This is a genomic window from Acidobacteriota bacterium (assembly GCA_039683095.1).
Classification (GTDB): Bacteria; Acidobacteriota; Aminicenantia; order Aminicenantales; family Saccharicenantaceae; genus RBG-16-66-30.
On record JBDKSB010000009.1, the window covers coordinates 1 to 57,671 of the forward strand.

Below are 57,671 nucleotides of genomic sequence, written 5' to 3' on the forward strand. Positions count from 1 at the left end.
CTCCAATAATAGAACGGCCGCCCGCCCGAGCCGGCCAGGGCGCCGCTGTAAGCGACCCCCAGCTCCCCGGCGGCCAGCGACTCGGTCGTCACGGCCAGGGCCGGCCGTTCGGCCAGCACGGCGTCGATTCCCGAGGTCGTATTGCCGACCGTCACCTCGACGGCGTCGGCGGAGCCGTGGCCGCCCTTGTCATCGTAGTATTCTGACAGATAGTTGCGATAGGCGGCATCGGCGTTGAACCAGACCTTGTACGAGCCCGTCGGCAGCCGCCGGAGGGTGTACGCGCCGCTCGCGTCCGTCAGCGCCGAATAGCACGCGGCCGGGATCGCGGCGTCCTGGGCAACGACCGTGAGGCCCTCGACGGGGTCGCCCGATCCGTTCGTCACCAGGCCCGTGATCAGGCCGGTCTCGCTCGAGAAGGCGGCGTCGAGGCCCGAAACGGTGGCCCCGGCCGCGACCGTGACGACGTCCGCGGCCGTGAAGTCGGCCCGGTCGTTGTACCACTCGACCGTCATGTTCTCCGTGGACGGCCGGAACCGGACCCGGTAATCGCCGGGCGGCAGGTTCCGGATGGCGTAGGCGCCCGCCGCATCGGTCGTCGCCGACAGCGAAAAAGAGCCGTCCGGGCTGAAGGCGTAGACGTTGGCCGAGACACAGGCCTGCCCGCCGCTGTCCGTTATGGTCCCGCTGATCGCTCCGGCTTCGGCCAGGACGCCGTCGATCCCGCTGGTCGAATTCCCCGCGGTGACGGCGATCTCCTGGGCCTCATTCAGGCCGAGGACGTCCGGGTAGTATTCCGAGATATAGTTCGCCGACGCGACCGTCGCCGCGTTGAACCGGATCTTGAACGTGCCCGTCGGCAGCCGGCCCAGGGAATAGTTGCCGTCCGCGTCCGTTGACGCGGATTGGAGGGCCATCCCCGCCGGGTCGCAAGCCGTCACTTGGACGCTTTCGATCGGGTTCCCTTCCCCGTCCGTGATCCGTCCGGCGATCACGCCGGCCGTTCCCAGGGCGGCGTCGATCCCGCCGGTCGTCGCCCCGGCGGCCACGGCCACGGGCATCGCCGAAGCGAATGAAGTCGCGTCGCTGTGCCACTCCGTCGCCAGGGCGTATCCGCCCGGGGCCCGGAAGCGCACCGCATAGTTGCCCGCCCGCAGGCGGTCGATCTCGTATCGGCCGTCGGCGTCGCAGACATCACCCGCGGCTTGGACCGCGTCGCCCGCGTAAGCGAAGGCTGCGGCATAGCCGAGCGGGTCCCCCGACGCGTCCGTGATCCGGCCGCTGATGACGCCGCCCGGCGTGAGCTGGCCGTCGATATCCGCCAGCGTCTCCCCCGCCACGAGGGTCAGGACCTCGCCGCCGTGATAGGCCTCGCCGAGGAAATTGACGTCCGGCGTCCAGTCTAAATCGTCGTTGAAGTCGCTGACGTTGAACTGGACCGTATAGAGGCCGGGCGTGTAGCCTGTCCGGTAGGTGCCGTCCTCGCCGGTCACGACCAGCGGCCGGCTGACGTTCCAGTCGAACGGCGAGCCGTAGAGCTCGACATAGGCCCCGGCGATCGGGTTCCCCCCGTCGTCCGTCAACGTGCCCGTGACGAAGGCCAGGCCGAAGTCGGCGTTGGCGTCGATCGTCAGCGCATAAACGACCCCCGGCGCCTCGTAGTAAACGTTCGAGATGTAATACCAGCCTTCGGCCGCGCCGTAGATGTAGGCCGTTTCGTCATCGCAGCCGCTGGTGTTATAGCCCAAAAGACGCTTGTCGGCGTCGAGGATGGCGAAATCCATGTCCTGGCGTATCGTCGGATCGGGATAGGCGGTCCCGCTCAGGACGACCCGGATGTCCTTGCCGGCGTCGGCCGCCGAGACGTAGAACTTGAACCAGTCCTCGTCGCGGATGATGAGGCCCGAGGTCCTCCCCATCGGCAGGACGGCCGCCGTCTCGAAGCTGTCGTTGTCCTCGAAGGCGTCGTCGACGCCGCCGGCGAAGGCCGCCGCGTAATCCTCGGCCGTCGCGTCCGCCGCGATCGCGTCATAGGTCCGGTCCGCCGGAGTGAAGCTGAAGCCCGGCAGGGTCGGCGTCGCCGTCCCCGACCAGCCGGCCGGAACGGCCGCCGCGTAGGCGCCGGCCGCATCGGTCGTCGGGGCGCCGGGAAGCCCGGCCATCGTGACGCCGGCCAGCCCGGCGCCGTCGCGCGTCACGGTCCCCGCGATGCGGTATCCGGCCGCGGCCGCATAGTCTTGTCCCGCGGCGTCGGCCGTGACATTGGCGTAGGTCCGGGTCGCCGGTGTGAAGGAATTGCCGGAGCGGACCGGCGTCACCGTCCCCGACCAGCCCGAAGGAACGGGCACGATATAGGTGCCGTCGGCGTTCGTCGCCGGGTTCCCCGGCAGCCCGCTCATCGTCACTCCGGCCAGCGGCGTCTGTCCCGAAAGCACCGTTCCGGAGATCATATAGCCGGACCCGGTGTACTCGCCGATCGTGATGGACAGCTCCCTGGTCGCGGACATCTGCCCCGAGGACGAATCGGTCACGGTGACCATGAAGCTGAACGTGCCCGCCGTCGTCGGCGTGCCGGAGATCGCCCCTCCAGCGCTCATCGCCAGGCCCGGCGGCAGGGCCCCCGAATAGAGCGTCCAGCGATAGAGCGGCCAGCCGCCCTCGACGCCGAGCTGCTGGCTGTAAGCCACGCCGATCTCCCCGCCCGCAAGCGAGGTCGTCGAGATCGCCAATTCCGGCCGATTGGCCAGCTCGGCGTCGCTGAGCGGCGTCGATTCGCTTTCGTTGACCGTGATCGTATCGGCGGCGGCGAAGCTCGTCTTGTCGTTATAGTATTCGGAGACGTAGCCCAGCCAGTTCGCGTCGGCGTTGAAATAGACCTTGACCGAGCCGGGCGGCACCTGCCGGATCGTGAAGTAGCCGTCGCCGTCCGAGATCGCGCTGGAATAGGCGGATTCCTTCGACGCGTCCTGGGCGATGACACGGACCGAGTGGATGGCGTAGCCGTAGGCGTTGACCACCCGGCCGATGATCATGCCGCCTCCTCCGGGGAGGGTGACATCGATGTTCTCGGTGGTCGCGCCGGCCGCGACCGTCACGGTGCCGGCCGCGGCGTAGGACGTCGCGTCCGGATACCAATGAGGGATGCGGTCGCCCTGCTGGCTGGGACGCGCCAGGACCTTGTAGGTCCCCGGCGGCAGGTTATTGAGGATATAGGTCGTCTCCCCAACAAGGGGAACGGCCGGCGAGACGCTCCACTGGAAATTGCTGGCCGTGTCGAAGGCGATGACGGCCACGCTGCCGTTGTTGTTGAGGATCCGGCCGGAGATGGACCCGGCGGCCGGAAGCACGGCGTCTATGCCTTCGGTCACCGCGCCGGCGACGACATGGGCCGTCGTCGCATCGGCCAGGAAACGCGTGCCCGGGTAATACTGGGAGACCAGGGAGATGGTGCCCACCGAGGCCGCATTGAACAGGACCTTCCAGTCGCCGGCCGGCACGGCCGAATGGGTGTAGTAGCCGTCCCCGTCCGTCCGGACGGTCCACAGCGTCAGTCCCACCGGATCCACGATGGAGACCTGCAGGTCGCCCACGGGATTCATGTCGGCATCGAGGACGCGGCCCGTGATCGCGCCCCAGGTCTTCACGTCGAGCGACGCGTCGATGCCCGATGTCGTCCCGGCGGCGGCGGCCCCGACCGGGTCGGCCGAAGCGAAAAGCGCTTTGTCGTCGAACCACTCGTTGATCAGGTCGCCGGACCCCGTCCGGGCGCGGACCGCGTAGTTGGCGGCCCGCAGCCGATCGACGCGGTAAACGCCGCTGGAATCGGTGAGAACGGCGGCGACCCGCGACCAGTTGCCGAGATAGACCTGCGCGCTCGCGCCGCCGAGCGGCGCCCCGCTTCCGTCCGTGATCTGCCCGGTGATCGTCCCGCCGGGGATCAGGTACATATTGACGTTCTCGAGGGACGCCCCGCCGGTCAGCGTCAGGACGTGGTTGTACTGATAGACATCCCCGAGGTAGTTCGCGTCGGGCGTCCAGGCGAGACCGTCGTCGCCGAAATCCTGCGTATTGAACCGGAGCGTGAAATCACCGGGAAGCCAGCCGATCTTGTAATAGCCGTTCGCGTCCGTGAAGACCATGGGCCGGGTGACGTTCCAGTCGAACGGCATGGCGTAGAGCTCTACGGACGCCCCGGCGACCGGGGACTCCTCCTCATCGTCCAGCACCTGCCCGCTGATATAGGCGAGGCCGAAGGTGTCGCTCAGCTCGGCCGACAGGGAGTAGACCGTTCCCACGGCCCCGACGTAGTTCTGGACGACGTAGTACCATCCCTCGGCGACGCCGCAGACGTAGGCCGTTTCGTCCGGCGCGCCGCTCAGGTTGTAGCTCAGGAGCCGGCCGGAGGCGTCCAGGATCCCGAAGTCCAAGTCCCGGCGCGTCGTCGCGTCGGGGAAGCCCGTCCCCCAGACCCGGACCTTGAGGTCCTTGCCGGCGTCATCCGCGGGAACATAGAACTTGAACCACTCCTCGTCGCCGAGCACCAGGTCGTGGGTCGTTCCGAGCGCGAGGGAAGCCGCCGTTTCGAAGGTATCGTTCTCCTCGTAGGCGTCGTCGACGCCGCCGGCGAAGGCCGCGACGTAATCCTGCGCGCTCGCGTCGACGGCCTGGTTCGAATAGGTCCGGCTGGCCGGGCTGAACGTGAAGCCGGGCTGGACCGGGGTCACCGTCCCGGTCCATCCGGTCGGAACCATCGCCGCGTAGAAGCCGAGCGCGTCGGTCCTGACGGTGCTCGGAAGCCCGCCGATGAGGACATCGGCCTGTCCCAGGCCGTCGAACGTGACCTGTCCCGAGATCGTGATGTCGGCCAGGGGGACGATCGGACCGTTGGCGGCGACGACCGCCGCCGTGGAGGCCTCCTGCCAACCCCTGGAAAAGAGCTCCGTCCCTTCCCCTTCCCTGACGTCCCAGACGATGATCCCGCGCCCGTCGGCCCCCGCGGCCCGGACGATGGCGGGATTGCCGCCGCCGCTCCGGTCCTCATCGAGAACGATCTCGGCCGAGGCGGCCGTATCGCCCCAGCCGATGGTCCTGGCCGCGATGTCCCGCGCGGCCGGGGCCTCGACGCCGGCCGCCTGATAGGTCACGAGGATACGGCCGGCCAGCCCGGCCGCGAAGGCCGCCGGACGGGACTCGAGCCGCGACTCCGTCGCGGTCAGGTCGCCGGCCAGGAGGACCTGGTCGCCGCCGATATCGGCGAAGGCGATCTCCGAGCGGCGAGCCCCGCGCTGGGCCTGCCAGACTACGAAATATCCCGCCGTTCCGGGCACTCCGGTCACGCTCGGGGCGGTATTCCGGGCTCCGTCGGCGGCGACGGCGACCACGCTTCCGAGCGCGTCGGCCGACGCCGCGCCGGCCGGGACCTCCCGGCCTTCGATGTCGATCCGGCCGGCCGCGACCGGCTTTTCCCAGGCCACGAAGAACTTGCCCCCGGCCTGGTTGATGGAGGGGGCTTGAAGGTTGTCGTAGGCCGATCGGCCGAGAACGACGGCGTCCCGGGCCTCTTCTCCGGGTCCGCCGATGCTCCGGCCCTTGATCACGTTGAGGCCGGACTCGTCGAGCTCTTCCCAGACGACGAAGAACCGGCCGTCCAGGCTGGAGAAGCCGATGTCGGGATGATCGACGGGCCTCCCCGCGTTCGCCGTCACGCTCCTGAAGCCGTCGATCCTGCCCTCGGCGTCGACGGCACAGGCTTCGATCGACCGCCCCGTCGACCAGACGACCAGCCAAGAGCCGGCGCCCGTGGCCGCGGCCCGGGGATGCCGCTCATCGCCGGCCGAGGAAGCCAGATGCATCACCCGGCCCGCGGGATTCCCGTCGCTGTCGAGCATCCGGGCCTGGATGTCCCAATCCCCCGAGCTCCGCCCGGTCCGGTCCTGCCAGACGACCAGGTATTTTTGGGCCTGCGCGTCATAGGCGATGCCGGGCCTGGCCTTGATCGTCCCGCCGCTCGCGACGGGCTGTACTTTTTTCTGAAATTCCGCGGCCGCGAAAGTCAGGGCGATAACGAGGAAGAAAGAAAAGAGGATAGGAAAGAGGCGCGACTTTTTCATAGGACCTTCCCTCCGATGCGTTCCCGGCGGCCTTATCAGAAGCGGGCCGGCTTCGGCCGGCCCGTCCTCAACGAGACAGGAACGGAGAAGGAAGGAAGTGATCGGCGGTCATCGATAGAGCGTTAGGAATTCCCCTGCGGCTTCCCGTTTCTCCGCTGTTACTCCAAAGATGAATGGATTCTCCGACAAGCGCCCTATTATTGCAAGGACTTTTTATGATGCCGCGAACATCTCTGGAGTCGGCTATTTAAGTTTCCTCTTTTGGCCATTCCGCCCGGTCGCCGGCTTCTCGACGGCGGACTCGCCGGGTTGGCTGTTCTTTTGTTCCGTCCAGACGAAGCCCGGCTCGCCGGGACCGGGCGCGCGGAGGTCCCGGGCCCGCTCGTTTTCCTTCGGTTCCAGGTTGACGTCCTCGAAATAAGCGAACCGGGCGCCGCCGGGGCCGCGGTCGGAATCGTCCAGCTTCAGCCCGGACACTCCCGGCTTCACTCCGTTCCCCGCGCCCCGGAAGGTCTGGGCCGGGGCCGTTCGTGCGGCCGCAGCGAGCCCGCCCGCCTCGGCGATCGTCCCCTGCGCCCGCATCGTTCCGGCGGCGATGTCCCGCGCGGAAGAGGACAGCCGGGCCCAGGCGCTGCCGTTCGAGTACTTGACCCAGACGCCGCCCTGAGAGGGCCAGATGCCGATGAGATCGGCCGTGCCGTCGGCGTCGATGTCACCGCCGGCGACCTGGCTGGCCTGGGAGGCCATCCTGACCCAGGCCCCGTTCATGGAATTCCTGTAATAGACGCCTTGCCCGTCCCAGGTCGCCAGGAGGTCGTCCCGCCCATCGCCGTTCATGTCCGCCACGGCGATATCGGCGGCCGTCGACGACAGCCGGACCCACGCCCCGCTCTGGGAATATTTCACCCAGACCCCGCCCTGGGAAGGCCAGATGCCGACGAGATCGTCCGTCCCGTCCCCGTCGATGTCGCCGGTCGTGATCATCGTCGCCGGCGAGGCCAGCTTGACCCAGGCGCCGGAGACGGAGCTCCGGTAGAAGACGCCCTGACCGTCCCAGGTCCCGAGGAGGTCCGCGCGGCCGTCGCCGTTCATGTCCCCGGCGGCGATGTGCACGGCCGTCGAAGAGAGCTTGGCCCAAGCGCCGCTCTGCGAGTACTTGACCCAGATCCCGCCCTGGCTCGGCCAGAGCCCGATGAGATCGTCGATCCCGTCCCCGTCGAGGTCCCCGGCCGCTATCATCGTGGCCGGCGAGGACAGCGCGACCCACGCCCCGGTATCCGAATTCCGGTAATAGACCCCCTGCCCGTCCCACGTCCCGACGAAATCGTCCGGATAGATCGTCACGACGCCGAAGTTCGCCGTGACGCTCTTTGGCCCGTCCATGGTGACGGTCGCGGGATTGTCCGCGGAATTGAAGTCCCCGCTCCACCCGGCGAACACGCTGCCGGCCGCGGGGACAGCTTCTATGACTGCCTGACTCCCCGCCGCGAAGCCCTCTTCGTACGGCAGGTCATGGGAGGTCCCGCCGACCTTCACCGCGCCGCCGCCGGCCCCGCCCGCCGCCAGGGACAGCGTGTAGACGAGCTGGGCGGTGGTGAAAGCCAGTTCCTCGCCGTAAGCCGTTCCGTGCGAATTCGTCGCGTAAGCCCGGACATAGTACAGCGTGGACGGGACGAGGCCGGTCAGGCTGCTCGTGAACGCCCCGGTCCCGCTTCCGTCCGTCGTGTGAGAGCCGGCGGCCGTCGGATGCTCGGCGGTGCTCCAGCAGACCCCTCTCGCCGTGACCGCGGCCCCGCCGTCCGCGAGGACGACGCCGCCGCTCGCCGCGGTGGTGGTCGAGATGCCGCTGACCGCGGCGGTCGTCACGCCGGGGGTCGTGTTCGTCCGCGCGTAGTCCTGGTTGAGGCTGCTCGCCGCCAGGCCGGAATAGGTCCGCGAGGCGGGCAGGAATTCGTAGCCGGACTTGGAGGGGGTCAGCGTGCCCGACCAGCCGGGGGCGACGCGGACGCTGTAGAAGCCGGAAGCGTCGGTCGTGACGGAGCCGGCGCCGTAATTCACGGCCGCCCCGGCGATGGGGCTGTTGTTCGTGTCGCGGATGGAACCGGCGACGACGAGGTCGGAGAAGAGCCGGCTCGCGGGATCGCCGAAGAGGTTGAAATCGAACAGGTTCATCCACGAGGCCCCGGTCCAGGCGGAGTACATGTTGACGCCCATGTCGCTCTTGACGGCGAAAAGGGCGTCGCCGGCCGGCTTGGCCCCGGTCACCAGCTGCTCGGCGTAGTAGTAGCCGATGCTGGCGTTGTCGGCGTAATACTTGAGGGACAGGCGCCACGACGTCACGGCGTACCAGCTCACCCGGCTGGCGGCCACGGTGGCGACCGCGCCCCGGATGAGGAGGAGGGAGCCGAGATTGGACGGCTCCTCGGGCGTCCCGTTCGAACAGGAGCACTGATAGACGAAAGCCGGGCGGCTGTCGTCCAGGGAAGAGACGTCGTTCGCGTTGAGGATGTAGCCGGTGCCGCAGTCGGTGTATCCGAGGTAGGCGCCGAACCAGTTCCCGTGGCCCCACCAGAGCACCAGGCCGTAGGGATTGGCGTCCCAATGGGCGGCGGTCGCGCCGCTGAGGAGCTCTTCCTCGCTGTCGAAGACGGAGTTCGCGGCCGCGCAGAAATTGCCCTGCATATAGAGCCGGTGGTAGCCCATTCCGGAGGGGGCGACGTAATTGTTGACCATCGCCTCTCCGAGGTAGGCCCCGTCGGTGGTGGCGTCGCTGAAGCTCTCGGGCAGGAGGGCCTTCCGCCTCCAGGCCGTGTCGGATGAGCTGCCGTAGGCGATGATCTTGGCCAGGACGTCGTCCAGGTAGGGATATTCCTCATAGACGGGGATCCGGCCGACGTACACCTCGTTGACGAAATCGACGCCCCCGGTACCCCGGTCGCCTGCGTACTCGCCGAAATTCCCGTCGGCGTCGAGGTCCCAGTTGCCGGTCAGGTCGGCATAGAAGTAGTCCGTCGGCGATTCCTGATAGGACGATTGGTCCGATCTCGGCCAGCACATCTTCATCGGGATGTCGCCGGCGGCGGGGTCCGGATTGCCGATGAGCAGGACGTACTTGACGGCCAGGGCGGCGTAGTTGTCGATCAGCCATTGGCGGATCTTTTCCGCGGTCCCATCGGGGGACTGGCCCGTCAGGCCGCCGAACTCGTCCTCGGTGATGACGAGCGGCGTGTGCCCCTGGCCCGTCAGGTAGGCCGTGAAATCGGCCAGGGCGGCGGCATGGGCCGACTCGATGGCGTTGGTCGTTATGATCACGTAGTCGTTGGTCGCCTGGGCCTGGGGCACGACGACGGCGGGCCGGTACCATTCGGCGGCCGACGAATAATTGAGGAGGAGGCCGCGGGCCCGGTCGTCCATGGCCCCGTCCGCCAGCTGGGCGTCGGAAGCCAGCCGCACGGCGGCGAGGCTATAGCTGATGCGGACGGTCGCGCCGGGGACGAACACCAGGTCCTTCGTCACGGGGTTGTAGCGGAACGGCGAGTAGGCTATCTTCGCGATCCGCCATTTCCTCAACCGCGAAAAGCCCGCGTACTCGACGGTCTTCTCCGGGAAGTAAGCATCCCGGCCGTACACGCTCTGATAAGGATCCAGGACCCTGTCCTTCCCGTCCCAGGCGGCCAGAGGAGGCATCTCCGGGATCACGAACCGGCCGAGGCTGACCGGCGCGGTTTCGTCCGAGGCGACGGAGATCGTCCCGATCTCGACATCCGGGGGCAGGGCCACATAGAAGACGCGCACGGGCAGATCGGGGTATCCGGGGACGCCCAAGCTCGCATAACCGGGCATGACGATCCGGTGCGATCCGTCCGCGCCCGGAGTGATCTGATAGGACGGGGCGGTCAGCACGATCTGCTGCTGGGCGGCCGGCAGGGAGGCGATGCCCAGAGCGCCCGCGAACAAGATGCCGAGAGCGATGATCCGGATGGATTTCATGGCCTGGTCCCCCTGAGGTCCGTTTGACCCGAATCTACGGATTATCTCCGGCAAAGTCAAGGTCCGCCGTTCGTTCCCCGGGCCGGAGAACGGCGCCCCGCCGGGCGGCTATTTTTGAGAACGTCGCGGGTTCTCCTTTTTCCTGTCCGCGGTTCTTGTCTCGCCCGGGAAGGCGTTTTTCTGCTCGGTGCAGGCGAATCCCGGCTCCCCGGGACCGGGGCGCGACGCCCCGGCGCCAAGCGCCTCGCGAGGCTCGAGGTTGATGTCTTCGATGTGGACGAAGCGCGCCCCGCCGGGGCCGTCGGCCGCGAGGTCCTTGCGGACGGCCGCCGCCCCGGGACCTTCGGCCGCCCCGCCGACCGGCCAGGAAAGCTCCTCGGTCTCCTGGACGCCGGTCCGGACCGAGGCCGCGGCCGCCGCGCCGCCCTCGTCCCCCGCCTCGGCGACCGGCCTCATCTTCCCCGCGGCGATGTCCCGGGCGGTCGCGCCCAGGAGCTGCCAGGCCGCCGTGCTTGAGGATTTCGCCCAGACCCCGCCCTGCGACGGCCAGACGCCCATCAGGTCGTCGGCGCGGTCGCGGTCGATGTCGCCGGCCGTGATGAGCGTCGCCGGCGAGGCCATCTTGACCCAGGCGCCCGTGATGGAGTCCCTGTAGAACACGCCCTGCCCATCCCACGTGCCGAGGAGATCGACCCGGCCGTCGCCGTTCATGTCCCCGGCGGCGATGTGCACGGCCGTCGAGGACAGCCGGGCCCACGTGCAGGTCTTCGAATATTTGACCCAGATCCCGCCCTGGGCCGGCCACAGCCCGATCAGATCGTCCGTGCCGTCCCCGTCGATGTCGCCGGCGGTCACCATCGTCGCCGGCGAGGCCATCTTGACCCAGGCGCCCGTGACCGAGTTCCTGTAGAACACGCCCTGCCCGTCCCACGACCCGACGAGGTCGACCCGGCCGTCGCCGTTCATGTCCCCGGCGCCGATATAGGCGGCCGTGGAGGACAGCCGGGTCCACGCGCCGGTCGCGGAGTACTTGACCCAGACACCGCCCTGGCTCGGCCAGATCCCGATGACGTCGTCGATGCCGTCGCCGTCCAGGTCCCCCGCCCTGACCATGTTCGCGGGCGAGGCCATCCGGACCCATCCGCCGGTATCCGAATCCCGGTAATAGAGCCCCGTGGCGTCCCAGGTGACGACGAGGTCGTCCTTCCGGACGGCGGCCGCCTCGATGGCGAAGTCGGCGTCCGAATCGTCCGAGACGCCGCCCTGCCAGACAAGCACGCGGCAGTTCGTCGCGACCGTCTCGTCAGAGGCGATCTTCCAGGAGAATGTGCCGGCCGTGACATCGGCCGTGCCGAGGGTCTTCTGATAGACCCCTCCCTCATAAAGGTCGATGGTCACCGTGTCCGCCAGGCCCGTCTCCGCCCAGGTGACGGCCTGGGTCGAGCCGGCCTTCCAGGTCTCTCCCCCGTTGGGCGCGATGACCGTGATCCCCGCCGGCACGACTTCCGCGGCCGCATAGTCCTGGCCCGTCTTGTCGGAGGTCAGATCGGCATAGGTCCGCGAGGCGGGCTCGAAGGAATAGCCCTCCAGGACCGGGGTCACGACGCCGGACCAGCCGGCATCGACGGAAACGCCGTAGGCGCCCGCTTCGTTCGTCACCGGGCTCCCGGGGAGTCCGGAGAGGGTGACGCCGGCCAGGGGCAGGCCCTCGGCCAGGACGGTTCCCGAGATCGAGACGACGGTATTGATGCTGGCCACGGCCGACACTTCGGCGCTTTCGCCGCTGTCGACCGCGTTCGAGTTGCCGGCGTTGGCGTCCGTGTGCGTCCGGACGACGAAATAATATCTCTGGCCCGGCGTGAGCCCGGTCACCTGCAGGAACGCGGCCTTTTTGTCCACCGTGTGCCCGGCCGACGCATAGGGCCCACCGGAGGCCTGCGAGACGAGAACGTCATAGTAGCCGCCATAGGTCGTGAAGGCGATCGGCGTCCACGAAACGAGGATGTTGCCGCCGGCCTGGGTGGCGGCCGTCACGCCGGAGGGGGCGACGGTCTGCAGGCTGGCCCAGTCCGAATCCTTGGAATCCAGGAACGCGGCCAGCGACGAGTCCGACGTATAGAGCGCGTTGAAGCTGAGGTCCGTCGTCGCCGGGACCAGGGCCGTCAGGTTCATGAGGGACGCCGGCAGGGGCCCGGCCAGCATGTTCGAGGAGATCCGGAAGGCCTGGAGCTTGGTCAGGCTGCCCAGCTCCGCCGGGACCGTCCCGGCAAGGTGATTCCCATTGACGCTGAGGTCGATCAGGTTGGTCAGGGACCCGAGCTCGGCCGGGATGGACCCGGTCAGCTGGTTGGAATACAGGTGGAGATACGCCAGCTTGGTCAGGTTTCCCAGAACGGCGGGGATGGGGCCGCTGAGCTGGTTCAGGTGGATATAGAGCGTGACCAGGTTGGCCAGATTGCCCAGCTCGACCGGGATCGGCCCGGTCAGGGAATTGGATTGCATCCGCAGATCGGTCAGGGCCGCCAGGTTCCCGAACTCCGGGGGGATCGTCCCGCTCAGGTCGTTGAACTGGAGGAGCAGGGTCCGGACCGAGGTCAGACCGCTCAACGCGGCCGGGATGGACCCGGTCAGGGAATTGAAGCGAAGGTCGAGCATGATCAGTGAATGGAGATCGCCCAGTTCCGACGGGATCGAGCCGCTCAGCTGGTTGTTGCCGGCGACGAACTCCTGGAGATCGGCCAGGCTGCCGAGGCTCGCCGGGATCGAACCGCTCAGCTGGTTGTACTGGATGTAGAGCTTCTGCAGGGCCGTCATATTCCCCCATTCCGTGGGGATCGATCCGGTCAGGGCGTTGGTCTGGAGAAGGAGGTCCCGGAGGGCCGTCAGGTTGCCCAAACTCGCCGGCAGGGAGCCGCTGAGCCGGTTGTCGTGCAGGTCGAGCGTCGTCAGGCCGGTGAGGCTGCCCAGCTCGGACGGGATGGCCCCGTCGAACAGGTTGGAATAGAGGGACATGGTCTGGAGGCCGGTCAGTCCGCCCAGGCTCGACGGCAAGGAGCCGCTGAACTGGTTGTAGTAGAGATTGAGCGTCGTGAGCTGGGTCAGGTTGCCCAGCTCGGCCGGCAGGCTGCCGCTGAGCTGGTTTTCGCTCAACTGCAGCGTGGTGAGATTTACGAGGTTCCCCACGCTCGACGGCAAGGAGCCGCTGAGCTCGTTGTGGCGGAAGTTCAGGACGGTCAGGTTCGTGAGATCGCCGATCGCCGCGGGCAGGCTGCCGATCAGGTTGTTCGTCGGGAGGCTGATGCCGGTCACGGTGGTGTTCGAGGCCCCGACGGTGACGCCGTACCAGGTGTTTTCCGTGCCGGGCATGGCGAACCCGTCGGCATCGAGCGGCGGCGTTTTCCAGCCCGAGTTGGTGCCCCAGGAATCGCCGCCGGTCGCGTTGTAGAAGGCGATCAGGGCCTGCCTCTCGGAGGCCGGGATGGCGCCTTCGAGAGCGGACGTCAAAGCGAGCAGGGCGAATAGCGTGAGAACGGCACTCGATCTTCTCATGGCATACATCTTCCCGCGCAACATGAACGGCTCATCGCGATTTAAATTTATCCATTTATTTTCAACGATTTGCTAAAGCGTTTACTATCGCCCCCAAAGGGGATTTTTGTTTCCCCTCCAGCGATGAGGCGCCTCCCCTCTGGCGGGGGCTCTTGGGACGCGCCCCAGGCAGGATAGAGGTCTGCCGGCGGCCAGTCAAGCCATCTGCTCTCTGCTGGCCGCCGACAGGCCGAGATGGCCCGAGCCGTACCATGGTCCGGGCCAGCGATTATTTCATGATCTTCTTGCCTTTGTTGTTCGGCTCCCTCGGATCATTCCGGGCGCGATCATCCATCTTCTCGCCCGGGATCAGGTTCTTCTGGTCCTCGGCGACGAAACCGGGCTCCCCGGGTCCGGGAATACGCGTCAGCGCCGCGGCCGGGTCCTCGGTCGGCTCGAGGTTGACGTCCTCGATGTAGATGAAACGTGCGCCGCCGGGCCCGTCACCCGATAGATCGGTCTTGAGGACCGCCGTTTCGATCCCTTCGGTGTCGCCCGCCGCCATCGGCAGATCGACCGCGACTCCGGCGGCCATCGGCGTGCTTTCCGATTCCTGGAGCCTCATCAGCCCTGCCGAAATGTCGATCGCGGTCGAGGAGATCTTCGCCCAAGCCCCGGACGTCGAGTACTTCACCCACACGCCGCCCTGCGTGGGCCAGATGCCGATCAGGTCATCGAGCCCGTCGCCGTCGAGGTCGCCGCATGTGACCTGGGTGGCCTCCGAGGCCATGCGCGTCCAGGCCCCGGTGAACGAATCCCTGTAGTACACACCCTGCCCGTCCCAGGTCGCCAGCAGCTCGTCCCTTCCGTCGCCGTTCATGTCGCCGGCGGCGATGTCGCGCGCGGTCGAGGAGATCTTGGACCAAGCGCCCGTCCGCGAATACTTCGCCCAGACCCCGCCTTGGCCGGGCCAGATGCCGATCAGGTCATCCGTCCCGTCTCCGTCCAGGTCGCCGGCCGTGATCAGGGTTGCGGGAGACGCCAGCTTGACCCAGGCGCCGTTGGCCGAGTTCCTGTAGAAGACGCCCTGGCCGTCCCACGTCCCGACGAGATCGACGCGCCCGTCGCCGTTCATGTCTCCCGCGGCGATGTGCCGGGCCGTCGACGACAACTGGGCCCACGCCCCGTTGGACGAATACCTTGCCCAGATCCCTCCCTGTGACGGCCACAGGCCGAGGATATCGTCGATCCCATCGTTGTCGATATCGCCGCCCGCGATCATCGTCGCCGGCGAGGCCAGCCTGACCCAGGCGCCGGTGTCCGAGTTCCGGTAGTAGACGCCCTGGCCGTCCCAGGTGGCCAGGAGATCCTTCTTTTTCGGGGCCGGCGTGGTCGTGACCTTGATATCGTCGATGTAAGCGAATGTCCCGACGGACGACCAGCTCCCCTTCATGAAGGCCAGCTGGCAGATCGGGCCGCCGGCGTTCGTCGCCGGGGCGACCCCATAGTTCACGCCGTTGATCCTCAAGACCAGCTTGTCCGTGATCGTATTCCAGGTAAGCGAGATCTTGCTCCACACGTCGAACGTCAGCTTGGGGAGAGAGGTGAAGTCGGTCCACTCCGTGCCGTTCACATAGTACTTGACGGTCCCGTCCGCGGAGATCCAGAGCCAGAACCTTACCGTGGGGTTTTTGTACCAGGAATCCTGAGAGGACAGGTAGATACAAGCGGTCTCAGGTCTCGTCGAAGGGGCGTAGTACCAGAATTCCGCCGTCCCCTTCTCAATGGGAGAAAAGATCTTATAGCACTCCGCCTCATCCTGATTGGCATAGCCGCTATAGTTCCTGATGGAATTCGGCGCGCTATGGGCGTTATCCGAGGTCAGTCCGGACTGATCCCGGAAACCCCAGCCCTGCGTCGTGCCGTCGTCGAAGTCGGAGAAGAAGGCGATGCCCGTCCCAAAGCTGAAGGGCCCGCTCGTCGAATATGTGGTTCCTCCGGAATTAACCGCCACGACGTTCCAATAATAGAGCTGGTCTTTGGCGACGTTCACCGAGAGGCTGGTTTCCGTCGTGTTTGCGTGGAAGCCCGGGGTGCGGCTCGTGCCGAAATAGATGTCATATGAGGTTGCGTTAGCCGAGGCCGTCCAGGTCAGTGTCACGGATGGCGTCAGTCTGGGGACCGCCGTGACGCTGGCTGGCGACGTGAGATCGAATGCCCCCGGCGGAGGCACCGTCGTGAACGACCAAGCTGCCGACCATTCGCTCCAAGCATCGTGGATGTCCTTGTAGCGGACACGCCAGAAATATGTCGTCTCTACCGCAAGGGTGCCGGCAGGAATCGTGACCTGGATCCCAGCGATATAGCCCTCGCCGCTGTCCCATACGGGGGTCGAGAAATCCCCATTGTCATCCACCTGCCACTGGCTGTTCGAATGTTCATCCCCCTCCGGGTCGCTGAAGGCCGACGCTGTAAGGATCGGCTGGAGGCCCTGGTCCGTCGCCGCGTCGGCCGGGCTGACCGGAGACGGCGTTTCGGGCGGCGAGTTCGCCCCCGAAATCTCATAGACACCGCTTGCGATCTCGCTCGGCTGCATCGAGGAATGATAGGCTCTCGCCTTTAAGGTCGTCGTGGCGTCGATATGAACTGGGGACGCATAGGGCGTAGAGCTTTGCGTCGGATCCAAGCCGTCGGTTGTATAGAAGATCGTCGCATCGGCGGTCGCACAGCTGATCGTAATGTTCTGGGCGGACGAATAGGTGCCGGGTTCGGGGGTAAAGACGGGAGTCGCCGCTTTCCCGATATTGACGACCACCGAGTCTTCGACCTGGACCGAGGCCGGAGGATCTTCCAGGACGACCAACTTGACGGTGTATTGTCCGGCCCCCAGCGCGGACGTGTCCCATTGACACAGCAGGCTTCCCGTCACCGGGACCGTGATCGCGGATGTGATCTCGGTCCATGCCGACGGAGCCGCGCCTTCACCATAAAAGACCTGATACTGCAGGAAATTGAGGTCCCAGGCGGTCCCGCGGATATCGACGATCCCACTGACGTTCTGACCGGCCGTCGGACTGGAAAGGACGGCGATAGGAGCGGTCACATCGGGCTCGACCGTAAACGTCCAGGAGTAGGATTCCACGAGCCCGTTCCCGGTCTCCGAAAGGATCCCGGCGGAGCCGCCGACGAGAGTCAAGGAATAGACTGCGGAGTTCGTCAAATCCCGCGAGGGGATGAAGGTGATCTTATTGCCAACGGGCGTATAGGAAATGCTGCCCGGAATGACCTGCAGTCCGGAATCCCGGAGGATGACCGTAGAGCTTGTGATCGTGGAGAGGTTGAGCGAGCTGTCGAAGAAAGCTTCCACCGCCGGGCGGACCGACACATTGATCGCTCCGTTCACGGGAGACACCCCCGTGACGGTGATGGCGAAGGAACTCACGCTGAAGGAACCGGACTGCTGGGTGCCGGCGGGGGAATTATCGCCGTCCTGCACGGTGATCGTGTAATTATGGATGCCCTGATTAAAAGGACCCGCGATAACCTCATAGGAGCCGGCGGCGGCATAGACCGTTCCATCGATATCGCAGACGCTTGTTCCGATCCCCGATGCGTCACTGGCCGACCAGGAGATGCGGACTTGTTCGTTGGCCTCGATAGCGCCGTCGCCGTCGCCCCCGTATTCCGCAACCGCGATGTTGGATATCTGTGGACCCGAGATATCGTTGTCGAGGACGACATACGTCTTCGCGGCCTTATTGTTGGCCGTATTGTCCGACTCTGGAATGGCGTCGTCGGGATCGACGACCACGTAGATCTGATAAGTTTGGGCCAACAAGGGTTGCCAATCGACCTGGACGGCGGCGTTGCCGCTCTCGGAAATCGATGCGATCGTCTGATCGGCGCCGATCTGTGTGCCGCCCGAGGCGGGGTCGCCGCTGTAGAAGCGAACCACCACGTTGGCTAGGGGCGATGGGCTCAGGTTCTGGACCAGGGCCGAGATCGAGACGGTCCCGCTCTCGAGAACCGTTTCGGGATCGAATGTGATGTTGTTGGAGACGACCTGGATGTCGACCGATTCCTGGTGCGCAAGAACGGGAAATGCGGCCGGATCGGAATTCTCGGTGGCGATCACGATCTCGTTGACCGGCGTGGAATTCGTATTAATCAGAGCGACCGCGTCGGGCTCGCTATCGACTTCAGCTTCGGTGCTCTGCCAGGAAACAGCATGTGAATTGTCCGCGATGGTTTCATAGATGCAAAGATGCGAGTCCGCCGCGCCGCCGAGCCCCCCCACGACGATCTCGGTCGCTCCGTCGTTATCGGTATCCCCAGCCGCGACGCAGTACCCGTTCATGGATCCGGGCAGAAGGTAGTGTTCAGGGGCCGCCGTATTCCAGGAGTCGGGCCCCGGCGATTCTATGATGAGGAGATACCCGTCCTCCGAAACGTGAATGATCTCCTTCCTGGTATCTCCGTCAGTATCGGCAACGACGAGATCCTTGAGTGAACAGTATCCCAGATAATCCCCGATGGAGGGCTCGTACTTGAGAACCGGCGTCAAGGGGGGATAACTGTTGACCGCCGGGCTTTCATAGATGTACAGCTGGGCGTCATCGGTACCGAAGATGATCTCGCTATGGTTATCTCCGTCCGAATCCGCGACCTTGACCACGGGGATCGACGTGACATTGAATCCGTTCCGATCCAGGACGACGGGGCTGGTCCATCTAAGCGAGAAGCTGCTGCCATTCCATTCATATACCAGGACCCGGGGATCCGCGTCGCCTTCGCGAGCGACGATGATCTCCTGATTGCCATCATCATCCGCGTCCCCTACGGTCATGGCCGTATAGCCGTAGGTCGTGCCCCCGTTAAAGGCAACGGTTCGGGCGACCCAAGTATCGTTCCCGGTGGCTTCGTACCGGAGAACCCTGAATGGCAGTTTGCTGCCGGAAATATACAGGGAATTCGCGAGGACGACGATGTCGGTGTAGCCATTCTTGTTGAAGTCCGCCAATGCCAAAGAATGGGTTGCCGGGACGCCGCCCAGATCAGGAATGGTGCCCGTCGGGACCAGCTCGAAATCATCGTCCGCCACTTTTTCATGGATCTGGATATGGGCCGGAACGGGGACATAGTTATCCGTTACTCCGGCCGAGGTCGCGACGGCCTCGATCTTGCCGTCATTGTCCGTATCGCCCACCGCGATATTGTTGAAATCCCGGTCGATGAGCTTCTCCCAAAGCTTCGTGTAGCTTGCGGCGGGATTGGCCGCGGTCACCGTTCCGGTTAGGACGAACTCCACGGTGGCCTGTCCATGAGCGTTCGAATGGATCGACAGGGTCCTGGTAATGAAGCCGTCCAGGGCACTGGTATCGACGTTCATCGTGAAGGTCGTCGTAGCTCCCGGCGCGACCGTACACGGATAGGTTATGTCCGTAATGGTTGTATCAGAGAGATTCGGATCTATGCCGCTTATGACCAGATCCCCGCTGCCGCGGTTCCGGACGGTGACCACATGGGCAAGAGGCGTCCCTGGAGTTATGAGACCGAAATCATAAGTTGAAGGCGACAGCCGAATATAGGGCGTCGGCACGACCGTAAGAGTGATGCTCAGATCCTGGTACTTGTCTTGGTCTGGGCCGTACCATACCCGAAGAGGGGTCGTTATCGCGCCGGCGAAGCTCATTGGCGCCTGGTCCGTATCAAAGGCGGCAGTGTCGGCCTCGGTGCTCCCGGCCAGGATATCCGGATAATTCCCATTCAGATCCGTGAACACATTAGTACCCCAGGCCGTGCTCTGTTCGAGGATCCCCTTGGGATTGACGCAGGCCGCAGTGCCCATGTTTCTCAAGTGTATGAAGAAGTCGATCTCCTCGCCGCTTTCGAATACGCCATCCCCGTCCCCGCTGGATGAATCGACGATCTGAATATGGTCGACGACGAGATTCGGGGTCAGAGCGCCCGGGGCCGGGAAGGTATAGGTGAAGTAAAATGTCTGATAATAATGGTTACCGGATAGGTCCTGGTATTCTAGGCGCAGGGTGAATGGCGCGCTCGAAAAAGACGTCGCGTTGACATAGAAGCAGAATTCCGCGTCGGGGACGACATATTGACCGGAGGAGATGTTCCCGTAATAGATGAAGTTATCACCTTCGCTGAAGTCGATCTGAGACGCCGACGAACTAAGGGTCCCATATACAAATTTGATGTCTTGCCCTGACGTGTTTCTAATTGGGATGGTGACCCTCAGGGTTTCCAACCCTTCGGGTATGCCGTTGACATAGGTCTGATTGTTCCCGGGGTTTTCATCATCCCAGACCCAGCTGGCTTGGCTGGACAATTCGAACTGGGTTCCGGACGCCGGCAGGCGCACCTCGACTGTCCCAGTGCTGTATTTGATCACGGGGGGATTGACCTGATCCTCCAGGACGGCGACTATATAATAGGTTCCGACACTGACCGAGCTCGTGTCCCAGAAGAAAGAATTTTGGTTGCTGTCTTCGTATATGCTTGCCGCTATTCCGTTCTCATCTCTGATAGCGGCATGTCCATTCCCAAAGTTTGTATCGGTGTCGTAATAGAGCGTGATCAGCGCGTTGCTGTCTGGATCCGCGTCCGTCCAGCGGACAACGTAATAGCCCGATTCCGTGCTTTCTGCGCCCGTCGGTGCGGTGAAATCTAAACTCGGAGGCACATTATCTTCAGTAGGCACGTCCTCTATACTGAAGCTAAACTCGTAAGGACTGGGGAGATTATTTCCAGAGACATCTTTCACTCCAGTTCCTATGGTTACAGTTATAGTTTCTCCGAATTCAAAAGCTGCAATTGAATCAATGACAAGCGTGTCGCTCGGCGAATCAAATCCATAATAGCAGGCGTGTGTCCCGCTGGCCGAGCCAACGACGTGCACTGCCGAGTCCGAAAAGGACGCGTTATCCATATCCTCATCGAACTTGACAGTTATCAGCCCATACCTGCTAATTCCAAAAGAATATGACAATACTGAAGGCGGATCCGACTCGGGCTCCTGAGCCGTAAAAGTGACAAGTTGGGAATCCACTTCTGTATCAGCAAGTATGCTGAATACGCTTTTCTTAAGGACTATTTCAAATGGTTCGTCCAAATCAGTAGGAGTTACCCAGAGCTTAAAAGTGTGTTTATCTAAAAACCCTAGAGATACGGGCGACGATTCAGTAAATGGCCATGTCCATCCCATATCTTCGCCCCCGTCCCCAGCCCGAATTCCCACATAGAAATCACCAGCAGACGGGGCGACAATATCGACATCGACTGTACCCTGCCTGTCCTGAATGAGGCTGGACGTGGTTATGTCCATAATTCCATGCGATATTTCCACAGCCCGACAGGCATTCTCGAGGTTTTCGCATTCCGCATCGCTCCAACCATTGATGATTGCCGCCCTCGCCAAGGCATCACTTAAATCCCAGAAATCTGCAGAACTGGGCAAACCCGCATCTTCCACCATATAGAAGAGATCCGCGGTTTTAGAAAGCCCCATCTTGTCAATTACGTACCCATAGAAGTCATCCCCCGGAGCCGTTCCTTCAGCGAGGAGATAGGCCAGCTTGGATATGATTGTCGAATTAATATGCACCCCACCGTTATCCAATTCTCCTGTATAGAAACCGGTGTCACTCATCCTATCAGGGTAATGAGACGAATAAACTATGTTTCCATTCTTGTCTTTGATATTAATATCTATCACTGGCGGGTCAGCAAGGTATCGAAGAGCCAATACGGGAAGACCCTCTCCAATCCACCAGTCGCCGTCCCCATTATCAAAGTCGACAAACGTGGCAAATATATCCGAGAACGCTTCATCAATTGCACCAGATTGATTCAGATAAGTTAAGTTAGACTCGCAGTATGTCACCCAATGCGTATATTCATGGGCAACCATATCGTCTGTCAGATAATCATCACCGAAATGAAGCCGTTCGGTATAAAGAACGCCTCCGTCGCTAAACTCAGCATCTCGCCAAGGGGGAATCTCATCCGATGGGCAGTATCTTACCGTAGCTCTGATAACATGACCGTTGTTATCTACGCTATCACGTCCATGGTGGTCTTTATAATAATTATAAGCATCAGCTAAGAGGCTATATACTTTATTAATATCATCTGATCCTTCGCCAATATACTCAGGATCGTTTTCAGAGCGTCTCACTATTCCATTTGATTCTGTATTACTTGCATCACTAATCTCTCTATTTATTGCACTACGTATGTTTGATAAATGGAGCTCTACCTTGCCGCTATGAGCATTAACTAGGACGAGTTCGTTGACCCCGCTAGCCTTTTTATCCACTATTCTTGTTTGCCAAACTAGCTCAACAGGACCAGTGTTGCCCACGATTGACGGCCCATAGATTGTAAGCTCTGCAGGCGAGGCCTCTAACCCTGATATATTCTCTTCATCAGAAACAAAATTAATGGCCGCCTTTTGGGCATCATTTTTTGAAAGCGTGGGCGCGATTGATAAAATGCCATCATCAAGAACTCTCGTATCTCTCAATATATCGCTTGATAGGTACTCAATGCCGCCTTGACTATTAATGTGTGTTATAAGCTCTCCGGAAAAAATAGGGACGTTATGGTATTCTTGCTGAAGACGAACGATATTGCGACCGTTTCTTTTTTTCTCTTTAAGAAGCTTGAAATCGACATATGGGCTATTAATGCCTAACGCATATCCATTCTCGGTTATAAAGTTCTTCGTGGTCTGAACATGATCACCCTTAACAACGTCAAGAGCTGCAAAGGAATGATTCGCAGGCGCAACCAATGACCTGATACAACCATCTTCGGACATTGAATATCGTGGCGCCCTCTCTGCATTCAAATTCGATCCGACTTCTCCCGGAGTTGATTGTCTTAAGCGTTTTAAAAGCGTTTCAATGTATTGTTTCCTGTTATCGTCATTCAGAGTCGAGAGCTTTTTCCCCTGCTCACGGGTCTGCTGTCCGAGAAAATTGCCAGAAAGTAAAACCATAACCAGGGACAGAAACAGCAACCTCAGCAGGTTCTTTTCAGCTCTGGCTTTTTTCATCTAGCTTTCTCCTGTTCCTTAGAGTTTCCCAATCATCATAGGTAAGTGTCCCAGCATCCAATCAAGTGGATTTCATACTGGCAAATCGCCGAAAGAGGAATTGATAAAGGCCTCACGTTTAGCTGAGATCTTCGCCGTCGCCCCGGGTCTTCCTTGTTGAAGAAGAGCATATTCTGACTATGCACTCTGTCCGATCGCTTTTCCTTTAAGATACCCCTGGGCCAAAGTCAATATGCTTCTTTTCAATGTCAGATAAAGTCATGATTTGTCACGTAACGGGCGAGCGAAGCTCTTCGCCCGCAGCTGACAGGCCCTTGCATATCAAATAAATAATGGCCCGTTCGAGTCACTATTTGTCAGACCCCAAGGAACAGACCGCCCCTGCCTTTAGGAAAATGGGAGGTTCAATAAGAAAGAAGACCTAATGATACTTCAAAAAGAGCTCTTGAGCTTCTGAACTACAATGTCAACCTGCTTTTCCCTTAGGCCATTATAGAACGGCAGCGCGATCGTCCGGGCCGAGACGCTCTCCGTCACCGGGAAATCGCCTTCCTTGAAGCCGAACATCTTCCGGTAGAACGGCTGCAGGTGGATGGGCGTGAAGTAGTTGCCGCAGATGATCCCCTTCTCCCTCATCCCGACGATAATCCGGTCCCGGTCCTGCCTCGAGAAGCGCTCTGAAAGCCGGACTACATAGACGAACCAGCTGATGCGCTCCCCGTCCCTGGCCAGGGGAACGACGACATCCTTCAGGCCCTTCAGCCGCTCGGCATACCAGCCGGCGACGCGTTCCCGTTTGGCCAGCATCGCCTCTATCCGGGAGAGCTGCCCGATCCCCAGGGCGCAGTTGATGTCGCTCAAGCGGTAGTTGAACCCCAATCGCTCGTGCTGGAGCCAGGCGGCGGTCTCGCCCCGCCCCTGGTTCCTCATGCTCCGGCACAGGCTGGCGATGCCGTCCTCGTTCGTGACCAGCATCCCGCCCTCGCCCGTGGTCATCTGCTTGTTGGGGTAGAAGCCGTAGGCGGCCCAGCGCCCGAAGGTCCCCGCCTTGCGCCAGACGGCGTCATGTCCCGCCCCCCCCGCCTCGACCCTGATCTCGGCGCCCAGGGCCTCGCAGGCGTCCTCGATCACGCCGAGCTCGTACTTCCCGGCTATGTCCATGATCGCCGGCATGTCGCACGGACGGCCGAAGACATGGACGGGAAGCAGGGCCTTGAGGGCGCCCTCGCCCTTCGCAGCGCCCTTGCTCCTCAACTCCTTGACCTTTTCTTCCACCTTCCCGGCGTCGACATTGAGCGTCACCGGGTCGATGTCGACGAAGACCGGCTTCGCCCGCTCGAAGAGCAGGCAGTTCGCCGAGGCCACGAAGCTGAACGGACTGGTGATGACCGCGTCCCCCTCCCCTATCCCGAGCGCCCTCACGCCCAGGTGCAGCGCGCTCGTGCCGCTGTTGACCGCGACGGCGTGCTTGACGCCCAGGAACGAGGCGAACTTCTCCTCGAACTCAGGGAGCCGCGGCCCCAGACTCAGGTTGGGCGTCCGCAGCGTCTCGAGAACGAGCTCGCGGTCCGCGTCCGTGATGTCCGGCCGCGAGAGGGGGATTCTGACGGGGATCTTCATGAAAACATCCTTGGTATCTTGATGGCCAGTTCAGTCTCGGCGATATGCCGGAGATTCTATTCGATATCGCCCGGAGATGCAAAAGGCGGGCTTCCGGCCTTCTCGCCCCGGAACGGCGCCCGTGCCGTCCGCCAGAGCCAGCCGATATCCCCGGCGAAGGTGCAATGGTCCAGGTATTCCAGGTTGATCCGAACCTTGTCGGGGAAGATCACGTCGTCGTTGAAGCGGGCCGGGTCCGGCTGCGCCGCCAGGAGCTCTTCTTCGGCCGCATACTTGATGGTCGCCGGGCCGGTGATGCCCGGCCTCAGGTCCAGAACGCGCCGGTCCGCGCCGGCGAGCCGGTCATAATACCCCGGCACGTCCGGACGCGGTCCGACCAGGCTCATCTCCCCCACGAGCACGTTCCAGAGCTGCGGGTACTCGTCGAGCTTGAACCGGCGCAGGACCTTCCCCAGCGGCGTGATCCGGCTGTCGCCCCTGACCGTGACCGGCGACGGATCGCCGTGCCCGGCGCTCATCGTCCGGAACTTGCGCACAGTGAACAGGGCGCCGCCCTTCCCGACCCTTGGCTGGCGGAACAGCGCCGGGCCCGGCGAGGTCGCTCTCACCAGGACGGCGATGAGGCCCATGGGGATCGCCAACACGACGAGACCGGCGGCCGAGGCCGCGAGATCGAACGCTCTTTTCCCGAACTTCCGGTACATGCGGCCTCATTATACAAAATCCCCCCGAAAAAGAACCGAGGGAACTTGACAGGCCTCCGGAACGGAGGACTTCGGGGAATTTAGGGAGGGACCCGCCGAGCGGCTGGAGGGCCGGCCTGCCTAGCCGACCATCCCCTCTTCGGCGGGATTCGAGGAGCGGGTCGATCGATAGCGGCGGAAGTAGTCGTACATCTCCATCACGAACGGCAGCGGGTCGCTCAGCCGGAAATCGTCCGTCGTGCCCTTGAACGGCGAGCGGACGATCTCCCCGAGCTCCCGGAGCTTCTCGCCGGCCGGGGCCTTCCGCTTGGCGAGGTTCAGGAGGCCGATGAGCTCGCCCAGGACCCAGCGGGCGTAGACGCCGTCACGGTACGTCGCCGGCGGGGCGGCGATCTTCCCGGTCAGCGCCAGCTCGTAAAGCATGTAGGGGAAATCGACCCCCGCCGCGATCGCGACGCTCAGGCCGCCCCAGAACCTGGGATTGATCTCGGTGATCTTGCCGACCCCGGTCTTCGGGTCCCTGATGAGATCGAAGTGAAGCACCCCGTGCCAGCCGAGCGCGTCAGCGACCTTCTTGCAGTTGGCCAAGCCTTCGGGATCATAGGCGCTGCGCCTGTAGACCGAGGTGCTGAACCGGTTGCCTTCCTTGCAGCGAAGATAGGTCTCGGCGCTGGCCGCCGCGAGCCGTCCGCGGTCATAGATCATGCAGACGCCGGAGACGTCCGAGCCTAGGAACTCCTGGACCATCGGCCACTTCTCCGCCGGGATCGAGAAGCGGTCGACGATCTCGGCGAACCTGGCCACGAGATCGTTCTCGTCCTTCACGAAGACGACGCCCTTGCCGGCGTTCCCCAGCCTGGTCTTGACGACCGCCGGGTACTCGAGCGCGCCGGCCCGGCTTCGCAGCTCGTCGAGCGATCCCGGGACGAAGCTGGCCGCGCAGGGCACGCCAAGCCGTTCACAGAGCTTCGTGACTTCCCATTTGTCGTTCGCCAGCCGGAGCGCCCCGACATCGGCATGGACAAATGCCAGGCCCTCGGGCAGCACGTCCTCGTGGGCCGCTAGCGCGATGACATCCTCGAGCACCGGGATGAGCACGCGGGCCCCGACGCGGCGGGCGACGTCCCCTACGGCCTGGGCGTAGGCCTCGGGCTCATCGAAGAAATTCGGCACGCGATGGAAGGACTTCGCCCATCGCGAAGCCCGGCACATGGCCCGCAGCGAGCGGTCGACGACGTGGACCGGGATGCCCCGCCGGCCGAGCGATTCGACGACATTGTAGGCGGTCCTCACCCAGCCGTTCGTGACGAGGACGGGCGCTTTCTCGGTTCTATCGGACAATCCGGTCTTCTCCAACGTTCTCTTTGACCAGGTAAACCCCGATCAGGCTCGAGATGTGCGCTTTCGCGAAAAGCCGGAACAAGAGCCGGTATTGAGGCCGGTTGTCCAGGGGGTAATAGACGCTATCCCCGGGATAGGGGAAGACCCGTCTGACGATTATCAGCCCCGTCCGGCAGCAGAGATCGGAGAGCGCCCGGAAGTTGTAGGCGCCGCGCCTCAAGGGAAGCTGAAGCTGGCCGTACGACCGGCGGTCCCGCAGGATCCTCAGCCCGGAGAACAGGCTTCCCTGGTTGGGAACGTCGATATACATTACGCCGCCCGGCGCGAGGAGCGAGGCCGCCTTGGCGACCAAGGCGGACGGGTCGGGGACCAGGTGGATGACCGCCTTGAGATGGACGAAGTCGTACTTCTCCGCGAGCTCCATTTCTTCGATGGCGCCGGCGACCGCGTTGAGCCCCTTTCCCCTGGCGAAATCGACGTTGACCCGATCGACATCCGTGCCGAGGTTCCGCAGGCCCAGCTCGGAAGCTGCCTTGAGATAGAGCCCGTTCCCGCAGCCGACGTCAAGGAAGGACGCCGGCCTGCGGCCCGCGAGCGCCTCGACGTCCTTGATCTTCCCGGCCAGCGATTCGGTGACGGGTGCGACGTAGCGGTCGTAATTCTCCGTGTATTCCTTCGTCCAGGGATAATCGTCGAAGGCTTGGCGGCTTTCGACATAAGGATGGATGAACTGGAAAGAACAGACCGGGCAAGCCAGGACCTTGTAGTTTTCGACGGTCCTGAGCAGCTTCTTCGGCCCTGTATGCTGGCAAACCGGACAGGCAATGTTGTCGATAATCATCTTGATCTTGATCGGCCTCCCGTATCTACAATCAGCAGAAGGATAGCATCGGCTTTAGCCAGTGCTTGGTCTATGCGCACGAAATCAACCCCGAATACAATTCTTCATGCAGGGCTATTATTCGATTGACATCGTAAATTGTCGAAGTCTCTCGCCCCCGAAGGCCAAGATCTTCCGCTTCTTTAGGATGGGAAAGAACCCATTCCATTCTGCTTTGAAGCGCGGCCGGGCATCGGGGCGGAACCAACAGCCCTCCCGCGGGCTCCAAGATATCGCGGATGCCCCGGATGTCGGTCCCAATGACGGGCACTCCCAGGCATAGCGATTCGATGACGCTTCGCGATAGGCCCTCCCGGATGGAGGGCATGATCGTTGCAACGGAACTGCGGATCAACACCGGTATATCGTTGCGGAGCCCCAGAAAGTGCACGCGGTCTTCCAGGCCCAACTCCCGCACCAGCTTCTTCATCTTTCTGGACCGATTTCCGATGCCGGCAAAAGCCAGATGGGCATCCCGGCGAACTCCGCGAAAAGCCCTTATAAGGTCTTGATGGCGTTTGCCCGGCATAAAATCTCCAATCATTAAGAAAAGAGGAGTGCCGTCGCCGATTCCCATATCTTTGCGAACTTTCGCGATCCCCTCGGGGCTGACTCTGTCTGGGCTGTAATAAGCACGGTCGACGCCTATTCCCGGCATATATGCCAGATGAGCGGACGGAACGATCTTCTTCTTCTCCGCGACCGTCTCATCATGACGATTGATGACGATCAGGCGATCGGTCCATCGCCCCGCCATTTTTTCCAGGCCAAGGAAAAACGCGTTGGAAAAGGGATTCCCCTCTGGATGCGAATGAAAGCCGTGGGCCGTATAGACAACCTTCGGCCTCCCCCCTCGCCTCAGACGTCTGAGGGCAAAGCGAACGGCAAACGCCGCCAGAGGCGTATGGACATGAACGATATCATAGGATTCCGAGGTCGCTAGAAAGCGAATCCGGCGGGCCGAAGAAATCAGATGCCCAAGATCCAGTGGATGCCTGGACCAGTTCAATTCAAAGACGCGCTCATAGGCTTCCCGGCATTCTGAGCTTTTAGATATCCCTGCGGCAGCCGCGTCAATCCTCCAACCCTTCTTGCGGAAATGGCGGGCCAGGGGGAGAAGAAATGATCGGTGCGTTCCCGCGATCGTGCTGACCATAAGGACGCGGGCCATCGGCCTAATCATCCCAGCCCGGGACGGGCGTGTTCAGCACGGCCTGGATATCGTGCTCCGCCATTTCCTTCTCGAGTGGATCGATGGGTGAATATTTCTGTTGCATCAAACGATCCGAAAGGCCGGTCAGTACGGCGCTTCGGAGGACGGCGGATTTAGCATAGGATCGAAGGATCAGGCGAGAATTCCGAATCCGGCCGACAAGCCGCGGCCCATATTTACGCAGGAGTTTCCTTTCGGACCTATAGCCTTGCAGACAAGATCTCGCTCGTTGCCTTCCCGTATACCGATAAAATAACAAGTTTTCGTTGAGGTCGTAAAAATTACTCTTATCAAAAGTCCGTATAAAGAGCTCCCTGTCTTCAGCCCGCGCGTATGTCGTCGCATACGGATTGTCAAGGAACCAGGTCCGTAACGCGATCAATGTCGGGTGGATGAATCCTCCTGTTTTGATTACGGAAAGAACATCCAGTCTCTTGCCCGAATCACTGTTCCGCCGGCTCTTGCCAATGACTACGTTCTCATCGTCGATCATCCAGGCCGCGGTGCCCACGGGACCGTAGGAGTTTGATTCCATGAATGTAAGCTGCCGCTCCAGTCGGCGCGGGTGCATGAGATCGTCCGCGTCCATTCTAGCCAGGTATGTCCCCTTGGCCAGATGGGATATCTGATTAAGCCTCGCAGGCAGCCCCTCCCTTCGCCCATCGACATGAACCGTGACCCGATCCGACCTGATCGATCTGGCGATCTCCGGCGATCCGTCCGTCGAACCGTCGTCCATAAGGATGAGATCCCAATCCCGGAGGGTTTGCGAAAAGACGGACCTGACCGCGTCTTTGAAGTGCCGGCCCGGATTCAGGAAGGGAATGCCGACCGTGACTAATGGACGCATCTTATCGATTCCCCAGAACGCACCTAAAAAATTCCACCCTTTCCCTTTCTTTCTCGTTGATATCTATCCGACGGACCCTTTCCCGGGGCACTCTCTTTCCCTTCCATCGCAGTACAAAATCACGGATCCTCGCAATATTCATCCCGATATTATCTTCCCGGTTTTCAAGCCGGAGAAGGAAGTCGGTTTCCTCCGGGAAATCCGTGTCCTGATAGCCAATGATCACCGGCAACCCGTAAGCGAGATATTCCCGCGTCTTGAGAGGGCAGGCCTCGTCCATGCTTTTCCGATGCAGGGCGAGCGTCGAGACGGCCACATCCGAGGCCGCTAAATAGGGCAAGTATTCGCTCTCGACCATGAGACCGTGAGGATAGACGTTGGGAAGATCATAGGGGCAGGATGATACATCCTGCCCAACAAGATGGAAGATCCAATTAGGAAATTCCTTTGCCAATTGGAATATCTTATCTATGCCATGCCATTTCATCCCCGGAGAACCAATAAAAAACAGGGTTGGCGGCGAGTCTTTCGGCGGAGCATTCAGAGTAGTGCGACCGCCTAGCGAGGCTCCGTTCGCAATGACCTTGATCGGCAATCGTCCGATATGCCTCCGCTTTTCCCTGGCTAATTCGTTGGTGACCAGAACGGCTCCGGAGCTGGCTCTCCAGAGCGAATCTTCCGTGACCCAGTTGTAGAGCCATTGCACTTTGGAATATCGCCAGAGCTCCTGACCGACCAGGGAATTGATCTCGATGACCAGGGGCCGCGCTCTCCCCAGCCGGCCGTGTGCGGCGTAATAATGATCTTGGCGCATATATACGATATCGGGCTGGTCCTTGATAATCTCGGCAACAAGATCCTGCATCTGTGTCAAGCGATCCCGCCAGGAGTCCTCCCGATAGACGCCGCAGAAAGAGTCCGTGGGCAGGGCTTCCTTGATTCCATTCAGACGGGTCAGGACATACAACCGGCCCTCTTCTCCATTTCTTATCCAGGCGGCATGTTGGTCCAAGACCTTCTTGAGGACGCCGGACTCCGGGCCGACATTAAGATGCGCCAGATAGGCTATTTTCATCGTTCTCGACTCTTGAAACTGATTGTGGGCAGCCGCGTAAGCAGGATGAGAATCAAAGGGACGATCAAACCTCCCCGTCCGATATATGTGGATAATCCATCGGAGATCAGGGTAACGAGCTGGACAGAAGAAAGAGCGAGAGCGAGATAGAACATTTTGCTAGAAACCGAATGATAGAGACGGTCCAGGAGGGTCAAGGATGTGATCAGTGCCAAAGAGACGACGATGACTCCAAGATATCCAGCGGCGCTCCAAGCCACGGCCAGGAACGACGCATTAGCCGAATATTCCGTGCCGGTTGCAGCCCTGGCGATGTCAACGACGCTGACAGCGCTCGTTGGCGAAATTCGCCCCCAGGGAATATTGAAGACCTGCGATATCCCCCTGAAGGGGTAACTATCCGGGAAGATCACGAAGAAATTCGTCTCGCTTGACGCGGGGACCAAGAAGGATCGGGAGAAAAAACCTTGTATGGCGTCAAGGAGATTCTGCCCGAAATTGACAATGTATAGGAATACCGCTCCCACCCCCCCGACCAATGAACCGACCAGGATCATACGCCTCAGGGGGTTCCTTTGCGTGCGGCCCCCGAATGACATAATGGACAGGAAAACATAAGTGAGAATCGACCAAAGCAGGGGCGCCTTCTGCCTTGTCTGAAAGGCGTACATCATGGAAAAGAGGCCAGCTAGGGCAAATAAAACTGCATTCACCCGCCTTTTTTTCAATGAAATGACGGCAGCGGCCATGGGAAATAGAACGTAAGCCGCAACCGAGGCCATATAACTTCCCTGCCCGAGTCCAGCTTCGAGATAGCCAAGGACCCTGTGGGTCACCGCATCCGAAGTGGAAAAAAAGCTCAGCCGTGTTTCTCTTAATAGGGTCCAACCGGGTCCGAAAACGTAGTACTTCAAGGACAGCAAAACCCCGGCGACAAAGGACATATAGCCCCAAAATTCGGGAGAGCGGACTAACCTGGCCTGTCTGACTCTTAAGGCCGGCCATGCCATTTCTATTCTAAGGCAGATCAAGGCCATGGCAAGAAATATCCAGTGACTGATACACTGCCGGAGATATAACTCCGGTGTAAGACTGCGTACGAGGGGCATGCTGTTCGGATTGCCGATATACGCCAAGTTCTCCAGTGGAAAGAAAGGTGCGATCGCAACGCCCAACCCAATAAAGACGACGATGACGATGACATGAGCGGCCAGCAGGGAAGTCAGGCCGGACTTCAGGCACTTGATGGCATAGAGCAAGACTGCTATGCAGATGAGCGCATGGGTAATCGCCAGCACGATCATGTAGGTTACCTACCGATTCTTTGCCCTTATTCCTTACAGAATTCCAGATCGGTTGGGCTCGAGAGATAGGCGGCATACTCTGACTTGTCTTTCCCGCTCAGGAGAGTCGAATTATGCCACAATAATACGAATTCGCCCTTCATGCGCGCGCAGGTTTGCTTAAGGTCACGAAAAACAAACTTGGCAAGATTCCGGTCTAGGCCAAGGCAGTCCGCGCTGCGCAAGGTTCGGTCCATTACGATCAGTGGCTTGACCGTGAGGGATAGTTCTTTTCGTAGGAAAACATCAAAGGCCCGATATTCTCGACAGGTTCCGGCCCGGAACCCAGGCATATCGGCAAAGCCCATGGTAGAATCGAACTCCAGCCCGGCTCTTTCTGACTCTCTCCAAAGAGTCGGCAGCGAACCTCGAAGAAAGTGTTGCCTGCCTCCTATCCGAGAGGAATCAAATCCGAGCGAGAAAAGTGCCTGTCTAAGATCATCCGTTTCTTCTTTCAGCCGACCGGGAGTTTCCAGAGAATGATAACTCCCATGGACGCCAACATTGTGACCACGCTTCAAGATACGTTGAAGTATCGTGCTAACCTCAGGCTGTTCGATCCTATAAACGCCTTCCAGGTTGTGTTCCGTGCCTCCTGTAATAAAGAAAAACGTGCTCTTCAGACCCTGGCTTTCGCTCATGTCCATTATAAAATCATAGGTATACGCTGGATCATCTTCAGGATTGTCCATCAGCCGGCTTTTCAGCCGAAAAAAGGAAAGACGCAAGTTGCGCCTCTTTACAATATCGCCTAAAGCGTTCCTGACGACTCGCCTGAGCGGCATGCCCCACGATACAAAAGGCCAATCAACATCATGCGTCGGAAAAACCTTGAACGAGTGATTTTTAAGGGGAATTCCCGGCCATAATGATTTGATCGACCTTCTCAATACCTCTTCATATTCATCTACCAGAGGTCTATGCAGGAGACCATGTCTGGCTGCCCAAGACTGCTTTCCGGGAAAACGTCCATGGGCGTCAAACGGGCCAGCCAGTTCCTCTATCCTGGAAAGAAATTGGAACACAGCGCCCGGCAGGTCGAATGGCAATATAATCCGATCTGCTTCTCTCGCCGTTTCCGAAAAATATTTAGAAAAATATATCAGGGGCAAAGCCCCTTCTCGGCAATGCCAGACAACGGGTTCACCCGGATCTGTGAACGGCTCATGGCGACCATGAACGCCCTCACCGTCCCCTATCTTTGGCTCAGGAATTACACTCCTGTGCTGATCCCAAAAAGGGAAAAAAATATCTGGGATGATGATCTCGTAATTTCCGGCTTCCGGCAAAGAAAGGCGCGTTTCTTTCGCCCCGTCTTTCACTGCCCAAGCGAAATCAACTCCCAGCCTTCTCTCCAGCAGTTCCCTCCATGCATAAAGCCTTTCTGGAAGGGCCGATGGAGGAAGATAAAGATGAAACACTCTTATTGCCTTCTCCACGGCATAAGCCAGGGCAGGTTCCGCCGCCCATATGAAAGCAGGCTCCTCCAGCCTGGGAGGCGGATCATGGGGTAGGCGCGTAGATCTCCTCCCCAGCATAGCTTGGACATGCTCACCGCCGGAAGATTGGCCCCGGCAAAGTCAAAGGCCGTAGCTCCGATGTGCGATAGGTCTTCAAGGACGAAATTGATGAGCCCTTGCGTAGCCCCTTCCTTCAAGGATTCCCGTTCAGTCGCCGCAACCCAATCAACGGCTCTCAGGCCCGGCGCCGCAAGAACAAAACGGAAGGATGATATCCTTCCTCGCGTCGTCGCCGTATATACCCTTAAAAGATCGGCGCCCATCAGATCCAGGGCTAAGCGGATTGCGGTCTCGTCAAGGCTAAAAGAGAACTTTTGCCGTTCTTCGGTATCATCCAACACGTCCACGATCTGTCGCGCTTCTCCTTTCCCGGCCCGTCCATAAATAACGCCCGCTCTTTCGGCTTTGTTAATCTGTTTCCGAACCTGATGATCGACATTCTCTCTTTGAAAAGGCAGAGGGATGTGAAATGTAAACCGCAGTGTGGTTTCGTATCCCAGCCATTGAAATTCCCGGACGTCCAAAGCCTCGGGGGGCAGGATCAGGCCGTAAGGAAGCCCACGCTTCCTCAGGTCTTTGGCGAATAAGGCCGAGACTTCCTGCCATTGCCTCGTAACCCGAAAGGGCTTGTCTGTTTCCGTTGCGGAAAAAAGGAGCGCTTGATGAGCCTGAAGAGGCGGCAATGACACCCGGCCCCTTTTATCCAGATAGAGAACGCTTTCCAGGCGAGGGGTCCCGCTGGTTGAAGGCGAATAGACTACCCTTTCAGCCTCAAAGCCCCATCGTCTTTTATTGTATTCAATCCAGCCATCATGGAAGAACGGATGCGGGATGTTCATGGATGTGCCTTTTCAAGGTCCCAAACGCCCCATGTCCATTTTTTAATTCTAGGGATGATCAGCTCTTTTGTGCGGATTATGCCGTTGGGGGCGAATCCGACCGAAAGGATGGCCCTCCGGGATGCGATATTGGCTGGCTCGGTGTCGATCATTATGCCGCTATTTCTTCCGGATTCCAGAGCATCTTGAATGAGCGCTTTCAGGCTTTCTTTATAAAGCCCTCGTCCCTGATATTCTTCCCGAGTTCGGCAATAATAGATCCAATGGTATGGAGATCGAAGCTTACTCGGGATCTGTTCTGGTCCAACCCGCGAGCCGGGCGGAGACATCCATGCATACGATATCCATCGTTCGTTATCGACCCGGACCACTCCTCTGCATCCCGCGCTCAGGAACCATCGGAATTTTATAATTCTTGCAGAGTCACCATGGAACCATCGACCGATGCTCTCGTGCGTCACGGCAATAAATCTTCCGGGAATCGTTGGATTCTCCTCCCGGGGGATTAGTTGCCCCTGCGGCCATACAAATACAAGGCTTTCCTTAGATCGGAAGAAGCGCAATTTACGCATTTTTGCTCTTCTTGATCGCATAAAATGCTATCAGGATATAAACCAAATATCCGGTCCCGCCCGCTATTCCTAAAACGGTCATGCCGCCGCGAGCCGATAGACCGAATATTTCCATCGTTAGGAAAGCCAAGATTATGAGTGCAATTCTTACGATCTCCCGCAACAAGAAGAGTCCCTGTTGTTCTAGGATGTCCAGCGTGCACCCAAACGGTAATGAAATAAATTGCGCCACGAATAACGGGGCAAGGCGTGGCAGATAGGAACCCGACTCTGCCCACTTCGATCCAAAGACAAATACGAATAGGGACGGGGCGATGAGGACAATAGGTGCCATAATCAGCAGGCCGATAAAAAGAAGCCTCAGGAATAATGAGCGTGAGAGCCGAGAAAAACTATCTGACGAGGATCTCACCAGTGGCGCCGCTTTGCCGAAATAAACTTGCGCAATCGACTGGCCGGCCAAATTGAGCGGCATTCCAATAGCCCGCTGGGTAATTGCGTACCAGCCTGCGACCTGCGGCCCATAAAAGGCCGCAAATAGAATCGCGGGCAGATTTACTGTAAATGAATTCAGCAATGCCGCAGGCGCGCCGACAAAAGGAAATCTCTTATATCTAAGCGCTATACGGCGCATTCTTTCAAAAGAGAGATTCTTGAGGAGGGTCCGATTCTGTTTAAGTAATTGCAGGCCGATGGTAGAAGACCCGGAGGCAAGCCCTATCACCTGGCCTATAAGAAGGCCAAGCGGTTTGATCTTAAGGATTCCGAGACCAACCTGCGTAAGGACAGAGCCAATTCCTTGATTGACTTTCGTTTTGGCAATCAGGCCGAAGGACTGCTTCCTGACGGCCCAACTTGCGAAAACTTGATAAGCTCCGATTAAACCCACGCCTATGGGCAGGATCCAAAGGTGAGGACGCAAGCCGGGAGCTTTTACCAAATCAGCGATCTGTCTCCCCAAAATTAAACATATTCCCCCGACTAACAAACTCGTAATGAAAACAATGCTGAGGGCAAGCCCGAGAATATTAACGGCGTCTGCTTCTTCCTCGGGCAACGGAATGACGATCTCGTATCTTAAGCTGGCGATTACAGTGAAGATGCTGAGAATTGAGCCATATACAGCCAGGATTCCCAGGTCCGCCGGGTCGTATAGACGGGTGATAATCGGCGATGCCAGGACAACGATACCTTGCCCGATGACGGTTCCGCTGGCAACGGTAATCACGTTCCTAAGAAATCCGCCTCCACTCGATAGAGGCAGGCCGAATTTGCACAAGCCCAACGCGATTTCTTTAGCTTTCATTTATGGCAGCCAGGCTTAAGCGCAGTGTAAGTTATTCAGCAATTTTGCGGATGCCGTCACCCTCAAGCCGATAATGAACCTTGGACTTTGAACAATATGCATGCCCGTCCCTATCAAATTCGAGCCGCTCCCCCGCCTCGCTGACCCAGCCGGCCTGCTTGGCGGGAACGCCGACGACCAGGGCGAAATCCGGCACATCCTTTGTGACGACGGAGCCGGCCCCGATCATGGCATGCCGGCCGATGGTGACGCCGCAGAGGATCGTACAGTTGGCCCCGAGCGAAGCGCCCTCCCGGACCAGCGTCTTCCGGTAGAACTTGGAGCCGACTTGTGGGTACTTGCAGCGGGGACTCTGGATGTTGGTGAAGACGGCGGACGGGCCGCAGAAGACGTAATCCTCGAGGGTCACGCCCTCGTAGACCGAAACGTTGTTCTGGATCTTGACGAAATCGCCGATGACGACGTTGTTCGAGACATTGACGTTCTGTCCCAGGACGCAATGCCGGCCGATCCGGGCGCCGCTCTGGATATGGCTGAAGTGCCAGATCTTCGTCCCCTCCCCGATCCGGACGTTCTCGTCGATGAACGAGCTTCCGTGGACGAAATAGGATGGGTCAGACATCCGCGCCTCCCTTCCGGAGAATGGCCCGCGCCTGGGGATGGATCTCCCCGACGGCCGGATCGGCCGCCCGGCCCCGGATCTCCTGGACGATCTCGATCGACCGCCGGCTGTCCTCGAGGCCGAAGCCGTTGCCCTTCAGGATCTCTTCGTAGCTTCGGGTATGGAGATCGACGAAGCCCTCGGTGAACTCGAGAGGCGCGCCGTCGACGGCGACGCACCGGTACGTCCGCTTCCCCTCGGCCCGGACCCGGTCGGGCAGATCCCCGTAATCCAGGGAGAGGAACCAGCGCACGTCGGCTTTCTCGAGCTCGAGGAAGCCGGCGGCCCGGTCGGGGGCCTTCAGATGGACCTGATTCTTTACGGCGGGACCGAAGATCCAGGTCAGCATGTCGAAGAAATGGACCCCGATGTTCGTTGCGATCCCGCCGGACTTGGCCTCGTCGCCTTTCCAGGAGAAAAAGTACCAGCGGCCGCGTCCGGTGATATACGTCAGGTCGATCTCGTGCCTGGTCCCGGCCTCTTCGAGCTCGACCTTTTTCTTGAGGGCCTGGATGGCCGGATGGAGCCGGAGCTGGAGGATGGTGAAGACCCGCTGGCCCGACTCCCGCTCGATCTCCTCGAGGGCATCGATGTTCCAGGGATTGAGGACGACCGGCTTCTCGCAGACGGCGGCGGCGCCGACCCGGAGAGCGAACCGGATGTGGGCGTCGTGGAGATAATTGGGAGAGGCGATGCTGACAAAATCGACCGCGTGATCATCCCGGCTTCGGCGGAGCTTCTCGATATGACGGTCGAAGCGCTCGAACTCGGTGAAGAAATCGGCCTCGGGAAAGTAGCTGTCGAGGATGCCCACGGAGTCCGACGGGTCCAGGGCCGCGACCAGGCGGTTCCCCGTGTCCTTGATGGCCCTCAGGTGACGGGGCGCGACATAGCCCGCGGCCCCGATCAAAGCGAAGTTCTTCATGGCTCAGCCCCTTCTCTCGCGGTAGAATTCTTCAACCTTGCGGACGACGTGATCCCGCTGGCCCTCCGTCAGTTCCGGATACACCGGGATGGAGAGGGCCTCGGCCGCGGCCTTCTCCGCTTCGGGGAAGTCCCCCGCCTTGTTGCCGAGTCCGGCGAAGCACTCCTGGAGATGGAGCGGCACGGGATAATAGATCGCCGTCCCGACGCCGGCGGCTTTCAGGAACTCCCGCAGGCGATCCCGCTCGCGGACGCGGAGCGTGTATTGATTATAGATGTGATGATGAGCGTCGCCGCTCCTCTCCCGGATGGAGAGCGGGACCCTGAGGCCCGCGCCGTCCCGGAGGCCCGACTCGGTGAAGCGCTTCGAATAGAACGTCGCGTTCGCGCGGCGGGCCGTCGACCATTCGTCGAGATGTTTCAGCTTGACCCGGAGCACGGCGGCCTGGATGGCGTCCAGCCGGAAATTCCCGCCGACGAGCTTGTGGTGGTACGTCTTGGCGGAGCCGTGCTGCCGGAGGAGCAGGAGCTTTTCGTTGAGGGCCGCGTCGTTCGTGACGACCATCCCGCCGTCGCCGAATCCGCCGAGGTTCTTGCTGGGGAAGAAAGAGAAAACGCCGAGGTCGCCGAGCGAGCCCGCCTTGCGGCCCTTGTATTCGGCGCCGATCGATTGGCAGGCGTCCTCGACGACCGGGATGCCGCGCTCTCGGGCGATAGCCAGGATCCGGTCCATGTCGGCGCACTGTCCGAAAAGATGGACGGGCAGGATGGCCTTGGTCCTGGGCGTGATGGCCCGTTCGAGCCGGGCCGGGTCCAGGTTGAACGAGACGGGTTCGATATCGACAAAGACGGGGACGGCCAGGAGGCGGGCGATGACGCCGGCCGTAGCGAAGAAGGAGAAGGGGGTCGTGACGACTTCGTCCCCCGGCTTGATGCCGAGGGCCATCAGGGCGACGAGCAGGCCGTCCGTGCCGGACGAGACGCCGACCGCGTGCCTGACGCCGGAATAGGCGGCGATCTCGCGCTCCAGGGCCTCGACCTCCGGGCCAAGGATAAAGAGCTGCGATTCGATGACCCGGTCCAGGGCGGGGCGGACCTCCTCACGGATGCGGGCGTACTGGGCCTTCAGATCGAGCAGGGGGACGTTCATGGGGTCCTCTTCACGGCGCGGGAGTTCCCGGGGCCGGCCTTCCTCGGCCTGCCGCGAGGCCTGGCATCCAGGCGCCGGCCGGCGGTCTCTTCGAGCTTTCTGACGAAATCCGCGTTCCCCGCTGGCCGCCCGGTTTTCAGCCTTTCGCGGATCTGCAGGACGATGTCGTCCGCGGGCGACTCCGACAGAAACGCCCGCCAATCCCGGATCTCGTCGACCAACCGGCAGTCCGCGTCCGTCACCGAATCCGCTTCGCCCCTGACGCGCGCCCAGGCGCTCGACCAGGAGTAGTCCTCGGCGCGGACGACGAGTCCCGCCCGCACGGGGATCGTTTCGACGAACCTGACGTCCTCGCGGGCGGCCGGCCCGTCCAGCGGGCAGGACATGAACCGGGATCGCCAGAGAGGCCCGGAGGTCGCGCTCCTGGCGTTGACGAGCTGGGCATAGCGCATATGGAGGGAGTTGAAAGCCAGCGCCAGGGACCGCTCGCGGCTCGGAACGCAGACGAAATCCACACTGTCGGGCATCAGGCAGTAAGCCCAGATCTCGACGCCGTAGCGCGCGGAATATTGCCGGAGCCATTCGAGATAACGCCGATAGTCCGGCTCGCCTTGGAAGATGGTCCTATCGTCTCTCCCCTGCTGGGCGAGGTGATGAGGAACGCCGGGAAAAACGGAACGCGCGAGGCGGGCCATGGGACAGGCTACCGCCGTTGGGCGCCTCAGGGCGCCGGGCGGCCGCGGAAGCTGTGAAGCGGCTCAGACACGTTGGCTCTGCCGGAGGATTTCGATTACCGAGCGAATTCTCCGTTTTGAGCTAAGGGGATTCTAGTGAAGGGAGACAGGCCAAGTCAAGAAAAACGGGGACAGCGGGCGGCCGGCCCCTGGAAAGGCGTTCGGCCGCTCCCCTGTCCTGAAGTCGCTTTATTTCGCCTTTTTCCTATTCGCTTCCTTTCGCAGCGCCTCGCCCGGGATTCTGTTAGGCAGCGTCCGGGGCACGAACTGAGGCTCCCCGGGCCCGGGCACCCGCGTCAAGGCGGCCTGCTTGTCCTCCATCGGAACGAGGTTCTTCTCCTCGAGGAAGACGAACCGCGCGCCGCCGGGGCCGTCCGCCGACAGGTCGGCGCTCTTGACGGCGCTTTCGGGGCCTTCCGCGGCTCCGCCGACCGGCATGGAGAGCTCGAGCGCCGCGGGGCTTTCGGCAGCGGCGATCGCCGCTTCGGCGGCCGCGCCGGCCCCCTGGGCCCTCATGACGCCCGCGCTGATATCGCGGGCCGTCGACGACAGCCGCGCCCAGGTGTTGGTGTCGGAGAATTTCGCCCAGACCCCGCCTTGCGACGGCCAGATGCCGACGAGGTCGTGCTTGCCGTCGGCGTCCAGGTCGCCGCAGGTCACCTGGTCGGCCGGCGAGGCCATCATGACCCAGGCGCCCGTGACGGAGTTGCGATAAAAGACGCCCTGCCCGTCCCAGGTCGCCACCAGGTCGTCCCGGCCGTCGCCGTCGGCGTCGCCGGCCGAGATATCGCGGGCCGTCGAGGAGAGACGGGCCCAGAGCCCGCTCTGAGAGAACTTGACCCAGACCCCGCCCTGCGACGGCCAGATGCCGACGAGGTCGTCGGTGCCGTCGCCGTCGATGTCCCCCGTCGTGACCATCGTGGCCGGGGAAGCCATCTTGACCCAGGCGCCGGTGAGGGAGTTGCGATAAAAGACGCCCTGGCCGTCCCAGGTGCCGACCAGGTCGACCCGGCCGTCGCCGTTCATGTCGCCGGCGGCGATGTGCACGGCCGTCGAGGACAGCTTGGCCCAGGCGCCGGTCTTCGAATACTTGACCCAGATCCCGCCCTGGCCGGGCCACAGGCCGATGACGTCGGAGATGCCGTCGCCGTCGAGGTCGCCGGTGGCGACCATCATCGCCGGCGAGGCCATCCTGACCCAGGCGCCGGTGTCGGAGTTCCGGTAATAGACGCCCTGGCCGTCCCAGGTGGCGACAAAATCTTCCTGGGCGTGGAACGCGGTGATCTCGAAGTCCGCGTTGGAATCGTCCGAAACGGCGCCCTGCCAGACAAGGACCCGGTAGTCCGTGCCGGCCGTCTGGCCGGAGGCGATCTGCCAGGAGAACGTGCCGGCCGTGACATCGGCCGTGCCCAGGGTCAGCTGATAGACGCCGCCCTTGTAGAGATCGATGGTCGCGGTCCCGGTCAGGCCCGTCTGCGTCCAGGTGACGGCCTGGGTCGAGCCAGCCTGCCAGCTCTCACCTCCGTTCGGCGACAGGACGGTGATGGACCCGGTCACGATCGCGGTGGCCGCGTAGTCCTGGGCCGTCTGGTCTTCCGTGACCGACGTGTAGGTCCTGGAGCCGGGAGCGAAGGCGTAGCCTTCGAGCGCCGGCGTAACCGTTCCGCTCCAGCCGGCCGCTTCCGTCCCGACGTAGACGCCCGAAGCGTTGGTCACCGGGCTCCCGGTGAGCCCGTTCATCGCCACCCCGGCCAGGGGCGCGCCGTCGACGGTCACCGTGCCGGAGATGGCGACGTTTAGATGCAGCCAGGCCATGGCCGAGGCCTCGTTGCTGTTCTCGCTCTCGAGGGCGCTCTGGTTGTTCGCGTGGGCGTCGGTGTGCGTCTGGACGACGAAATAGTAAAGCTGTCCCGGCGTGAGGCCGCCGATCTCGAGGGCCGAGGTCGATTTATCCGCGGTCTGTCCGGCCAGGCTGTAAGGGCCGCCCTGCGTCTGGGAGATCATGACCTTGTAGCAGCCCGTGTCGCCCGTGTAGGCGATCGGCAGCCAGGAGACGAGGATGACGGCGTTGTCGAGCGAGGTCGCGGTAGCGCTCGACGGCGCGATCGTCTGGGTCGCCGCCCAGTCCCCGTCCTTCGAGTTCAGGAAGGCGATCAGGCTCGGATCGGAAGCATACAGGCTGTTGTATCCGAAGTCCGTGAAGTAGTCGGAGAGGGATGTCAGGTTGACCAGGGAGGCCGGGATCGCTCCAACGAGCTGGTTGCCGTTCAGGCTCAGGCTGTAAAGGCCGGTCAGATTCCCCAATTCGGACGGGATCCCGCCGCTCAATTGGTTGTTCCCGAGCCTGAGCTCGCTGAGATTGACGAGGCTCCCGAATGAGGCCGGGACCGAGCCGGTCAGATGGTTGTTGTCGAGCGTCAGGCGGTGCAGGTTCGTGCAATTTCCGAGCGAGGCGGGGATCGGCCCGCTGAACTGGTTGTTGTGCAGTTCGAGGTAATACAGGTTCAGCGTGCCGAAAGCATCCGGGATCGGACCGCTCAGCTGGTTGTTGCTGAGCACTATCTCGGTGTATCCGGAGCCGACCTCTGCGGGGATGGTCCCGGTCAGCTGGTTGCTCTGGACGCGGAAGATGTGCAGGTTAGCCAGGCTCCAGATCCCGGCCGGGATCTCCCCTGTCAGTTGGTTGGTATGCAGCTCGAGGTCGCCCAGGCTGGTCAGGTTGGCCAGCTGGGACGGGATCGTGCCGGTCAGCTGGTTCTCCTGAAGCTGCAGGTACTCCAGGTTGGCCAGGTTTCCGAGCTCCGGCGGGATCGGGCCGGTCAGGTCGTTGCTCATCAGGTAGATCTGGGTCAGGGTGGCGATCGAGCCCAGCTCCGGAGGGATCGAGCCGCTGAGGTGGTTGAAGCCCAGGAACAGGTCCCACAGGCTGGTCATGTTGCCGAACTCGGGCGGGATGGAACCGGTCAGCTGGCAATCCCTGATGGCCAGCAGTCCCAGGCTGCTCAGGTTTCCCAGGGAGGCCGGCAGCGAGCCGGTGATCGGATTGGTCGAAAGATTGAGCTCCTGGAGGCTGGCCAGGTTGCCGAGCTCCGCGGGCAGCGAGCCGGCCAGGTTGTTGTCGTTCAAATAGATCTTGGTCACGGCCAGGGTTCCGCTGTCGAGCGTGATCCCGTGCCAGCCGCCTTCCGTCCCGGGCATCGCGAAGCCGTCCGAATCGAGCGGCGGGGTCTTCCAGCCGGAGTTGTCGTACCAGCCGTCGCCGTTCGTGGCGTTGTAGAGTGCGATGAGGGCCTGGCGGTCCGGGGTCGCGGCGACGGCGATGGTGAAGACGGCGTTGCTGGCGTCGGAGACCCCCGGATAGGCCGTCCCGCTGGCCCGGACGAGGCAGGAGGACGAGCCCGGCGCCGGCACGGTCCAGGAATAGGCGCCGGAGTTGGACGTCGATTCGACGATGAGCGTCCAGCTCGACCCGCCGTTGATGGAATACTCGAGCCGGGCGTTCGCGAACGTCCCCGTCGAGGTCCAGGTGATGTCGTGGGACGTGCCCGCGGTCCAGGATTCGCCGCCGTCGGGAGCGGTCACCGTGATCGTCGGCGACATCCCCGTGAACGACGCCGTCCACGTGCCGGAATGCGTGATGTAGTCCGTATGGACGTAAGGGGGGCCGGGAAGGCCGTGGGTCACCGGATAGCTGGTCAAGGTATAGGTCCCGGAGGCCGAGGCCGGGGAATCGAACGTTCCGGTGAAGGCCAGCGTGGAGCTCGAGTAGGAGAACGCGCCGTCGGTGATGGCGCCGGGCCCTGATTGGGTGATCGTCGTCGTGACGGTGCCGACATACGGGCACTCGAACTGGATGCCGTAGCTGAACGCGCTCCACGAGGTCCCGTCGGCCGAGGTCGTGAAGGAGACGGGTCGGCCGGCGCTGTTCGTCCCCGCCCACGTGCCGTTGTACGGCGTGGCGGAGAAGGCCGGCAGCGCGCCGAGCCCCAAAAGGGCCAGGATCCCCAGAACAAAGCCCAGAGCCTTGCGTTTCATGTTCCCCCCTTCCAGTTGCAGACAGGCCATCCCCTCTCGAGGCAGAGAGATGGGAAACAAGAGAAATGAGCCCAGAACTCGGACATGGACGAAAAAATTGCCGACCCCCGGGATGGTTCTTCGTTTAATATTCAGTCCGATCAGCGGCAATGTCAAGCCATTTCGCGCCTTGGCTAACGCAAGTACCACATAACTAAATAATTAGGCCGGACTTAGCGCCGCTTCATTAGTTTTGACGCGTCTTTTTTTCGGCAAAAAACGACAAATTCGCGCGGGGAAGTTTCGCGGTCCCACGGTCTACAGAATTATGGGAACGGACGGGGGCCTTCTCCGGCCTCTCTTCCCCTATCGCCTTAACCAGAAACCGCGGTCCGGCGACGTGAATTTCGCTTGACAAGGCGCGGTTGTCACGCGATTTTTTCTATTGGGGGTCAAACCAGGATTGGCCTCGAGGCCTCCGGGGGGTGTTTCTTCGTGCGGGATTCCGTTCGGGCCCGGACGCCTGGCCGCTTGGCGGGCGCGCTGGGGATGGCTGCGGGGACAGCCCTGACATTGTTGCTGTCGGTTCGCGCGGCTGATCCTCCCGATCCCTCCGGCAAGACTGTCCCGACAAGGAAGATCTCAGTTTTCGTGGTCGCCGACGCGCCCCTCAGCAGGAATGTGGCTTGGAAAGGGGAGATCCTGCGCGCTTTGTCCGATGCCAACTGGTACCTGCTCGAGGCGGCGGGGCTCAAGTTCAAGATCGAGGCGTACGGCGGCTGGCAAGCGCGGCCGGCGGCGCGGACGTCCGGAGAGAGCGGCTCGAAGCCGGATGTCACGGCCGAACGGACGGCGGTCAAGGCGGGGAGCGCCTACCGCTCGATCTACTCGTTCCTCCACTCTTTCCGGAGGCGGCTGAAGGCCGCGGACGGCGGCGAAAACGGAGCGGGCCCCGGCTCGAACGGCGCCCGCCGGGCGGCCGGGACCGGGGAACCCGGCGGCTATGAGATCGCCATCGGCCTCGTCGCCCGAGGGCCGGACGGGCCGGCGGAACCCGGATTGGCCGATTACAATTATGGCATCGTGCTCCTCAGGTACGAGGAGAATCCCAAAGGCCTGACATACGTCGTGCTCCACGAGCTCTGCCACCTCTTTGGCGCGGTCGACCTGCGGGAGAGCGGGACGGTGATGAGCCGGGAAAGACCGGGCTTCCGGCTCGATCGCTTCACCCAGGACATCATCCGCGTGAACAGGGACCGGACGTTCCGCCGGGCCGGGGGCCCGCTCAGCGACGAACGGATCCTGCAGGCCCTGAACCTCTACCGGGAGCGCCGGGCGTTGGGGCTGGACGAGGACGGACTGGCGGTCTGCATACGCGAGCTCCTGACGGCGGCGGCGATGCGCGGCCGCTCGGCCTGGCTGGTCGCGCTGCGCTGACGCTGACAAAGGCGCTGACGACGGGCGCGACGCTCGTCGATCGCCGCCGGCTGGGCTGGGCCCGGCCGCTCACGGGCCGCGCGGGCCACGGTGCGGGCCCGGGCGGCGGCTGCTCAGGCCCCGTTGATGTCGTTGACCAGGCGCCGCAGCTGGGCGATGCTCTTGCGGTTGAAGGCCAGCGAGAGGCGGGGCAGGTCGGGATACTCGACATCGTCCCCTTCCGCTTCGAGCGGCCCGGCGTGCTCTTCGATGCGGCCCTCGCTCAACAGGGTCGAGGCGTAGGTGTCGTTGAGGCGCTCGAGCGCGCCGGGCGGGAGCGGCGAGGAGAGGCGGAGCATGAGGACCGGCCCGACATAGCGCATCGAGTGGAAGCGGCGGTAGAACCCGATGATCTCCCCGACGGCCGTGTCGACGTCATCGGTCAGCTTGAACAGGCTCAGGTCATCCTCGTCGATCATGCCGTTGAGGACGAGCTCGGCCTTGACATAGGTCCGCCAGTGCTGCCAGTAGGTGCCGCCGGGCGCGTCGACCATGACCAGGGGGATCAGGTTGGTCTTGCCCGTCTCGATCATGGTCAGGGCCTCGAAGCCCTCGTCCTGGGTGCCGAAGCCTCCCGGAAAGAGGGCGATGGCCGAGGCCTCCTTTAGGAAAAGGATCTTGCGGGTGAAGAAGTACCTGAAGTTGATGAGCTTCGGGTCGTCGGCGATGACGACGTTGGTCTTCTGTTCGTGCGGCAGGCGGATGGCCACGCCGAAGGACCCGGCCCGCCCGGCGCCGAGCTGGGCGGCGCCCATGATGCCGTCGCCGGCCCCGGTGATGATCATCCACTGGCGCTCGCGCATGCGGCGGGCGAACTCGACGGCGTGGAGGAACTCGGGATGGCCGGCGGGCGTGCGGGCCGAGCCGAAGACCGAGACCTTGCGGACGCCGTGGTAGGGGGCGAAGACCTTGAAGGCGTAGCGGAGTTCCTTGAACGAATTGGTCAGGAGCTTGAGGTCGCCGCGGCCGGCGCCGTCGCGGGCCACGCGCGTGATGGCGACCATGAGGTCGGCCAGGACGTCGTGGTCGGGGCAGCCGGCGGCGAAACGGTCGAGAAATTCGTTGATCGCGGCGTCGCGGGCGGCGGCCCACCCGGGGGTCGCGGGCTCGCCGGGTACGGGGCCGGGGACGGCGACGGCTGGGGCAGAGCCGGCCGCAACAGGAACGGCTGGAACGGAACCAGCGCAGGTTCGGGGATCTTTATCCATGCCTCGATTTTACCATTAAATGGGGGACATGATACCCGTTTCCTATTTATCCAGGCGGGGAAAACGCGTGACATGTTACCCTTTCGGCATTCAGGGAACGATGACGGCGGCGACTACGACGGCGATAGCGACGGCGACGCGGCCACAGCCCGTCCCGCCTTTCCGAGATCCGAAAATGAGAACCGGGTCCCCGATTTCCCGGCTTCTTAGGCCAGCGCCTCGATCCAGGCGATCTTGCGGGCCAGGCGCACGGCGGAGATGGGGAAAGCGGTCTTGATCTCCGGGGCGAAGAGGGCCAGCTTGAACTCCTCGATCATCCAGCGCAGCTCTTCGACCGCGGCCCGCCTGGCCTCAAGATCGGCCGGCAAAATGGGAACCCCTGATCTCGGCGGCGCGGCGAGCCGCGAAAGCTCGAAGACGTAGGGCTCGACCTGGGCGGCCTTGGCCTTGTCCTTGTCGGGGGCGATGCGGGCCCGGTCGAGCCGGATGAGCAACCCCTCGAGGTAGCTGCGGATGCGGATGAGCCGGACGACCGGATAGACCGCCAGAAAGTCCTTGGGAACGAGGCGGTCGAGGTCCGCGCCGACGGCGTCCAGGTACTCCGGTTTGACCCTGTCCTTGAGCCGGCCGAGTTCATAAAGGCTCAATGTCCGGGCCTCGGCTCTCGTCTTTGACGGCGCGGCCGCGCCTGCCCGCGCGCCCGCCCCTCCGCCCGCGCCCTTGGCCAGCTCGGATCGCAACTTGGCGTGGAGCTCGACGATCTTGATGACCGTCTGGGTCAGGGCATGTCCGCGGTCGAAGAGACTCCGGCCGACTTCCGCTTCGTAAGCTCTGTACTCGGCCTCGGCGCGGATGTTGCGCTCGAAGACGTCCCGGGCCAGGGCCTCTTCGATGGCCCGCTCGAGGGCCTCCCGCCCGCCGAAGTGAAGCGCCGCCTGGTCGAGCTCGGCCGGGATCTTGTGGTAGCGGCGGACGAAGGCCAGCTCCTTGGCGAACTTCCGCATGAGCAGCTGCCGGACGCCCCTCTTGTGCGCGGCCTCGGCCTCGGCCCGCGTCGGGAACAGGCGGATGTCGACCGTCCCGGCGGTTCCGGGTTCGCTTCCGGGTTTGGCGGCCGGGGGGGCCGTCTGCGCCTTCGCCCCGCCCTGAGCCGCAGCCGGGCCAGAAAATTCGGAAATAGGTATTGTGTCCCCCATTTTTAGGGCGGGGTAGGCCGTGAGCGACGTGCCGACGGCGATCTTCTCGGGCAGATCGCCGAAGGTCCAGTCGGCCAGGCCCGTCTTCTCCCAGGCGCGCCGGGCCTCCTGCCAGGCCGGCGACTCGACCTTGGAGGGGGCCTGGTCCGCGGCCCCGAGCTTCTTGCGCAGGAGCTCGACGTCGCGGCCGGCGTCGAGGACGCGGCCCGTCGACGGATCGACTACCGCGACGCGCAAGCGCAGGTGCTTAGGCACGTCGGCCAGGGCCCATTCGCGGGCGGGGATGTCGGCGCCGTAGCGGCGCCTGACGAAATCGGCCACGGCCTTGAAGAGCGGCACTTCCTCCGGCGCCCGGGGCATGTCGCCGGCGATCTCGCGCGCCTTCTCCGCCACCGGCACGAGGAGCTTGCGGTAGCGCTTGGGCAGGCCCTTGATGAGCGCGGCGATCTTGTCCTGGTACTGCCCGGTCACGCCCCATTCCAGGCGCTCGGCCGGGATGGCGCTCAGCAGCTCGGGCGGGACCGTCAGCGTGACGCCGTCGTCCTCCTCCCCCGGCGCGAACTTGTAGACCGCCGGGAACGGACGGCCGGCCACCTCGACGCGGTCCGGGAAGCCGGCGACGGCGCTCTCGTCCGGCCGGTAATTGAGGAGATCGTCCTCGGACAGGCGCAGGAACGCGTCGTCGCCGCCGCGGTCGCGCACGTCCCCGAGCAGCTTGCGCAGCGTCCGGACGTCGTGGATGCCGGGGAGCTTGGCCGAGTAGAACTTGGCGATCTCGCCCTCGGCGACGAGGATGTCCCGCCGCCGCAGCTTCTCCTCCATGGCCTCGACCTGGCGCTGCAGGGCCAGGTTGTGGACTAGGAACGGCGGCGGGTCGTCGATCTCGCCCTCGACCAGGCCGTTCATGACGAAGATCTCGTGGGCCTCGGCCGGGTTGACGCGCCCGTAGGACACGCGGCGCTCGCGGACGATCTCGAGCCCGAACAGGGTGACCCGCTCCTTGGCCGTGACCTCGCCGCGCGAGCGGTCCCAGGCGGCGTCCGAATACGAGCGCTTGCAGAGCGGGCCGCCGAGCCGCTCGAGCCAGGCGGGGTCGATCCGGGCCGCTTTCCGGGCGAACAGCCTCGACGTCCGGACAACCTCGGCCGAGACGATCCAGCCGGCGCCCTTGCCGAAGAGGACCGAGCCCGGCCAGAGCGTGACCTCGCGGTTCTTGGCCCCGTTGTAGACGTTCTTCTCCTTGTGCGCGGCGATGTTCGACAGGTACCCGCTGAGGATGGACCGGTGGATCGCGCCGTAGAGCGCCGGCGATATGTCCGCATGCAAAATGCGGGACACAATACCTGTTTCCGCATTTCCGGTCGCGTCCGCCGTCCCGCTCCCCCGTTCCTCATTCGATTCGATCCCGGCTCCGCCTTTCGCCGTTTCCGGCGGCGACGTCCGGGCCGCGCCGGCCAAGAGGGGGTCGAACCCGCTTTTTGCCCGTTTTTGAGTGAAAAGCAGGTTCGAGCCCTTCTTCATCTTCCCGCGCTCGAGCTCCCGCAGGGCCGACTCGATCTCGGCGTGCAGGTACGTCCACTCGCGCATGCGCGGGAAGGACAGGAAGTTCTCGTGGCAGAAGCGCCGCTTCTGGACGAGCGAGCCGAGCTTCTCGAAGTCGCCGTGGTAGCGGTTCCAGATGTTGAGCAGCACCAGGAAATCGGAGTCCGGGTGCTTGAACGCGGCGTGCACCGCGTCGGCCTGCTGGGCCTTGTCCGGCGGCCGCTCGCGCGGATCGCGGATGCTCAGGGCCGCCGCCAGCACGGCCACCTCGGGCAGGCAGCGCTCCTCGCGCGCCTCGATCAGCATCCGCGACAGGCGCGGATCGAGCTGCATCCGGGCCATGGCCCTGCCCGTCTCCGTCAGCTCCCAGCGCGAGGCCGCCGGATCCGGCGGCCGGAATTGGGCCGCCTTCCTGACGGCGCCGAGCTCGACCAGGGTGTCGTAGCCGTCGTGCACGGCCTTGGCCGCCGGCCGGTCGATGAACGGGAACTGGAGCGGATCGCCCAGGCCCAGGTCGGTCATGCGCAGGATGACCTCGGCCAGGTCCGAGCGCAGGATCTCCGGCTGGGTGAACTCGTCGCGCGACTCGTAGTCGACCTGGCTGTAGAGCCGCACGCACAGCCCTTCCAGGACCCGGCCGCAGCGCCCCTTGCGCTGATCGGCCGAGGCCCGCGAGACCGTCGAGATGGGCAGGCTGTTGATCCGCGTCCCCGGCTGGTACTGGGCGATGCGGGCCACGCCCGTGTCCACGACGTAGCGGATGCCCGGGATGGTCAGCGACGTTTCGGCGACGTTCGTGGCCACGACGATCTTCGGCGCCGTGACGGTGTAGACGAGCCGCTGCTGGCCCGCCGGCAGGCGCGAGAAGAGCGGCAGCACCAGCGCCCCGGGCCACTTCCGGCCCTCGAGCATGCGGCAGGTCTCGAGGATGTCCTGCTCGGTGGGCATGAACACCAGGATGTCGCCTGGGGGCTTCTCCCGCCGCAGGTACTCGACCGCCTCGACCGCCTGGTCGACGTAGTCCTTGTCCTCGGCCTCCTCCCGGTCCGGCACGCGGTACTCGACCTCGACCGGGTACATCCGGCCGCTGACCTCGATGACCGGCGCGTTCTTGAAGGCCTGGGAGAACTTGGCCGTGTCCAGCGTCGCCGAGGTGATGACCAGCTTCAGGTCCGGCCTCTCGTCCAGGAGCCGGCGCATGATGCCGAGCAGGAAGTCGATGTTGAGCGAGCGCTCGTGGGCCTCGTCGATGACGATCGTGTCGTACTCGTGGAGGCCGTGGTCGCCCTGGGTCTCGGCGAGCAGGATGCCGTCGGTCATGATCTTGATGTAGCCGTCGCGCGAGGTCCGGTCCTGGAAGCGGATCTTGTAGCCGACGGCCCGGCCGACCGGCTGGCCCAGCTCCTCGGCGATGCGGGCGGCGATGGTCATGGCCGCCAGGCGCCGCGGCTGGGTGACGCCGACGCGGCCGGCGACGCCCCGGCCCGCCTCGAGGCACATCTTCGGGATCTGGGTGCTCTTGCCGCAGCCGGTCTCGCCCGAGATGATGACGACGCGGCGACGCGGCGACCGCAGGAGCTCGACGATCTCGCCGGCCCGGGCCGTGATCGGCAGCTCCGGCGGGTAGGAGACGCGCGGCACGTTCCTGGCCCGCGACTCGAGCCAGGCCTCGAAGCGGGCGGGCCGGGCGGCGCGGGCAGCCTGGGCGGCGCGTACAGCCTGGATGGGGCGGGCAGCCTGGGCGGCTTTGGCGGCCTGGATGGGCCGAACGGGCCGGGCTTTGGCGTCGTCGCTCATACCGTCCATTCTATCAAGTGCCTTGGCTAACGCAAATCGCTGATTACCAATTTATTAGGCTGTCCCGGCAGCTTCGGGTCCAGGTTAGGAACAGCGTTTTTCGCGGGATTTTCGCAAATTCATGCTTCGGGAACAGTCCCATGCCCAATCCCCACGGGCCGACGCGCCGTTTCCCCGCCTGAGACGGCCCCTCAGGCGGCGAGCTTCCTCAGCGAATCCAGCGCGGCCGTCACGTCCTCGTCGCGGTTGTTAAGGTAGAACGAGACGCGGATCGAGTTGAGGCCGCCCTCCGCGACCGGCCGGGCCCGGAGACGGTCCTTGGCCATCTGCGTCATGATCTCGCCGTTGGCGCGGCCCTTCATCCGGAAGCCGATCATGAGCGTGCGATAGGCCTCCTCCTCAGGCGACAGGCGCTCGACCCCCGGGATCTCGCCCAAGCCGCGATAGAACCGCTCGGCCATCGGCCGGCAGCGCCGGGCGATGCGGTCGACGCCGATCGTGTCCACCAGGTCGAGGGCCGTGCCCAGGGCGTAGAACAGCGCGTCGTTCTGCGTCCCGGACTCGTACCGCTCGGCGGTCGTCTTGAGCACGAACTCCCCCTTGGCGACGTCGTAGCGATCCGAGGAGCCGCCGCCGACCGTGAGCGGCCGCAGGACGTCAAGGAGCCCCTGACGGACATAGATGAACCCCGTGCGCTTCGGGCCCATCATCCATTTGTGCGTCGAGCAGGCGTAGAAATCGGCCCCGATGTCGGCGATGTCGAACGGCGAGCAGACCGGCGCCTGGGCGCCGTCGAGGGCGAACCATATCCTTTTCGCGCGCGCCAGGGCGGCGATGTCCTTGACCGGGAAAAGCTGGCCGGTCGTGCAGGTGACGTGGCTGAAGACGACGAGCCGGGTCTTCGGGGTGACGAGCCTGGCGATGCGCTCCACGTTGCCGGCGGCGCTGACGATGTCCGGCTCGAACAGCCTGATGACGATGCCGTCGCGCTGCCTGCGATGGAGCAGGGCCGAATGGAGGGCGACGTGCTCATGCGTCGAGGTGATGACCTCGTCGCCGTTCTTGAGCGGCAGGCCGTGGACGATGACGTTGACGCCTTCGGTCGCCCCGCCGATGAGGCCGATGTCTTCCTTGCGGCAGGCCCCGCCGAGGGCCCGGGCCAGCTTGGTCTTGACCTCCTGCCACGGCTTCTCGTCGTGGCCGGCGCTCGGGGCCCGCTCTTCGGCCCGGGTGAATTCGGCAAGGGCGTTGAGGACGGGCAGGGGGCATGAGCCGAGGCCGCCGAAGTTGAGGAAGGTCCATTCCGGGTCGAGGACAAACTGTTCGCGGACGAGCTTCCAGTAGAACTCGTCGTCGCCGGCGGCGGCGGCCCGGGCCAGCCGGCCGGCGAGCGGGGCAGCGAAGGGGGCGACGATGGGGGCGGCAAGCGGAGCGGCGAAAGGAGCGGCCGGCGGGGCGCCCGACGCTCCCGGCGCTCCCGCCGCGGCCCGAGCAATCAGGGGCAGACCGGCTATGCCGCCGGCCAGACCTGCCGTCATCTTCAGGAAATCTTTTCTTCTCATAGCGCTCCTTCTCTCCGTCGATCTCGCCGATCGATCTCGTCGTCGACCTCGCCGGCAATCTCGTCAGCGATCTCGACGTCCGATCGAGACGAAACTGGAAAGAAGGATTATTCCGGCTGAGGCGGATAAAGTCAACGGGCGCGATGGAGCGACGAGGGCACGTGGAAGCAAAGGCACGACGAGGGAGCGAAGAAGAAAACGAAGCGGGGGACGCGGCAGGACGCGCCCCCCGCCCTATACAGGAGGTTTCTAGGAGGATACTATCGGCCCTCGCCCGACGAACGGCGCCTGGGCCTTCCTGCCGGGAAAGGCCAGGGCCGGGAATCCGGGGCTATAGGGGAAAAAGAAGCTGGCCACGGAGATGGCCGAAGCGCGGGAGGGAACGCGCCTCGACAGCGCCGTGGCCAGCTGGGTCATCGCCGACGCTCCGGGCTTTACCGCGATCCGGAGCGTCTTTATCCGCGAAGCACTGTGCGCTCGAGCTTTCATCTTTCGGTCTCCATATAATTAGACGAACTCGCCCCGCGAAAAGTTGCATTTTGCGCCTTGGCTAACGTATCCGATTGATCGGCCATTCATTACGTCGTTTTTACGGGAAACCTTCCACCTGACGCGAGATGTTTTTGGCCGCAAAAACGTCATTTTTAATGGCTGGCATTTTTGGCCCGATAATTCAGAAAAAGGAGGATGGAACCAAATGCCCCGCGCCCGTCTTTATCTCATCCCCGGCTACGTCTGGCACCTGACCCACAGATGTCATGACCGGTGTTTCCTGCTGCGGTTCAAGCTCGACCGGGAGAATTGGCTGGATCTGATGTCCGAGGCCGTCAGTCGCTACGGCCTGCGCATCCTTGGCTACGCGATCACATCCAACCACATCCACCTCCTCGTCTACGCCGACGGCCGGAGGGAGGCCATTCCCCGTTCGATGATGTTCGCGGCCAGTCGCACGGCGCTCGATTATAATCGCCGGAAGGCGCGCTCCGGCGCGTTCTGGGAAGGGAACTATCACGCCACCGCCGTGGAGACCGGCGGCCATTTCCTGAACTGCCTTGCCTACATCGACCTCAACATGGTCCGGGCGGGCGTCGTCGGCCATCCCTCGGATTGGCCGTACTGCGGTTTCCAGGAGATCGCCGGGCGGCGGACCACAAGATGCCTGATCGACCGCGGCCTCCTCATGGAGCTGACCGGCGCGGCGAGCCCCGAGCAGCTGCGCTCCGTCTATCTGGAATGGATCGATGCGGCACTGCGGGCGGGCAGCGCGTCGCTGTCGAGGCAGCCAAAATGGACCGATTCCGTGGCAGTCGGGCGGGAGGCGTTCATCGACAGGATCCAGGGAGATCTCGGCCTGAAGGTGGTCCATCGTGAGAAGGCCGAGGCGGGAGACGGGTTCGTGCTGCGGGAAGCGCCCGCGCGGTACTCGGACCGTGCGCAAGGCATCCTCTGCCGTTTACCGCGCCGGTGATCCAGCCCCCAAACCGGAGACGAAAACCAGGCCGAAAAGCGCGGCCCCAAACTGGACGATTACCCCAAATTGGGGGCTATCTCTTTTATACTCTGTCTGTTGCCTTAGCCAAGGCACGCTAGAAACGGAAGAGGTAGCTGACCTTGCAGAAGAAGCCGCGCTTCATCTCGTGGAAGCGGCCGCTCGGCGCGAACCCGGGAAGGCTCTCGTCCCACTCGGTCTTTTCCAGCGCCGACCCGTAGCCGACGTGGATGACCGTGCCCGGGATGTAGGTGAACGACACCAGGCCGTCCAGAGTCAGGCGCTTGTAGAAGTCGTTGTACTCGGCGATGCCGCGCACGAACAGGTACTTGTTGATCTGGAACGTGTTCTTGCTGCGGACGATCAGGTAGTCATAGATCTTGACGTGATCGAGCTTGCGGTAAAAGTCGACGTAATTCAGGCTCAGGGTGAAGTCGAGCTGGCTCGTGGGCTGATAGACGAGCGCGCCCATCACGGTCGTCCCATAGCCCTGGTAGGGATCGGCCGGGTCGTAGAACGTCTTTGCCAGGCGCCGGGCGAAGGCCTCGATATAGAGCGACTTGGCCAGCTGCGATTCGGCCCTCAGGCCGAAGCCGCCCTGCCCGAACCGCCGCCCCAGGTAGACCTCGTTGGCCATGATCGTGTCGAAGCGGACCATGGTGTTGCGGGGCAGCCAGAATCGGAGGGTGACCAGGTTGAAGGTCTCCCACATGTCGGAGGTCGTGTCGTAGAGGTGGTAGCTCCAATAGAAGGGTTCGATCCTCTGGAAGAACCTGGACTTGGGGAAGATGCTGTGCATGGCGAAGGCCGAGACGCGCCGCAGCCCGGTCCTGTAGACGAAGCCCGAGTCGACCTGGAAGTCCGGGGAGATGTCCTGGTAGCCGAGGTCGAGGACCCATTTCCGGTTGGAGAAGTTCCAGTCCAGGCCGAGGGCGTGATCGGCGTTTGTCGCCTCGGCGCCCTCCGGCCGGGTCCACGAGCCGAGCAGGTGGAACGACGCGACCTGCGTCTTGCTGAGGCGGAAGCGGCCGTCGAAGCCGCCGACCCGGTTCCAGACCGTCCCGGCCTCGCGGCCCGTGTAGAAAACCCCGATGTAGGCGTCGTCCTTGAGCGAATGCTTGTAGCGGGCGATGGTGAAGTCCGGGTGCGTATCGACGGCGTCGCCGGGCAGGTTGTCCTGGGCATAGATCGCGGCCACGGTGTCCCGCGGCGTCACCTTGCCGGTCAGGCGGAAGCCGAAGACCGGGTCGACGATCGTCCGGGTGTAAACGATGGCCTGGAGCGGACCGTCCTCGACGTTGCCGGCGAACTTCCACATGTCGTTCCCTTCGAGGAAGAACGGCCGCTTCTCCTCGTAGTAGAGCGAATAGCGCTGGTTGAAATCGACCTGGCCGGCGTCGGCCTCGACCTGGCTGAAGTCGGGGTTGTAGGCCCCGTCAAGGGTCAGGTCCGAGGTCAGGCCGAATTTGCCGGTCAGGCTGACGTCCTTGATGTCGTACTCGGGGTTGTGGGCGGGCCGGCCGGCGCTTGCCTCGGTCGCCTCCTGCGTCCGCCCGTAGGTGAAAGCGGGCAGGAGCTCCCGGACCTGCTTGTGCTCGAGACCCGCGACCTGGAAGGTCTGGGCCTGGCCCATGATCGAGCCGTAGTTCGGGTCCAGGGGCGGGAACGAGGCTTGCTCCGAGGTCCGGGTGAAGAAACGGATGAACATGACCCGCATGGTCAGGACGTCGCGGCCGGGAAAGCGGATGCTCTGGAGCGGGACGCGGGCCTCGACCGTCCAGCCCCGATCGTCGACGCGGCCCTTGCTGTACCAGACGGTGTCGTAGCTCGCGTCGAGGTTGCCGTTGACATCGAGCATGCCGTCGCCCTGGATGCCGAGGGGATTGAGGACGAAGCAGAAGCCGCTCTGGGCGTCGTTGAAGGGGTCGAGCATGACGAAGACGATGTCGTCCTGAAAGATGCCGTCGCGCTTGCTCAGGGCCGCCTTGACCTTGGACGGATCGGAGTCGTAGCAACGGAAAGCGAAGTAAAAATTCCTGGAATCGTAGGCCAGATAGGCTTCGGTCTTCTGGCTGGGGTCCTTGGCGTAGTCGGGCTTGAAGGTCTTGAAGCCGTCGTATTTCCGGCCGGAGGCCCAGACGGCGTCGTCGAGGATGCCGTCGATGACGGGCGGCGTAGCGGCCTTGGCCAGCGGAGGCGGCGGCGAACCGGCGGCGGCGGCCGTGGCGGCACGGGGCCCGGTCGCGGGCGCGGGCGCGGCGGATCCGGCGGCGGCCGCGGCCGGGAAAGCCGCTGCGGCGAGGAGGAAGGCGGCGACGGGCCAGGCGAGAATCGCTCTTCGGTTCATTCCGGACTCCGTACGGATGGGGGCTATGTTCTATCCTATCTACGGCTCGGCTTTCTCAAAGGTTCGCTCCTTAGGGGGATGGCAGGAAGTGGAAAGACGTTTTTTTCGGGAAAAAGGGCTGCCCTAACCTGGAAGCCGCCTCGAATATGCCGTATAATCGTTTTGTTATCTATAAGTTGCGTTAGCCAAGGCAGGAAATTAGGGGTTGGGGCGTCTAAAGAGACGGAGGGAGCGATGAAGCATCGTTCAAGGATATCGAATTCCGAGCCTGTCCGGACCGCTATTTTCGAGCCCCGCCGGACCTCCTGCCGGACCCCCGGCTGGACCTCCCGCCGGGCACCCGTGACGGCTTTGACCGCCCTGTCCGTCCTGGCGGCGTTCGTCCTCGCCGGCCTGCTGGCCGCCTGCAGGACCAAGCCGCCGGCCGACGTCCCGGGCGAGTTCACCTTCCACGGCGCGGCCATCCACCCGGCCGCCGTCGCCGCCCTCTACAGGTCGTCGACCGGCCAGCTCGATCTGGCCGCTTTCCAGACCCGGCTCGAGATACGCCAATGGGAGGACCAGCCCGGTTGGTGGGTGACGGATTTCGAGACCGACCCCGAGACCGGCCGGTCCCCGTTCTTCGCCTACACCGCGTTCGCCGGGCCCGTCAACGGCGGCGCCGAGCTCTACGTCCTGGCGGTCATGTTCAATAAGGAAGAGACGAGCGATGTCTCCAATATCGTGCTCCTCCGGAAGAGCGGCAGCCTGCTCGGCCTCGTCCGCGCCTGGGAGGAGGGCAGCGCCTGCGACGGCGGCATCATCAACCCCCGCATGGACGGTGATAGCTTCATGTATTCCCGGGAGCTCACGCCTTCCCGCCTTCTCGGCCTGTCGGTCGGGGTCGATCTCGCGGTCACGCCCCACGAGGACCTCGAGGAGACGGGCGAGAGCTGCTTCGCCGCGGCCAACTACGTCTACAGCCTGACCCAGGACCGCGAAGACCTAGTCTCGGTCCGGCTCTACGACGAGCCCGTCAATGACGAGAAGGGCCGGACGGAGCGGTTCCGCTACCAGGTCTGCTTCAACCGCCTGTTCAATGAATACCTGGCCAAGGGCAAGACAGCGCTCCTGCCCAGGGAAGTGGACGAGTTCGCCGCCCGGTTTCGGGACGAATGCGTGAAGCCGGCCTCGGCCCGGACGGCCCCCGCGGCGGCCGATACGACGGACAAGTAGAAAGAGCGCCCCGAAGCCCGCCCGAACCGGGGAGCCGCCTCTGTTTTTCGTTTGGTCGTTCTTTTCATTAATATGCGTTGGCCAAGGCCAGGAAAAAAAAAGAACTTTTTTCCGGCAAAAAGACGTTCTTAAAGCTGATGGCTGCTTCGAGAATTCATATATACTTATTTATTATCTATAATTTGCGTTAGCCAAGGCGAGGCAGCAGGTCGGCGGCGGAGGCGTTCTCGGCGGCCTGCTCCGGGCTCTTCGCGCCGGGGATGACGGCCGTCACGACCGGATCGCGGAGGCACCAGGCCAGGGCCCAGCGCGCCCTCGAGACCCCAAGCGGCAGCTCGTCCTCGGCGATCTTCTCCGCCTGGCGGACCCGCCGGGCGATCTCCTCCCGG

General features: G+C 62.7%; 28 protein-coding genes (1 of these 28 running past the window's edge). 3 read left to right on the top strand and 25 right to left on the bottom strand.

All coding sequences use genetic code 11. The annotated features are described in order from the left end of the window. The 20 genes from ABFD52_06065 to ABFD52_06160 all read right to left on the bottom strand — a co-directional run. A partial coding sequence (locus tag ABFD52_06065) for a carboxypeptidase regulatory-like domain-containing protein (protein ID MEN6560318.1) occupies nucleotides 1-6,110 on the bottom strand: 6,110 nt, incomplete at its 3' end. Between the two features lie 243 nt (nucleotides 6,111-6,353). Beyond that, nucleotides 6,354-10,100: a C25 family cysteine peptidase gene (locus ABFD52_06070; protein MEN6560319.1), complete on the bottom strand. Its 3,747-nt coding sequence runs from the start codon at nucleotides 10,098-10,100 to the stop codon at nucleotides 6,354-6,356. A gap of 108 nt (nucleotides 10,101-10,208) precedes the next feature. Next, nucleotides 10,209-13,649: a fibronectin type III domain-containing protein gene (locus ABFD52_06075; protein MEN6560320.1), complete on the bottom strand. Its 3,441-nt coding sequence runs from the start codon at nucleotides 13,647-13,649 to the stop codon at nucleotides 10,209-10,211. A gap of 268 nt (nucleotides 13,650-13,917) precedes the next feature. Continuing rightward, on the bottom strand, nucleotides 13,918-22,704 hold the full coding sequence (locus tag ABFD52_06080) for an Ig-like domain-containing protein (protein ID MEN6560321.1): 8,787 nt from the start codon (nucleotides 22,702-22,704) through the stop codon (nucleotides 13,918-13,920). Nucleotides 22,705-23,136: 432 nt separating this feature from the next. Continuing rightward, nucleotides 23,137-24,324, bottom strand: coding sequence for a DegT/DnrJ/EryC1/StrS family aminotransferase (locus ABFD52_06085; GenBank protein MEN6560322.1), 1,188 nt, complete (start codon nucleotides 24,322-24,324; stop codon nucleotides 23,137-23,139). A 56-nt stretch (nucleotides 24,325-24,380) separates the two neighbouring features. Further along, complete coding sequence (locus tag ABFD52_06090) at nucleotides 24,381-25,028, bottom strand: sugar transferase (protein MEN6560323.1); 648 nt, start codon at nucleotides 25,026-25,028, stop codon at nucleotides 24,381-24,383. Nucleotides 25,029-25,148: 120 nt separating this feature from the next. Then, nucleotides 25,149-26,369 (bottom strand): ATP-grasp domain-containing protein, encoded by a 1,221-nt coding sequence (locus ABFD52_06095; GenBank protein ID MEN6560324.1) that lies wholly within the window; start codon nucleotides 26,367-26,369, stop codon nucleotides 25,149-25,151. After that, nucleotides 26,359-27,210, bottom strand: a complete 852-nt coding sequence (locus tag ABFD52_06100; protein ID MEN6560325.1) for a class I SAM-dependent methyltransferase — start codon at nucleotides 27,208-27,210, stop codon at nucleotides 26,359-26,361. Before ABFD52_06100 ends, ABFD52_06095 begins: the two co-directional genes overlap by 11 nt. A gap of 70 nt (nucleotides 27,211-27,280) precedes the next feature. After that, nucleotides 27,281-28,420, bottom strand: a complete 1,140-nt coding sequence (locus tag ABFD52_06105) for a glycosyltransferase (protein ID MEN6560326.1) — start codon at nucleotides 28,418-28,420, stop codon at nucleotides 27,281-27,283. A 4-nt stretch (nucleotides 28,421-28,424) separates the two neighbouring features. Further along, nucleotides 28,425-29,312 carry a glycosyltransferase family 2 protein gene (locus ABFD52_06110; protein MEN6560327.1) on the bottom strand — a complete coding sequence of 296 codons (888 nt, stop codon included), beginning with the start codon at nucleotides 29,310-29,312 and terminating at the stop codon, nucleotides 28,425-28,427. A 1-nt stretch (nucleotide 29,313) separates the two neighbouring features. Further along, the gene (locus tag ABFD52_06115; protein ID MEN6560328.1) at nucleotides 29,314-30,387 is read right to left on the bottom strand and encodes a hypothetical protein; all 1,074 of its coding nucleotides are present in this window, start codon (nucleotides 30,385-30,387) and stop codon (nucleotides 29,314-29,316) included. Continuing rightward, nucleotides 30,384-31,691 carry a hypothetical protein gene (locus ABFD52_06120; protein MEN6560329.1) on the bottom strand — a complete coding sequence of 436 codons (1,308 nt, stop codon included), beginning with the start codon at nucleotides 31,689-31,691 and terminating at the stop codon, nucleotides 30,384-30,386. Before ABFD52_06120 ends, ABFD52_06115 begins: the two co-directional genes overlap by 4 nt. A gap of 26 nt (nucleotides 31,692-31,717) precedes the next feature. Beyond that, nucleotides 31,718-33,151 (bottom strand): polysaccharide deacetylase family protein, encoded by a 1,434-nt coding sequence (locus tag ABFD52_06125; protein MEN6560330.1) that lies wholly within the window; start codon nucleotides 33,149-33,151, stop codon nucleotides 31,718-31,720. A 2-nt stretch (nucleotides 33,152-33,153) separates the two neighbouring features. Next, on the bottom strand, nucleotides 33,154-34,089 hold the full coding sequence (locus tag ABFD52_06130) for a GNAT family N-acetyltransferase (protein MEN6560331.1): 936 nt from the start codon (nucleotides 34,087-34,089) through the stop codon (nucleotides 33,154-33,156). 564 nt (nucleotides 34,090-34,653) lie between these two features. Then, entirely contained in the window at nucleotides 34,654-35,967 is a 1,314-nt protein-coding gene (locus tag ABFD52_06135; protein ID MEN6560332.1) for an oligosaccharide flippase family protein, read from the bottom strand. 31 nt (nucleotides 35,968-35,998) lie between these two features. After that, the gene (locus ABFD52_06140; GenBank protein ID MEN6560333.1) at nucleotides 35,999-36,589 is read right to left on the bottom strand and encodes an acyltransferase; all 591 of its coding nucleotides are present in this window, start codon (nucleotides 36,587-36,589) and stop codon (nucleotides 35,999-36,001) included. After that, nucleotides 36,582-37,553 carry a Gfo/Idh/MocA family oxidoreductase gene (locus ABFD52_06145; GenBank protein ID MEN6560334.1) on the bottom strand — a complete coding sequence of 324 codons (972 nt, stop codon included), beginning with the start codon at nucleotides 37,551-37,553 and terminating at the stop codon, nucleotides 36,582-36,584. Before ABFD52_06145 ends, ABFD52_06140 begins: the two co-directional genes overlap by 8 nt. Before the next feature lie 3 nt (nucleotides 37,554-37,556). After that, nucleotides 37,557-38,702, bottom strand: a complete 1,146-nt coding sequence (locus ABFD52_06150; GenBank protein ID MEN6560335.1) for a DegT/DnrJ/EryC1/StrS family aminotransferase — start codon at nucleotides 38,700-38,702, stop codon at nucleotides 37,557-37,559. Beyond that, the gene (locus ABFD52_06155) at nucleotides 38,699-39,397 is read right to left on the bottom strand and encodes a transposase (GenBank protein ID MEN6560336.1); all 699 of its coding nucleotides are present in this window, start codon (nucleotides 39,395-39,397) and stop codon (nucleotides 38,699-38,701) included. The genes ABFD52_06150 and ABFD52_06155 overlap by 4 nt, the downstream gene beginning before the upstream one ends. Nucleotides 39,398-39,625: 228 nt before the next feature. Further along, nucleotides 39,626-43,471, bottom strand: a complete 3,846-nt coding sequence (locus ABFD52_06160) for a hypothetical protein (protein MEN6560337.1) — start codon at nucleotides 43,469-43,471, stop codon at nucleotides 39,626-39,628. Between the two features lie 690 nt (nucleotides 43,472-44,161). Here ABFD52_06160 and ABFD52_06165 point away from each other — a divergent pair. After that, nucleotides 44,162-44,887 (top strand): hypothetical protein, encoded by a 726-nt coding sequence (locus tag ABFD52_06165; protein ID MEN6560338.1) that lies wholly within the window; start codon nucleotides 44,162-44,164, stop codon nucleotides 44,885-44,887. 113 nt (nucleotides 44,888-45,000) lie between these two features. Here the strand turns inward: ABFD52_06165 and ABFD52_06170 are convergent, their stop codons facing one another. The 3 genes from ABFD52_06170 to ABFD52_06180 form a co-directional block, all read right to left on the bottom strand. Then, nucleotides 45,001-46,134, bottom strand: a complete 1,134-nt coding sequence (locus ABFD52_06170) for an LOG family protein (protein ID MEN6560339.1) — start codon at nucleotides 46,132-46,134, stop codon at nucleotides 45,001-45,003. A 206-nt stretch (nucleotides 46,135-46,340) separates the two neighbouring features. Further along, the gene (hrpA, locus tag ABFD52_06175; protein MEN6560340.1) at nucleotides 46,341-50,669 is read right to left on the bottom strand and encodes an ATP-dependent RNA helicase HrpA; all 4,329 of its coding nucleotides are present in this window, start codon (nucleotides 50,667-50,669) and stop codon (nucleotides 46,341-46,343) included. Nucleotides 50,670-50,860: 191 nt separating this feature from the next. Beyond that, entirely contained in the window at nucleotides 50,861-52,231 is a 1,371-nt protein-coding gene (locus tag ABFD52_06180; GenBank protein MEN6560341.1) for an aminotransferase class V-fold PLP-dependent enzyme, read from the bottom strand. 697 nt (nucleotides 52,232-52,928) lie between these two features. Here ABFD52_06180 and ABFD52_06185 point away from each other — a divergent pair. Beyond that, a complete protein-coding gene (locus ABFD52_06185) occupies nucleotides 52,929-53,699 on the top strand; it encodes a transposase (protein ID MEN6560342.1) in 771 nt (256 codons plus the stop codon). A gap of 118 nt (nucleotides 53,700-53,817) precedes the next feature. Here the strand turns inward: ABFD52_06185 and ABFD52_06190 are convergent, their stop codons facing one another. Further along, nucleotides 53,818-56,067, bottom strand: a complete 2,250-nt coding sequence (locus ABFD52_06190) for a DUF5916 domain-containing protein (GenBank protein MEN6560343.1) — start codon at nucleotides 56,065-56,067, stop codon at nucleotides 53,818-53,820. Between the two features lie 234 nt (nucleotides 56,068-56,301). On the opposite strand from ABFD52_06190, the gene ABFD52_06195 reads away from it, so the two are divergent. Further along, nucleotides 56,302-57,282, top strand: coding sequence for a hypothetical protein (locus ABFD52_06195; protein MEN6560344.1), 981 nt, complete (start codon nucleotides 56,302-56,304; stop codon nucleotides 57,280-57,282). Nucleotides 57,283-57,469: 187 nt separating this feature from the next. Here ABFD52_06195 and ABFD52_06200 read toward each other — a convergent pair whose 3' ends face one another. Beyond that, nucleotides 57,470-57,671, bottom strand: the end of a protein-coding gene (locus tag ABFD52_06200) for an aldo/keto reductase (protein ID MEN6560345.1). It continues 701 nt past the right edge of the window; 202 of the gene's 903 nt are visible here — the last part of the coding sequence; its start codon lies beyond the right edge, outside the window; it ends in the stop codon at nucleotides 57,470-57,472.

Bases quoted from the DNA above. Each gene is read 5' to 3' on its own strand.
- ABFD52_06075 (MEN6560320.1), bottom strand. From the start codon at position 13,649: ATGAGAAGATCGAGTGCCGTTCTCACGCTATTCGCCCTGCTCGCTTTG.
- ABFD52_06085 (MEN6560322.1), bottom strand. From the start codon at position 24,324: ATGAAGATCCCCGTCAGAATCCCCCTCTCGCGGCCGGACATCACGGAC.
- ABFD52_06110 (MEN6560327.1), bottom strand. From the start codon at position 29,312: ATGCGTCCATTAGTCACGGTCGGCATTCCCTTCCTGAATCCGGGCCGG.
- ABFD52_06185 (MEN6560342.1), top strand. From the start codon at position 52,929: ATGCCCCGCGCCCGTCTTTATCTCATCCCCGGCTACGTCTGGCACCTG.
- ABFD52_06120 (MEN6560329.1), bottom strand. From the start codon at position 31,691: ATGATCGTGCTGGCGATTACCCATGCGCTCATCTGCATAGCAGTCTTG.
- ABFD52_06140 (MEN6560333.1), bottom strand. From the start codon at position 36,589: ATGTCTGACCCATCCTATTTCGTCCACGGAAGCTCGTTCATCGACGAG.
- ABFD52_06100 (MEN6560325.1), bottom strand. From the start codon at position 27,210: ATGATTATCGACAACATTGCCTGTCCGGTTTGCCAGCATACAGGGCCG.
- ABFD52_06170 (MEN6560339.1), bottom strand. From the start codon at position 46,134: ATGGATAAAGATCCCCGAACCTGCGCTGGTTCCGTTCCAGCCGTTCCT.
- ABFD52_06195 (MEN6560344.1), top strand. From the start codon at position 56,302: ATGAAGCATCGTTCAAGGATATCGAATTCCGAGCCTGTCCGGACCGCT.
- hrpA (MEN6560340.1), bottom strand. From the start codon at position 50,669: ATGAGCGACGACGCCAAAGCCCGGCCCGTTCGGCCCATCCAGGCCGCC.
- ABFD52_06115 (MEN6560328.1), bottom strand. From the start codon at position 30,387: ATGAAAATAGCCTATCTGGCGCATCTTAATGTCGGCCCGGAGTCCGGC.
- ABFD52_06070 (MEN6560319.1), bottom strand. From the start codon at position 10,100: ATGAAATCCATCCGGATCATCGCTCTCGGCATCTTGTTCGCGGGCGCT.
- ABFD52_06180 (MEN6560341.1), bottom strand. From the start codon at position 52,231: ATGAGAAGAAAAGATTTCCTGAAGATGACGGCAGGTCTGGCCGGCGGC.
- ABFD52_06160 (MEN6560337.1), bottom strand. From the start codon at position 43,471: ATGAAACGCAAGGCTCTGGGCTTTGTTCTGGGGATCCTGGCCCTTTTG.
- ABFD52_06130 (MEN6560331.1), bottom strand. From the start codon at position 34,089: ATGAACATCCCGCATCCGTTCTTCCATGATGGCTGGATTGAATACAAT.
- ABFD52_06080 (MEN6560321.1), bottom strand. From the start codon at position 22,704: ATGAAAAAAGCCAGAGCTGAAAAGAACCTGCTGAGGTTGCTGTTTCTG.
- ABFD52_06105 (MEN6560326.1), bottom strand. From the start codon at position 28,420: ATGGCCCGCGTCCTTATGGTCAGCACGATCGCGGGAACGCACCGATCA.
- ABFD52_06150 (MEN6560335.1), bottom strand. From the start codon at position 38,702: ATGAACGTCCCCCTGCTCGATCTGAAGGCCCAGTACGCCCGCATCCGT.
- ABFD52_06135 (MEN6560332.1), bottom strand. From the start codon at position 35,967: ATGAAAGCTAAAGAAATCGCGTTGGGCTTGTGCAAATTCGGCCTGCCT.
- ABFD52_06190 (MEN6560343.1), bottom strand. From the start codon at position 56,067: ATGAACCGAAGAGCGATTCTCGCCTGGCCCGTCGCCGCCTTCCTCCTC.
- ABFD52_06155 (MEN6560336.1), bottom strand. From the start codon at position 39,397: ATGGCCCGCCTCGCGCGTTCCGTTTTTCCCGGCGTTCCTCATCACCTC.
- ABFD52_06090 (MEN6560323.1), bottom strand. From the start codon at position 25,028: ATGTACCGGAAGTTCGGGAAAAGAGCGTTCGATCTCGCGGCCTCGGCC.
- ABFD52_06145 (MEN6560334.1), bottom strand. From the start codon at position 37,553: ATGAAGAACTTCGCTTTGATCGGGGCCGCGGGCTATGTCGCGCCCCGT.